This is a genomic window from Dialister sp. (genome assembly GCF_051885895.1).
GTDB lineage: Bacteria > Bacillota > Negativicutes > Veillonellales > Dialisteraceae > Dialister.
The window spans coordinates 56,307-113,977 of sequence record NZ_JBJEXP010000079.1 but is presented as its reverse complement, the minus strand read 5'-3'; the positions used below and the strand labels follow the sequence as shown (position 1 = coordinate 113,977).

Below are 57,671 nucleotides of genomic sequence, written 5' to 3'. Positions count from 1 at the left end.
TTCGCCTGCCAGCTGATCGGAAAGGGCATCGTATTCCGGATTGCTGTAGCCCGAGCCGTTCTGCGGGTTGCTGCCGTTCACATTGGTCTTCCAGTACTGGTTGATGAAGACTTCCGGATCGCCGGCCTGTTCGGAGAGGATGTTGGAAATCAGGAGGTCGTATTCGCCGCGGGTGCCGATGCCGTCAAGTACGTTGTAGTCCACGTTCTTCAGGTTGATCTTGATGCCCACTTTCTTAGCATCAGACTGGGTGGCTTCGGCAAAGAGCGGAAGTTCTGCACGGCCGCTGTAATAGATGAAGTCCAGTTCCAGGTTCTTTCCGTCCTTATCCACATAGCCGTCGCCGTCGGTATCCTTCCAGCCTGCATCTGCCAGCAGCTTCTTTGCATTTTCCACATTGGTCTTGTCCGGATATTCCTTATTCAGTTCATCGAAGCCGAAGTCCACAGACGGCGGGAGCAGCGGGCCGCCGGGCGTGAAGGTATCCTTCAGGAGAACCTTGCAGTAGGTATCCCGGTCCAGGGACTGGAGAAGCGCTTTTCGTACATTCTTGTCAGCCAGGAATCTGCCGTTGGATACATTCAGGCGGGCCAGCACGTCGCGGATGGAGGAAATGGTAGAAACCGTAAATTTATTCTTGTCCTGGAAGAGCTGCATGTCTCCGGGAGCAATGTTAACTGCCACATCCACTTCCCCTTTCTGGAGAGCCATGGCGCGGGTGTTGGGATCATCGATGGTATTCACCACCACGTGGGCAAAGGGAACCTTGTCGTAGTAATTCGGGTTGGCATCCAGTTCTGTCTTGGCCTTGGAGAAAGATTTCACCATGTAGGGACCGGTGCAGATCGGTCCCTGCTTAGCAAAGTCCACCTTGCCGTCAGATGCGGTATCCACAATGATGAAGAGCGGGTCGCCCAGCATGCCCGGGAGGGTAGCCACCGGCTTCTTTGTGTAAATGGTCACATTCTGCCCGTCAGCGGTAATATGGTCCAGTTCAAACATGGCCTTGGCACGGGGTGCCTTGGCAAAGGTTCGTTCAATGGAGTTCTTGACTGCTTCGCCGGTGACCGGTGTGCCGTTGGAGAACTTCACATCTTTAATCTTGAAGGTCCAGGACATATGGTCATCAGATACTTTCCAGCTTTCAGCCAGCCATGGTTCTGCATTCATTTTGTCATCAAAATGAACGAGACATTCGCCGATGCCGTAGCGCATGACCTGCCAGCCAAAGTAGTTGTCCGTCGGTTCCAGGCTGTCGGCAAAGTTTGTAACGCCTACCGCCAGGGTGTCTTTGGCTGTCTTGGAGCCACTGCCGGAGCTTCCGCCGCACCCTGCAAAAGCAAAGGCCATCAGAGCTGCTGCTGCCAGAACGGCACCTTTTTTGTAAATGGATTTCATGTTTTGAACGCTTCCTTTCTCATTGGAAATATAAAAAATAAATCAGTATAGGAGAAAACCGCCTTTCCCGCACCGGGGAAAAAGCAGTGAACCACCAAACATCCGAAGGATACGCCTTTCCGCCGGTACCAGGGCTATTCACCATCGTGAAGCCGCCTTATTCCTCATTTCTCGGATCCAGCACGTCCCTGAGGGAGTCGCCCCAGAGATTGAAAATGACCACGGAAATGAAAATGGAAAGGCCCGGGAATATCATAAGCCAGGGAGCTGTCTGCAGCTGCTGGCGTCCTTCATTCAGCATAAGGCCCCATTCCGGTGCCGGAGGCTGGCTGCCGAAGCCCAGGAAGGACAAGCCTGCCAGTTCCATCATCATGGCGCCGATATCGGACACTGCCGTAATCAGAAGAAGGGGCACAATATTAGGCAGGAGATGATACCAGAGAATATGGGTTGAGGTGCCGCCGCTCACAATGGCCGCATCTACAAAATCCCGTTTTTTAATTTTAAGAACCATGGACCGGGACAGTCTTGCATACTTCGTCCATGTCACCGCTGTCAGCGCAATCATGGCATTTACCAGGCTGCCGCCCATAATGCCGGCAATGGCAATGGCCAGAATGACGCCGGGGAAAGAAATCATCATGTCCGCAATACGCATGATCACCGTGTCCACGATGCCGCCGAAGTAGCCGGCCAGGATACCTAAAGTGGTACCGATGGCGAAAATGATGACTACCAGAGCCAGCACACTGGAAAGAGAATAGGCTCCGCCGTAAAGAATGCGGGAAAGCACATCCCGCCCCAGCTTATCCGTACCAAAGAGATGGGCTGCTGACGGTGCCATATTGGCATCCTTCATCACCGCTTCCAGCGGATTGTATGGCGCAATCACCGGTGCCAGAATGGTGACGGCCAGAAGAAGAACCACAAGCAGCGTGGATATGCGGAAGGATTTATTTTCCTTAAATCCCCGAATGATGTTTTCCATATCAGCGGCCCCCCTTCCTGAGACGCGGATCCAGATGATGATAGGAAAGGTCCACCACCAGATTAATCACCATGTACATGAAAGCCACCCAGAGCACCACTGCCTGCACAGTCTGGAAATCTCGATAGGTAATGGCCTGCACCACCATGTACCCCAGACCGGGCCAGGAGAAAACGATTTCTACCACTGCCGCACCGCCCAGAAGCGATCCGAAGGCAAGGCCAAGAAGGGTAACCAGCGGAAGAAGGGCATTGGGAAGCACCTCTTTCCAAAGGATATAGGACTCGGAAAAACCGCGGGCCCTGGCTCCCATGACATAGTCCTGATGCAGTTCTTCCAATACCGCAGCCCGGACCTGCCTTGTATACTTCGATGTCATGACGATCCCCAGAGTGACCATGGGAAGAATCAGATTTTCCAGGGTAATGCTGCCGCCCACAATGGGAAGCACGCCCAGTTTCAATGCAAAAATCCAGAGAAGCATAAGGCCCATCCAGAAGTTCGGCACGGAAACGCCCAAAAAGGAAAATCCGCGGACAAGGTAATCAAACCAGGTATTCTGCTTCACCGCCGTATAAATCCCCAAGGGAATGGAAAAGACCAGCATGAACAGCGTAGAAGCCAGCGCCAGGACCACCGTAGCCGGCAGTGCTTCCATAATGGCTTCGATAACCGGTTTCTTCATCATGAAGGAAAAGCCGAAGTTGCCGTGGAGCACCCGGAAAAGCCAGTCCAGATACTGGAAAATAAAGGGCTTATCCAGTCCCAGCTCATGACGGAGCGCATCGATTTCCACCTGGCTCACCACGATGTCTTCATTGCCTGCAATCATCTGCCGCACCGGATCTCCCGGCGCCAGCATGACCAGACAGAATGTAATAAAGCTGATTCCTATCAGGACAAGTACCATCTCGCCCAGCCGGACGGCCAGCTGTTTTTTCCCCAAGACAAACCATCTCCCGTTTCTTAATAAACCAGTGTTCCTGAAAAAAAGCACGAAAAAAGCAAGGCCGGAAACAGGGACCTTGTCGGAACAAACAACAATCAACGCAGACTTTTTACCCTCATACCAGATAAAGAGCAGTTTCCATGTAACTCTTTAAATATCCAATAATGCCAGCGGCAGTCCTCTGCCGGGACCGTCTCACTTTACAGCAATTATTAGTTTTTTGTGAAAATAGTATATCATTTTATGCTAATCTTTGCAATAAATAATTTAATATTACATTGTGTAATATTAATATTTCATAATTCTATTCTTTTTCTAAATCCTGCTTCTTCCCTGTCATCGGGATTTTATCCATTAAAAAACGCCCCTTCAGGGGGCGCCTGGAAAGAAGCAGAACTTCCATGACACAGCAGTGCATCAAATGCTGGTAAAACCGGATTTCAGAAATCAATCCCCTCTATCCTGCCGCTTTTCATCCCACCAGCCTGCCTTCTTCTATGCGAAGAGTGCGGTTATGGTACTTGTCCAGGGTGGATCGGTGTCCCACGCTGATGACGGTAATGCCGGGAAGTGATACCAGAAGGCGGTAGAGCCGGTCTTCTGTTTCCTCATCCATGGCGGATGTGGCTTCATCCAGGAATACCCAGCGGGGCCGGGTCATGAAAATACGGACAAATGCCAGCTTCTGCTGTTCTCCCAGAGACAGGATGTGACTCCAGTCCCCTTCTGCATCCAGCTGTCCTATCCAGTGGGAAAGGCCGCATGTTTTCATAAGGTTCACCAGTTCTTCCCGATTTCCGCGGCCTCCGGGATACATTGCCGTTTCCGCCAGTGTCCCGATAGGCATGTAGGGTTTCTGGGGAATGAAGAGTGTTTCCCCTGCCGGAGGAAGGATCATTTTCCCTTCCCCGTAGGGCCACAGCCCTGCCAGTACGCGGAGAAGAGTCGATTTTCCGGAGCCGGAAGAGCCTTTCAGTATAACCTTTTCCCCCTCCCGAATCGTGCAGGATAAAGAGGAAAGAAGCCGTTTTCCGTCGGGAAGATCCACATTGACTCCCTGAAGGGAAAGGGAGGGGGCCCCTTCCTTTCGTTCCAGCCGGCCCTGCCGGCGTCTGGTTTCTTCCAGCATATGGTCCATATGCTCATCAAAGGTAAGCAGTCGTTCCACGCAGGACATCCATTCTGCCAGAGAGGAATATACATCCACGAAGTAAGACATGGACTCCTGCACCTTGCCGAAGCAGTTGGCCACCTGCATCAGTCCGCCCAGGGAAATATTTTTTGACAGATATCTGGGTGCCGCCACCACGAAGGGAAATATAATGGCTATCTGGGCGTAAGAGTTGGTAAGCCAGGAGAGCTGTTTCTGTTTGCGGATAATGAATACCGTATTCACCAGAAGCTTATGAAAGCGGCCGGAAAGGATTTTCTTCTCCTCTCCTCCGCCGTGATAAAAGGCCACGCTTTCCGACGTTTCCCGAAGCCTCACCATGGCATAGCGGAAATCCGCCTCCAGCTTCTGCTGCACAAAGTTCAGTCCCACCAGCTTATGCCCCACCTTATGGGTAATCCACGTGCCGATGACGGAATAGGCCAGAGCTGTCCATACCAGGTATCCGTATACATGGAAGGTACCGCCGCCCAGGGTAAAGGACAAAGGCTCCGACAGAGACCAGAGCACAAAGATAAAGCAGAAAATAGTAGTTACTGCCCGAAGGAGGCCGGACATAAAGGACAGTGTCCGGGAAGTAAAGAGGTTGATATCCTCGGAAATACGCTGATCCGGGTTATCGGAACGGCCGGAAGAAAACATTTCCAGCCGGTAAAACATCTGGCGGGATGTCCAGCGGGACAGGTACTCTTCCGTCATCCAGCGGCGCCAGCGAAGGGCCAGGGTCTGTTGCAGATAGTAGGCATAGACGGAGAAAGCAATATGTCCGAAGGCAATGGCCGTAAATCGGATGAGTCCATGATACACCGCTTCGCTGTCGTAATTCTGCAGGGCGCTGTAAAACTCATTAAACCAGTCATTCAAAAGGAGGGTCATGTATACCGCTGCAATCGTAAGAATAACAATGCCTGAAAGATAAAGCCAGGCGCTCTTTTTTTCTTCACTTTTCCAATACCGGGCTGTCAGCTGCCACAAGGCCCTGACGGTCTGCCGATTCCATTGTCCTGATGTCATAGGTTCTCCTTCTCATAGATTTCTCATTATTATGGAAAATTTTCCCTTATTATACTACAGAAAAGGAAGGAGCGCAGTCCTCTGCAGAGACCGCTGCCTCCGCAGAGAAAGGCAGTCCGGCAGCATGGGTGTCTTGGCTTAGAAAAACAGTTTTTCTGCCAGGAAATACCCCAGTCCCACAAAAACCAGGCCGCAGGCCAGCTGGAGGAAAATATATCCCAGTCCTTCCATCCAGCGTCCGCCGGCCCAGAACTGCAGCGTCTCATTCATAAAAGAAGAAAAGGTGGTCAGTCCTCCCAGAAATCCGGTAATCAGGAAAGCCGCCGCTCCCGGCAGAGGATACACCCGGGAAAAAAGGACGCTTAAAATGCCGATCAGAAACGAACCGGCCCCGTTGACTGCCAGGGTGCCGAAAGGAAAGGCCGTACCCATCCAGCCTGCCATAACCATGGTCATAAAATAGCGGCACACCGCTCCCAGGGCGCCGCCCAGGGCTACCAGCGCCGGGAATACATAAGATCCATTCATTGTTCCCTCCACAAAAAAATCTCCTGTTCCCAAAAGGAACAGGAGTCATCATCTCAAAGAGCATTCGGCGGGAAAAGCCTTCCCGAAGCCCGGCGAACTCCATCGCCGTAGATGAATGTAATTGTATCATAGAAAAAGAAACATGAAAAGGGGACTTTTTCACCTATGGAAATTCTATGCATTGAGGTCGGAATTCTTCCCTTCTGCCAAAAAAACCGGTACGGTGCCGTACCGGTTTTTAAACTTATTTCAATACAGAAGGCAGCCAGGTGGCAATGCCCGGGAAGAAGCAGAGCAGTACGATTTCCAGAATCATAATGAACGCAAAGGGTGCGGCACCGGAAATAATATCCTGGATGGTGCTGTCCTCGCTGATGCCTTTGATTACAAAGAGGTTCATGCCCACCGGCGGTGTGATGAGGGCCAGTTCCATGTTGATCAGGAGCACTACGTTGAACCAGATGGGATCAAAGCCCAGGGCCTTGATTACCGGGTAGAGCATAGGCAGGGTGATGAGGATAATGGATACCGTTTCCAGCACACAGCCAAGAATAAGAAGAACAATGTTGATGCCGATGAGGACGATCCAGCGGTTGAAGTGTCCGTCCGTCACCAGGGACATCAGTGCCTGAGGCACCTGGAGCACGGTGAGGATATAGCCGAAAAGCATGGCGCCTACCATAATGGCAAAAATCATGCAGGATGTCTTGATGGTGGCCCGGAGAATGGCAGGCATATCCTCCACCGTAATGCTGTGGTAAACGAAGAAGGTAATGATCAGAGCGTATACCGTACCTACGGCAGCAGCTTCGGTAGGGGTAAAGATGCCGGTATAAATACCGCCGATAATAATCACCGGGAGGAGCAGACCCCACACATTTTCCCGAAGCGCTTTCATTTTAGCTTCATGGGACGCTCTTTCCTCCCTGGGTTTATTCCAGGAGGCAAAAACGATATAAGCCACAAAGGCCAGTGTCAGGAGCACCCCCGGCACCACGCCGGACATGAAAAGCTTGCCCACCGACTCATCGGTAATGGTGCCGTAGAGAATCATGGGAATGGACGGCGGAATCAGGATACCCAGCGTACCGCCGGCAGCAACCGAGCCGACCACCAGTTTCCTGTCATAGCCACGCTTCAGCATTTCCGGAATCGCCATGGCGCCGATGGTTACGGCAGTTGCTACAGAAGAGCCGGAAATTGCGGCAAAAATAGCACAGGCGAAAATGGTGGCAATCCCCAGGCCGCCGGGCAGATGACCCATCCATTTGCTGCCCAGGTCAAAAAGGCCGCTGCCTACCCGTCCGGTCAGCATGATCTGGCTCATGAGGATATAAAGAGGTACAGAAGTCAATACATAGGAGTTCAGCGTCTTGAAGGCAATCACCGGCACCTGGGAGAGTGTGGACATATCCACGAACTGGATAATGCCCAGAATGCCTGCCAGGGACAGGGTAAATGCCACAGGCATGCCGATGATGAGGAGGACGATGATAAACAGTGCGAATCCTGCCAGAACCATTTATTTCCCCTCCTTTTCTTCTTTGAAGAAATCACCCAGAAGATGGTTGATGATTTCCAGAAACAGCAGCACAAACCCTATCACCATGAAGGTCTGGGGAATCCACATGGGCACCCGGAGCAGGGAAGGAGATACCACTCCCATGGCCTGGCTCATGAGCATGTAATTGGTGGATTCCGTCATGCATACATACATGACGAAGAGAGAGAGAATGGACGTCACAATATCCAGTCCCCGCTGCACGTTTCTCGGGAAACGGCTGAAGAGGAAATCTACGGTAATATGCCCGTTCTTTCTCATGGTGTAGGACATGCCGAAGAAACCGGCCAGCACCAGGAGATAGGTGGAAATTTCCATAACCCATACGGTGGGATGATGGAAAATACTGCGGGCAATGATTTCATAGCAGATCATGAAGGCTGTCAATAAAATGGCAAGCCCTGCAATGGCTGCGGCAAAATTGGTAATATAACCGAGGATACGGTCATATATATGATAGATGGAACGCACAGGACAGCCCTCCTTTGTCATTGGCTTTGTTCTTACATGTGTTGAAAACGGTGAAACAGTGAATGGACCGGTGAGCCGGTGAATCAGTGAATCAATTTCCGGTTTCCGGAAATCATTCCCCTGCCGCCGGCGTCACCCTGCGGTCCTTAGTCCTTTGATGCTGCGCTGGCTTTGAGGCAGTCATCCACCAGCTTCTTGCCGAAGTCGCCCTGTTCCTGTTCGAACTTGGCAACTACCGGAGCGGTAGCTTCCTGCCAGAGGTGGATTTCATCCTTCGGAATCACATACACATCCATGCCTTTATCTGCCAGTTCTTTCAGGCACCGTTCATCTTCCGCCTTGGTTTCCTTGCGGATTTCATCCTGGATTTCCTTAGCGGTGTCAGTGATGATCTTCTGCTGTTCCGGTGTCAGTTTCTTCCAGGAATTATCATTCATAGATACCAGGAATTCGACGTAGGAATTGTTTGTCACAGTGAGGTACTTGGCCACTTCGTAGATCTTGCGGGACAGAATTGCGGTCTGGCCGGAGGACTGGCCGTCGATGGTGCCGTTCTTGATTGCCATGTATACTTCAGAGGAGCTCATGGTCGTAGGCGATGCTCCCAGTGCCTGGATGATGTCTGCCGATGTTTCGGAATAGGAGCGGATCTTCATGCCCTGGAAATCTTCCGGCTTTTCAATTTTCTTGACATTGTTGCAGAACTGTACGTAGCCGTAGTCTGCCCAGATCAGCGGATGAACGCCCTTCTTTTCCATTTCCTGGTTCAGTGCTTTCCCGAGATCCCCATCCAGTGCATTGTCTACAGCAGAGTAGGAGGTCAGAACGAAAGGCATATCCAGCACTTTCAGTGCCGGCACCACCATGGACCAGCGGGCGGTGGAGTTCATGCCGATGTCCAGGCCGCCGCTCATGAGTGCATCGTTCATATTCTGGTCGTTATAGAGCTGACCTGCCGGATACACCTTGATGTCGATCTGGCCTTTGGACCGTTCATTGACTTCCTTGGCAAATTTTTCAACGCTCTTGGACAGATGATGTTCCGCCGGAAGCTGGTATGCCAGCTTCAATTCCACTTTCTGCCCATTGCCGGAAGCGGCTGCCTTTTTATCGCCGCCGGATGACATACCGCAGCCAGTCATCATGCCCGCAATGGCAAGGGCTGCTAAACCTGCTAAAACTACTTTGTGACTTCTCTTAAACATACCCATCATGAAATCCTCCTTTAAATGAACTCATCTGTATTCTTTCTTTTTGAAATCAAGCCCGGAACCTCTGCCATACTACAAAAAACGCCCTGATTGATAAAAATCAACCAGGGCGTAACACCTACGCGGTACCACCTCGCACTATACTCATGCGGCCTTGTAACGGTGCCAAACGCCATATCCTACTCGGTTCAGATACAGGACTTGCGGACGACTCTGTGAGGATCTCCTGCTGTCTTCCACCTTCCGGCAGCTCTCTGAGAGGAAACCGTATCACTCGCTTCCGTTCCTTGTCTTTTATGCACAAGCTGTGCTGTAAAGCTTTATTCAAAAATTGAAGTTGAGAATAGTATACATGCACTTTCCCCATTTGTAAAGGGGATTTTTTCCTTTTCTCCGAAAAGAAATGCGAAAATCCGCACTTGCCCGAGGTTCCTCCCTTCCAAAAACAGGGGTGCGGAAAGCTTTTTCTTTCTTCCCCTTCTGCAGATTTAAGATTTCTTTAACTCTTTCCCTCTCCTCCTATTTTATAATAAAAGTATCATTACGGCAGGGAGGAAAACATATGGCAGAAAGGCTACGAACCGACAGGGTATCCTATTATTTTCTGAAGGAGAAAAAGGTGCTGGCTGTCACTACCGTCAGCGGTCTTTTATACAATCTGGGGCTGGTTCTGACTCCCTGGTTTGAAGGGCAGCTGTCCCAGTACATAGCAGATATCCTGGAGGGCCTCCGCCGGCCCTCTGATATGGTGCTCCTTGCTCTCTGCTACGTGCTTGCCATTCTTTTTGTACAGGCCATGCGGTATGTCAAGCGGCTTTACGTACGCCGTTTTGCCAATCATACCGGCCTTTCCATGAAGGAAATCATTTATGTCCGCCTCCTTGCCAGAAGCCGTCAGGAGCTGCAGGGACAGGGAGCAGGGAATCTGATGACCCGGGTGATTTCTGATGTGGATGCCTGCGCCGAAGGCATGCGGAAATTTACCACGGAAGTTTTTGATACCGGCATAGCCATGGCAGCCTACAGCGCCATGCTTTTCTACTATGACTGGCGTCTGACCTTTCTGGTGCTCCTTTTCCCGCCGGCTGCCTATTTTCTGGCAGACAGACTGAAAAAGGCGGTCACCACCGCCAGCAGAAAATCCAGAGAATCCGCCGGGCAGCTGGCCGCCGGTACCATGGACCGTATCCAGAATGCCATGGCCTACCGTCTTTTCGGGGAAGAAAAAACGCAGAACGGCCGGTATGAGCGGCTCCTCGCCGATTACGAGAAAAAGCGGATCCATTCCGGCCTGTGGGAAAATACGATGGAGCCTCTGTACCAGGTCATCGCCATGACCGGCTCCCTGTTCATCCTCTGGCTGGGCGGAAAAAACGTAATGGGCCTTGGATGGGAAACCTGGAATATCGCCGCCTTTGCCGCCTATCTTGCCTGCTTTACCCGGCTGGCAGTCAAGGCCTCCCATGCGGCCCACCTTTTCAACGCCCTGCAGAAAGCGGAAGTTTCCTGGCAGCGGATTCATTCCTACCTGATTCCGGAAGATACGCCCTCTTTCACTCCCGTTTCTCCTGCCTCTCTTACCGTAAGCCGTGTATCCTTTACCTATGACGGCGGCAGCCGTCCCGTCATCAGAGACTGCTCCTTCAGCGCCCGCCCCGGAGACATCATCGGCATCACCGGTGAAACAGCCTCGGGAAAATCCACGCTGGGCCGGATCTTCCTCATGGAATCCCCTCATGAAGGCTCCATTCTTTGGGGCGGAAAAGAACTGGGATCGGATATATCTCCCCGGTCTCTCATAGGCTACATGGGCCACGAAGCAGAACTGTTCAGCGCCTCCGTGGAAGACAACATCCGTCTGGGAAAGCCGGGAAACCTGCAGGAAGCCCTGTGGGCCTCCTGTCTGGACGAGGATATTTCCTCCTTCCCGGAAGGAATCAGAACCGCTGTCGGTGAAGGCGGCGTCCGGCTTTCCGGAGGACAGAAAGCCCGCCTTGTCCTTGCCCGTCTGGTCTATCACAAACGTCCCCTCCTTATTCTGGACGATCCCTTCGCCTCGGTGGACTATACCACGGAAGATCTCATTTTTACCCGTCTATCCTCCGTTTGCCGGAATTCCATCATCCTTCTGATTTCTCACCGCCTCCGCACCTTCCCCCAGCTGGACAAAGTCCTCTGGATAGGGCAGGACGGCCGTGTCACCGCATCCACTCATCAGGAGCTGCTGGCGCATAACAAAGAATACAGACGGCTCTGGGAAATACAGACCGGAGAAAGAAGCAGCCCGCCCGCATGAAGCCTGCAGCACTTCGTAAACAGCCGTCCCGTTCGAAGGACAGATAGCAGAAATCCTGCCTGTCCATGATTTTGAAAGGAAAATGCCATGCATGAAAAGCGAAACAGTTTGAAGCAGATTGTTCTTTCCGCTATTTCTGTCCATCCCCGTCTTACCGCCGCCCTGCTTGCAGTCATTCTGCTGTCCCTCACCCTTGGCGTCCTTCCGCCTCTGGTGCTTCAGAGAGCCATTGATTCCCTGACCGACGGCACCGTGACCACGGGGCACCTGCTTCTGTGGGGGCTGCTTTATTTTTCCCTCACCGCTCTTTCCGGCCTTTCCGATGCCGCCAGGGAGTCCTTCATCACCTGCTTCGGCCAGGCAGTCACCCGGCATATCCGGCACACCATGGCCGCCAAGCTGAACCGTCTTCCCGCCTCCTACTTCATTCATCACGAGGGAGGCCGTGTCACATCCCTTTTCGTCAATGATGTAGACACCATAGAAGACCTCTTCGACTCCGGCATTATCAGCATGGCCGCTGACGCCTGCCGCGTGATTTCCATTCTGGCTGCCGTCTTTTACCTGAGTCCCGGCCTTTTTATCATCCTCCTTCTGGCCCTTCCCCTTCTTTTCTGCCTGACCCGCGCCTTCCAGAAGCGCATGCTTTCTGCCCAGCTGGAAAACCGGCAGGCCGTGGCAGCCACCAATGAAATCATTCCGGAAACCTCTGCCAATATCCGCACCATTCATCTCACAGGCTGTGAAGATTTCATGAAAAAGAGATACGGCTCCTCCATCATCCAGAGCTTCAAGGCCATGGAGAAAACCAATTTCTACGACTCCATCTATTCTCCCATCATTATCACCGTCAGTGCCCTCATCATCGCCCTTATGGCCGTCCTGTCCGTCAGCAGTCCCGACTCGGCCTCTCTCTTCGGCATAACCGCCGGCACTGCCGCCGCTCTCATTGCCTACGTGGGAAAAATCTTTTCTCCGCTGGAGAGCATGGGCATGGAAATCGAAAATATCCAGTCCGCCATGGCCGGCACCCGCCGCATCCAGGACTTTCTGGAAGAAAAAGAAATGGAGCCTCCTTCCCTGGAGGAAGGGGATGAAACGATTCCCCTTGCCATCAGCCACCTTTCCTTTGCCTACGAAAAGGGGCATCCTCTTTTCAGGGATTTCTCCCTGACTCTTCGCGCCGGTGAAAAAATCACCATTGCCGGAAGGACAGGCAGCGGAAAGAGCACCCTTTTCAAGCTGATTTCCGGACTGTATCCGCCGGATGAAGGAAGCATTCTGGTGTTCGGAAAGAATCCCCTTTCTCTGCCGCCGGAAAAAAGGCGGGAAATTTTCGGCATCGTGACTCAGTCCATTCCCATGGTGGAAGGTACGGTGAGAGATCAGCTCACCCTGGGCGATGCCCGTGTCACTGATGAAAAAATAAAACCGGCTCTCCAGCTTGCCGGACTGTACGAAACCTGCATGAAACTTCCGCAGAAACTGGATACCCCGTTTCAGGAAGGCCTTTTCTCCCAGGGCGAACGCCAGCTCCTTGCCATTGCCCGGGCCATGGTCTTCCAGCCGCCTCTCCTTCTCCTGGATGAAATGAATGCCCACCTGGATTCCATTACTGAGAAAAAGGTACTGGATGCCCTGTCCCGGGCTTCCAGCCGGAGAACCGTGCTTTCCATCTCCCACAGACTGGAAATAAACGGGAAAGGACGCATCCTCTGGATAGGAAAGGGCACTGATTCATAAGGGCCGAAAACAGCGGCGCTCATAAAAAATACATCTCTTTATCCCACAGCAAAAGCGGCACCTTCCGCAGAAGGTGCCGCTTTTTTCTTTTTTTTTGCATTTCATTCCCGCAGGGAAGCCAGGTAGGTTTCCAGTTCCTCCGCCAGACGCCCGTTGCTTTTGAGTCCCGGCGCCAGAGGAATGAAGCGGAGGCTGTAGTCTTCATCACTTCTTCCCGGAATCTCCCGGGGAAACAGAGCCCATACCTCCTTCACCGGCCGGCTGTCGCGGAGGGAAGAGGTTTCATCATAATCCCGGTAAAACCGGGTATTCATGTCCCTGTACGCGTTGAACTGGCGGCGAAGGCTGGCGCTTCTTGTTTCATCCTGCCAGAGGAAGAGAATATCCCTGTATTTGAAATCCGCCACCAGGGAGCCGTAATAAAGTCCCTCCCGGTAATAATCCAGGCGGAGATCCGGCTGGCGGTGGGAATTATTGGTATACAGAGGATGATTTTCCCGATCCGTTTCCGAAGAAGAGGAAGGAAGAATTCCGTCATAGGTCAGATGCACTTCCTCACCGCCGCGCCGCAGCTTGATTTCCGTACCTGACTCCAAACTGGACAGGCGGTACCGTCCTTCCTCTTTAATGACGGAAATGCCTTCCTCCAGCTCCCAGCCCTTCGCTGTCAGCGCCTTGATGAACTGGAGGAAGCCCCACAGCTCATACAGTTTATCCGTCCGTTTCCACTGGAACTGGTAGAAACTGGACACATCCAGGCTTCCCGCCGGATCCGAGAGATTCTTATACAGCCGGTAGAGCACGCTGTACCTTGGATCCATAAAAACAGCCATAGGCACTTCGCCGGGCATCTCGCCCCGGGCCTCTTCAAACCAGGGCGCCAGAGAGACGCGGCGGATGCTGTTCTTAATGCGCCGTGCCCGCTGTTCATACAGGCGGAGACGGGACAGCGCCTTTTCACCGGTTTTATATTCCAGTCCCCGGGTATATTTCCGTAATTCCGCCTGCTTTCGCTCCAGCCTTTCCACAGGGCCTCTGATTTCTTCCAGAAACTGCTGCAGAATGCGGTCCAGCGACAGAAGAATGGACTTGGCAAAGCGGTTTTCCGCCACATCTCTGGTGATTTCCGTATACAGGGCAGGCATGCGTCCCATGCCCGTCCTTTCTTTCACGTGCTGGGGACGGATATGGGGATCCATGCGGCGCCCCTCCTCCAGACGGGTCTGCTTCAGCTTCAGTACCAGACGGGCGTTGGCTGTATGGGAAAGCTCATCCAGCACATTCAGCACCACCGGCGACTCATCGCTGATGGTATAAAAGCGGAGGAGCATGGATGTGCTGAGACCCAGCGCCCCTTCCAATGCCTTGGAAATATGGATGTTCTTTTTCATGAAATCAAAGGACAGGGTGCGGATTTCATCGGCCAGCTCGTCCCGCATGTCCTGCCAGCTCTGTTTGCCCATGTACTTGGGCGTAATTTCCATAATCCCGTACCAGCTTTTCCCGTTTCCTTCCACCGTCAGCACATAGTAGCCCGGCACCAGGGGAAAATCCTGTCCTTCAAAAAGGAGAAGCGGCTGATCCTGCCGCCGGAAGGGGGCAATATAGGTCTGCCCGTTTTCTCTTTCCTGTCCGGGAATGGTGACCACATCCAGTCCGTCCATGGTAAAGCGGAATCCTTTAGGCCCGTCAAAGCGGACATAAATGTCCTGGTTTTCCGTCAGCGTCAGCCCCGGCATCATATCTTCCCCCAGCTCCGACGGATTTTCCGTGAACCGGGTAAAAGGATGTGTCCCTTTATCCCAGCCGCCGGAAAAGGACAGGCTGAAGGGCAGCTTAGATGGTGTAGTCATAGAGTTTCAGCTCCCTGGCTTTTTCTTCCAGCACGCTGCGGGCTGAAGTGAATGGAGAAAGTCCATGGAAGCGGTTCAGCACATCCAGAAGGGAGCCGGTCAGCTCTCCCTTGTCATTGGTGGACACCAGGGTGCTGAGCTGCTGGGAAGAGCCCCGAAGCTTGGTCAGTATGCGCTGCACCACCTGGGCATCCAGCCCTTCTTCCCGGTTAAAGGAGAGTCCCTCCGGTATATTTTCCAGATACCGGCCCATCTGGCAGGCAACACGGAATCCGATGCCGCACTGGATCCCGCTTTTCCGGAAAGCATCATTCAGTGCGTCCAGAAGATCCAGTTCCTCTTCCGAAAGGCCCAGCCCGTCCGCATGGCAGAAGCTTTCAAAGAGGGATGACGGGATTTCCGGATAATCAATTTTTTCCTTCTTCCCCAGCTGGAGCAGGTCGCGGAACTTTCCCTGATGCAGGGTAATCACATTGGCCCTGTCCAGAATCTTGTCCGAAAAGTGATAGGTCGATTCATCCACATTCACCGTCCCTGTAAAGAGCACATTCCTTCCCACAGGGATTTCCGCCGGATAGGATTCTCCATTGTACAGCTTTCCCTTCAGGGATGGATTGTACAGGCAGATCACCGGATTTTCCTCTTTTTCCAGTACGGAAATGAACTGGGCAAAATAGTGCTCTGCTCTGGCCAGATTCATTTCATCAAAGCAGATCAGGTACATCTTCTCCGGATGCGCTGCCGCTTCCGCCAGAAATTCCGCCAGTCCCGTATCCGCACTGCGGTATACCATATTCTTCACATCCACATATCCCAGGATGTCTCCGTCATCCATCCAGGAAGGACGCACGGCAAGGAAGCGCACCTGTTCTTCCGGAAGGCCCAGGGCTCTTCCGTAAAGGCGCACCAGTCCCGATTTGCCGGTGCCGCTCATTCCTGCCAGGATGGTCAGGCGGGACGATTTAAGGGAAATATGAAAGTTGATGAGGTCTTCCTCTGCGTAAAGAAGGCCGGACCGTTCTGCTGCTTCTGACAGTCTTTCCAGGAAGCCCGCCTCATCCAGCGGCCTTTCTTTTTCTTCGGAAGTGATTTCCTCTTCTCCGTCATTAACCGGCTTCTTCTCTTCTTTCGATGTAAGACTCCGGATCAGTTCCTCCATATCCTCTTCTCTGAATTTTTTCCCTTCCAATGAATTTCCTTCTTCCGAAAGGATGATGCTGTCCTGGGAGGAGAAAGGATTCACCAGCACGCCGCTGTCTGCAAGCAGGTCGCCGTCTGCCGGCACCGGCTTCAGCTTCAGCCGGAAATCGGGGATAAATTCCTCCGGCACGAACCACAGGGGCGAATGGGTGCAGCGCAGGATATGGGAAAAGAGTTCCGAATTTTTGAAGTCCACGACTCCATAGCCCAGAGGTCCATTGTTCTTCACATGGAAGTAGGCGCCTCCTTCTCCGATAACGGTGGAGTCAAAGGCATCGTCATAGAGGGGTGCAAACACCACCCAGGGGCCGATCTTTCCCTCAAAATTTCTGGTGGCTGCCATAATTACCCGGGGCTGTATATCATTATTCCAGTATTTCTTGGAAAGGCCGGGCAGCGGCTTTCCATTCAGAATATGGCTGCAGAACTTGTTGATATCCCCGGAAAAGGGCGGCTGGTCTACGGTGCCGAAAGCGGGAATGGGATAAAAATGGGTATCCACATCCATGAAAGGCGTCCTGCCTTCCAGCTGCATATCATCCAGCACAAAAAACTTATTATTCCGGATGGCCGGCGTAAAGGTGACGAATGCATCACCGAAAACGGTCTTTAAATAATTCAGGGCATCCGCTTCATTGGCAAAAGCATTGTACCCGCAGCCGATACGGCTCATAAATCCTGTAAATCCATGCTTTTCCGATTCTTCAAATCCCTTGGGCAGCGGGGAGAGCGGATCCACAAAAAAACGGTAATCCTTCACTCCCGGCTGCGGCGTAGACAGCTTCACTCCCGGGCGGACACGGCCAAGCACCTTACCGTCAGCCTGGCGGAGTGCAAAAAAAGAACTGTCAGAACTCCCGTAATTTGAATTATAATTCCCCATATTCAATTTCCTTCTTTCCAGGGGACTGATATGTATCCGTCAGGAAAACCAGCATCTTCTGTCTTTTTCCTCATCCTTTGATTTTTATGCGGTCCAAAACCCCCATAAAAATCCATGACTGAATCCAATCGGCATATCAGCATTCCCTAAAATCCTGTACGAAAAATCTTTCGTATCAACTCATGGAGGAAGATCCTCCCTCAGCTTGCGAAAACTCTTTTCGCGCCGGCTGTACGGCTTATAAAACGGCCTGCGGCCCTCCCTAAAATGACATTTTTAGGGATTTCCTATATTTTAACATACCCTTTAAGGACAGGAAACAGGGCACAGAAAAATGGCTCAAAACAGGCGCTGCTGAGCAGGATGCCGAAGCTCTCACCACCTGCGGGAAACGACTTTTTTCACACCAAACCTGTAAAACGGTGTATAATAAAAGCGGTATGATTCTAACAGGAAGATAAAAACTGGAAAGGTGGAAATACTATGTACAATCTGATTTTCAAAAGAAGAAGCGTCCGTTTCTTCAAGAACACTGACATTTCCAAGGTAGACATGCGGGAAATCCTTCGTGCAGGCATGTGGGCTCCTTCTGCCAAAAACCGCCAGCCCTGGAAGTTCATCGTGGTCAAGGGAGAAAGCAAGAAAACCGCCCTGGCCCTGATGGAAAAGGGCATTGAAAAATCAGAAAAGGGAGAAGGCGTTCTGGCCGGCGCACCGGAGCTCTTTACCAACGCCCGCTTCACCCTGAAATGCATGGAACAGGCACCGGTCCTTGTTTTCATCGTCAACCCCACAGGCCGTCCCCTCACCGACAACTGGACTGCCGCCGAAAAGATTCATGAACTTTCCGATGTGCAGGCCATCGGCGCCGCTGCGGAAAACATGGCTCTCCAGGCAGAATCCATGGGCATCGGGAGCCTTTGGATCGGAAATATTTTCTTTGCCTACGAAGAACTTCACGACTGGCTGGGCGAAGGAGAAATGGTTATGGCCATGTCCTTCGGCTACCCGAACCACAACCCCTGCCCTCTGGCAAGGAAGAGCGAAAACGAGGTTATCGAAGTCAGAGACTGAACCCGGAAGAAACGAAAAGCACGGTCTGCAGAGACCGTGCTTTTTTTATGGAGCCTATGCTTTTTATATTCCCTGCTTTCCTGCACAGCAGAGAAAAAAGGTCAAATGAAATCCGGTATCCGGAGCATCTGCGCTTTGCCGGCGCTACTTTCCGCCGTCTCGGAGGCCCTCTATATTTTCCTGTACGCTTTTAGCCGTATCCATCAGCTTTCCGGCTTTATTCATCAGCTCATCCATCCGGTCATTCCTGTATTCCTGCACCGTCATCCCGTCAGAAAGGATGCGGCTCCCCGGACGGCCGCCGGAAATCTTCACATAAAGATCGCCTACTACGCCGGAGCTGTCAATGGTGAACCGGGCATCCTCCGGAATCACCGTCTTCTCCTTAATATCCAGATCCAGGATTGCTTTCCCGTCCTTTACACGGATCCTGCGGACATTGCCCACATATACGCCGGCATAGAGCACCTGGGCCTTTTCCCTGATGCCCTGGGCATTGTCAAAAACCGCATGCACCTCGTAGGTATCCCGGTGCAGCCAGTGAAAAGGTTCAAGAAACAAGCCGGCCGTGCCGATAAAGAGCAGAAGGATAAAAACCGCAATCCCTATTTTCGTCTCCCGGCTCATTTCTACGCCTCCCGTCCGTTAAAGAGCATTCCTCCTACTTAATCAGCATAACCGGGCATTTCACATGATGAACCGTATAGTAGCTCACGCTGCCAAGGAACATGGAGGAGAAGGAATTCCGTCCGCTGCTGCCCATGATAATCAGATCCACTCCCTCATCTTCCGCAGTGAGAGCAATCATGACCTCCGGCGATCCCAGGAGAAGCTCCTGTTTCACCTTCACCCCTTCAGGCACCCTTTCCATCAGCCGAGCCAGCACGGCGGCGCCCTTTTCCTTCAGCGGGCTGGTATCATCATTCTTTTCATTGAAATGGACAGTGAAATCCGGAGAGCTCATGCTTTCCGAATGAGCCACATAAATCACACTCACATCGGCGTCGAACAGCTTGGCTATTTCCATGCCATAGTCAAAAGCCCGATCCGACATTTTCGAGTCATCCACCGGAATCAGGATCTTGTGTATTTCTCTATCGATCATAAAAACCCCTTCTTTCTGCAGCGGCATTGATTATCCGGCCGCTCAACCATTTCAGAAACAGGCTGTACTTACTTTACAATCAATACCGGGCATTTTGCATGGTGCACGGTGTAATGGCTTACACTGCCCATGACAAAGGAAGAAACAGAGCCCTTGCCGCTGTTGCCCATGATGATCATGTCAGCGCCCTCCGCTTCCGCCGTACGAATAATGGAAGAGCCGGGCACGCCGATGGTCACCAGTCGGTTCACCTTCACATCTGCCGGTGCATCCTTTGCATAAAGGGCCAGAATTTCCTCCCCCTTCTCCTTCACAGAAGCCGTGTCTGTTTCCACCAGGCTGACACGGTATACCGGATATATGAGGGTATCTGCATCCACGACATAGAGAAGAACAATTTCTGCTGCCGTTTTTCTGGCAAAAGCCACGGCATACGAAAAGGCTCTCTCCGAAGCATCGGAGCCGTCAATGGGAACGAGTATTTTTTTGATCTCCATAATAAGACCTCCTTTGGACAGACACTTTTCCATAATTTTCTGAAGAAGCACTGATGGATTCCATGTCCGATCCGGCATTCCCTGCAGGAAAAGCAGCCCGCTGCCCGGGAAGTCCGACCGTCCTTATGGAATACAAATCCTGCCATTCCTTCACTGCTTCATTTCCTTTATTATAGCAGATGTTGTCAGCTCCCGATATCTATAACCCGCTTCCTGCAGGTGCCTGATGATTTTCATGCCTGTCGATATGACCGCCAGTCTAAAAAGACTTGCTTTATCTGGCAAAATTGCATATAATTTCTTTTATGCAGTCATACCCAAAACATAAACTTATGCATTGAAAGGAATACCACTGTGATTGAAGCGATTTATAAAAGAAGAAGTATACGTCATTTCCTGCAGAAGCCTGTTCCCCAGGAAGATTTAGACCAGATCCTGGAAGCAGGCATGTGGGCCCCCTCCGAAAAGAATGCCCAGCCCTGGAAATTCATTGTTGTCCGCGGAGCAGAACGAAAGGCCATGGTGAAATGCCTGAAGGAAGGCATCATGAAAAACAGGAAGGGAGAAGACAATGCCCTTTTCGGCAAGAAATATGAAAAATTCATTCCTTCCGCCATTTACACCGCCCGGGTGCTGGAACAGGCGCCGGTCATCGTTTTCGTTCTGAACACCAAAGGCCTGAATTATCGGGAAACTCATCCCCGGGACCAGTACCTTATGGAGCTGGCCGACGTCCAGTCCATCAGCGCTGCCATCCAGAACATGTGCCTGGAAGCCGCTGACAGGAATATCGGAAGCCTCTGGACCTGCAATGTCTTCTTTGCTTATGATGAGCTGAAAGAATGGCTTCATGAAGACGGCGAAATGGTGGCTGCCATTGCCTTCGGCTATACCGATAAGGAAGTCCGTCCCCTGCCCAGAAAACCGCTGGAGCAGGTGGTGGAATACCGCGGCGACTATCCGGATGAATGGAAAGCCATGATCAGCGGAGAACAGTAAGCATCCCCTGCCGGGCACAGGCCCGGCAGTTTTTATATACCTACCTTTTCCGATGAAATAAAAAAACAGCGCCTGGAGCGCTGTTTTTTTATTATTTTTTAGAAAGCAGGAATCAGTCCGTCGCTGAAGTTGTCATTAATATATTTCTTTACAGCGTCGCTCTGGAAAATCTTGACAAATTTCTGATAGGTCGGATTATCCTTGTCCTGTTCACGGGCTGCAATAATGTTGACATAGGGAGATGTATTGTCTTCGGTAGCCAGTGCTTTCTTGGAGTCCAGTCCGGCAGACTTTGCATAGCCCGCATTGATGACCGCAATGGATACATCATCCAGGGAACGGGGCAGCTGGGCTGCTTCCAGTTCGATAATCTGCAGGTTCTTCGGATTTTCCGCAATATCTCCTACCACAGCCTTGGTCGGATCCGTGCCTTCCTTCAGCTTCAGCAGGCCCTGATGATCCAGAAGAAGCAGGGCACGGCCGCCGTTGGAGGGATCATTGGGGATGGATACCTTAGCGCCGTCCGGCACATCTTTGATATCCGTCAGTTTGCTGGAGTAAATGCGAAGAGGAGCCAGGTAGGTATTTCCAATGGAAACCAGCTTGGTGCCGTTCTTTTCATTAAAGGCTTCCAGGAACGGACCGTGCTGAAAAGAGTTGAGATCGATGTCTCCGGCAGCCAAGGCCTGGTCAGGAGTGACATAATCAGAGAAGGATTTCAGCGTCACCTTCAGTCCCTGTTTTTCTGCTTCCTTAGCCACAAATTCCATCACCTGCTCAGAATACCCCGGTGTAATGCCTACAGTGATTTCCTTCTTTTCCGCCGGAGCCTTGGCATCCTTCTTGTCGCTGCCGCCGCAGCCGGAAATAGCGCCGGCCACAGCCAGTGCTGCCAGGGAAAGTGCTAATGTTTTCTTCCAGTTCATAATAAAACCTCCTGATCCTGTCTTATAAAAATTCATACAGCAAAACAAAAATCCTCCATCCCGAAAGGGACGGAGGACCGTGTTACCACCCAATTTCACCGGTGAATCGCTTCACCGATCTCATAAGGTACGCCGGCTGCCGCCTTGATACCCTGTCTCTGTAACGGGAGCTCCCGGGCCGCCTCATCATTCAGCGCACCAGGCTCAGAGGCCATCTTCCATCAAACCTTCCGCACCCCTTTTCACCGGACGGGGCTCTCTTGGCCGGATTGTTTCATGTACTCTTCTCTTCACTGCCTTTATGAAGTTGCATTAACTATATCATTGAGAAATCCACAAGTCAAGAAAAATTTCCCGAAAGGTGCTTCTCTTTGCCAAAGTTCTGAAGAAATCCTCTGCTGCAGAGCAGTGGGCATTCCCGCAGCTTCCCATTACCAGTCGATCCAGGTGAGTGCTTTTTCCAGCTCATAGAAAGTCTTTCCGTCCCACAGGATGTCTTCGGTGAGATGGTCCAGCACATCTTCTGCATCTTCCGACTCATAGTAATACACCAGTTCCATAAATTCCTCAAAGGGCTCTTTGGAAAAACGGTATTTTTCCACACTGAGGCTGTAGGTATTCCTGCCGGGGTGAAACTTGAGCCCGGAAAAACGGTACACATAGCCCCGGTGCCGCACGGAAGCCTCTCCGTCGTTCATATAATCAATAAATTCGTCCGCGTCGCCGCCCTGCATATTTTCACTGCTCCTTCAACATAAGCAACATACTTTCATGATGGCTTTATTATACATGATGAAAGAAAGGGGTTCAAAGGAAACGTACGGCTCCGCCGCTCCTCTGTCTATTCTCCCATCAGTTCCTTTCTGAATGCCGCCACCTTCCTGATATCTTCCGGCGTGGTGCGGCAGCAGCCGCCGATCAGCCGGGCTCCGGCCTTCTGCCAGATTCTGACAAAATCCGCATATTCAGCAGAAGCGCCGTGCCAGGTCTTGCTTTCCGGGTCATACTGCTCTCCGGAATTGGGGTATACCACCACCGGCTTATCCGTGTACTTTCTGATTTCTGAAATAAGAGATTCCACATACTCCGGCGCCGTGCAGTTCACCCCTATGGCCCTGACCTGCGGAACGGCGTCCAGTGCTTTGGCGCAATCTCCGATATAGTCATCGCCGCAGGTGTGCAGTCCATCCCGGCAGGAGAAGGATACCCAGGCTTCAGCCCCTTCGATTTCCTTCAGCACATCCGTCTCCGCCAGCGCTTCTTCCAGACAGGGAATGGTTTCACAGGCAAAAATATCCGGACCCCCTCCTGCCAGGATATGCATGCGTTCCCGATGAAAATCAGCCAGTTCCGCTCTGGTTATGCCATAATGGCCCCGGTATTCGCTGCCGTCTGCCAGGTAGGCCCCATAAGGCCCTATGGAAGCAGCTGTCAGAGGCACCGGCCTGGTTTCCGCCTTCGCATGTTCCAGGTATTCATCTCTAGCTTCCTGTACCAGTCTCACCGAGCGGATCAGAAGTTCTTTCCCCTCTTCCCGGCTGAATCCCTTTTTCTCAAATCCTTCCAGCGTAGCCTGGTAGCTGGCGCTGGTGACGATATCACTTCCCGCTTCGTAATAGGACCGGTGAACCGCCTTGACCATATCCGGTTTCTGATACAGGGCAATGGCACTCCAGAGTTCATCGTTAATGGAAAAGCCCTGCCTTTCCAGTTCCGTGGAAAAGGCACCGTCCAGCACGATGAATGGATATTTTTTCAAGATTTCTTCTATCATAATGACTCCTTTACTCCGCGCCCTTCCGGCGCAGAAGGTTCCAACATTTGACAGGCTTTCGCCCCGAAGGTTTCCCGGCAGTTTGTCAGGTGTCAGCTCGGAAAAGCAGCCGGACACCGCCGCTGCCTCACTGTCTGACTATTTCCTCCGGCGGTTCCTTTCCAAACCATTTCCTGTAAATCTCTGTAAACTCCCCGGATTTCTTGATTTTGGAAAGGCCATCATCTATCTGGCCGAGAAGTTTTGTATTTCCTTTTTTGACAGCAATAGCCAGATTTTCTGTAGACAGAGCCACCGGCGCCGTTTTGACGGAGTGGTCTTCCGTCCTGGCGGTGTAGTATTCATTGGTGGGAATATCATTGATCACCGCATCCACGGCTCCCTGCTTCAAATCCAGGAAGGCATCGCTCAGTGTGCTGTAGGTTCTCACAGTAGCCCCTTCGATTTTGCGAGCCGCTTCCTCTCCGGTGGAGCCGATGGTAACGCCCAGAACCTTTCCTTTCAGGTCCTCTTTGGAACGGATGGATTCATTTTCGCTTCTCACCACCACCCCGAGACCGGCAATGTAGTAGGGCTTTGAAAAATCTACGGACTGCTTTCTGTCTTCCGTGACGGTAATATCATTAATGGCCACATCCAGATCTCCTGACTTCAGGGCAGGAATCAGGCCGTCAAAATTGACGTTCCGGATGTCTGCAGAAAGCCCTTCTTCCCTGGCGATGGCTTTGATGATATCCACGTCAAAACCTTCATAGGCTTTGGTATCCATATTCTGGAAACCGAAAGGAGGATAAGCTGCATCCATGCCTACCCGGAGCACTCCCGATTCCTGCTTCTGCTCTCCGCAGCCGGCCAGTCCTGCCGTGATACCAAGAAGCAGGGCCAGAAAAAGAAATAGTTTTTTCATATCAATTCTCCTATCTCTGCCGTTTATTCTTTCCCGTGCAGGGGATTATGCACATTGAAGGGCATCAGGTTATCCAGACTGTACGGCGTTTCCTGATACACGAAATTCAGCCAGTTATGATAGAAAAGATGGGCGTAGCTGCACCATACGAACCGGGGTTTTTCCTGGGGATCATCATAGGGATAGTAATTTTCCGGCAGGCGGATGGGCAGGCCCTTTTCCCGGTCTCTCTTGTATTCCCATTCCAGGGTGCGAAGGTCGTATTCAAAGTGGCCCAGCACGAAAATGCGGCGGGATTCCTTATCGGAAATAATATTGATGCCGTTTTCCTCAGAGCGGGAAAGCACCGTAAGCTCCGGCACCGAATCCACTTTTCTGTCATCAATGGAGGTGTGGCGGGACTGGGGAATAAAGTAGCGGTCATCAAAACCCCGAAGCAGCGGATGGTAGGCCAGGGTGAGGTTGTACTGGTAAATGCCGAACAGCTTCCGCGGAAGGATCCGCTTTTCCACACCGTAATCCCGGTACAGGCCTGCCTGGGCCGCCCAGCAGAAATGGAGGGTGGAGAATACATGGGTGTCAGCCCAGTTGAAATACTGCAGCATTTCCGGCCAGTAGTCCACTTCCTCATAGGGGATTTTTTCCACCGGCGCCCCGGTAATAATAAAACCGTCGTATTTTCTGTCCTTAATGTCCTCAAAGGTCAGGTAATTTTCATCCAGATAGGATTTATCCGTATGGGTGGTTTCCCTGGATGCAATCCGGGCAAAGTCCACATCCAGCTGCAGCGGTGTATCCCCCAGAAGGCGGAGAAGCTGCACTTCCGTCGGTTTCTTGATGGGCATGAGATTCAGGATGAGAATCTTCAATGGACGGATATCCTGGGTTCGCGCCCGTTCCTCCCCGATGGTCACAATGCCTTCCTTTTTCAGTTCTGTAATGGCGTCAAGTCCATCTGCAATTTTAATCGGCAAAATAATGAACCTCCTTACGGCAGCACCGATGCGGTGCAATAAAAAAATCCCGTCCCTTTTCGGGACGAGATACTCGTGTTACCACCCAATTTCGCTTTTCCGTCACCGGAAAAGCCTCTGCAGGTACGCCGGACATGCCTTGATACCCTGTCTCTGTAACGGGAGACTCCCGGACTGCTTCACCATTCGGCAGATCAAGCTCAGAGGCCATCTTCTCCATGCGATCCTGCGCTCCTTCCCACCAAGCGGAGCTCTCTTTGCCATTCCTGCACGGGTACTCTTCTCTTCCCTGCTTCTTTGAAATTATAGCTATTTTAAACTGAACTTCCCCAAAAGTCAATAGTTTCCTGTATGATACCGGGGCGTTTTACTCTCCGGAGGCAGCTCCTGTGAAATTGTGAAGAAAATAATAGTATACCTCTTTTCACAAGTTCCTTTCAGGGGCCTTATTCCTGTGTATTCTTATATTGATTTTTGTCATTCCACTGGATACGGACAGATCCTTTCCTTTTATTTTCCGCCGTATTCTCCATTTTTCGTGATTTTTTAACGTGAAATCATATGTTGACCCTTTGTTTACAGAATCTTTTCTCTATTTTTTCTCTCTGCCCGGCAGACTGTGAAAAGCCTATTCACAGATATTCCCCCTGTGGATAACTGAATTTCTCCTGAAATCCCCACATAGAGGGCTATTCATTTTCCCTTTTTCTACTCTCTACCCTTTTTATTCACAATGATTCACATATTTTTGTGTATATCTCCAGTAGACAGTTCTCTTTTCCCTGCTTTATGTCTATATTCTTCATTCTCATTTCAAAGTTATGAACAAGTTGTGAATAACTCTGTGAAAAGGTTGAGTTTTCAGAAGGAGAAGAACAAGTATACCTTATTCCCTTTTCCCTCCATCCCATGCAAAAAGGACTGCGGCATGCCGCAGTCCTTTTCATGCACGGGAATCTTTATTTACTTTCTTCAATCGGATAATCCTGCAGGGCATCGTAGCCTTCTTCGCCGGTACGGATCTTCACTGCATTATCCACAGTGGTAACAAAGACCTTGCCGTCGCCGTACTTGCCGGTATACAGGGCTTTCTTGGCCACTTCAATCACTGTTCTGGGGGAGATCTTGGATACGACGATATCCACACGCACCTTAGGCAGAAGTTTGGCAGAAACGGCAGCGCCGCGGTACATCTGGGTCTGTCCCTTTTCCAGACCGAACCCGAGGGCTTTGGTGACAGTCATGCCGGTAATGCCGATGGCTTCCATGGAAGCTTTCAGAATTTCAAACCGCTTGTCCGAAGTAATAATGGTGACACAGTAGAGACGGTGTCCGTCTGCCGGCGGTTCTTTCGGTACCACCGTTTCCGGTACTTCCTTGTCCATGGGGATTTCTACTGCATTGGCCGGAGCCTTGCCGGCTTCTATCTTTTCCTCTGCTGTTTCCGGAACCATCATGAAATCGGCATAAGCGGAAGCCAGACCGTGTTCCTCGAAGTCCAGGCCGTTGATTTCTTCTTCTCTGCTGACGCGGAGACCGATGGTGGCACGGATGAGGCGGAATACAATATTAATGGCAATGAATACATAAAGAGCTACAACCACTACACCCAGGATCTGGATGAAGAGATAATGAGGATCTCCCGTATAGAGAAGACCGTCTGATTCGGAGAAGAAACCGGTGAGGATGGTGCCCAGTGCGCCGCATCCGCCGTGAGCTGCTACAGCGCCTACGGGATCATCGATTTTCATTTTCTGGTCAATGAATTCAACAGCATAGACAATGAATACGCCGGCGATAAGGCCGATGAAGAAGGATCCGGGTACCGTTACGGTATCGCATCCGGCGGTAATGGCAACGAGGCCGGCCAGGCCGCCGTTCAGTGTCATGGAAACATCAGGTTTGCCGTATTTCACCCAGGTAACGATCATGGTGGTGCAGGCAGCTACTGCTGCAGCCAGGTTGGTGGTAATCATGATATGGCCTGCAGATTCGATGACTTCATCACCGGTCATGGAAACCGTGGAGCCGCCGTTGAATCCGAACCAGCCCATCCACAGGATGAACATGCCCAGGCAGGCCAGGGTAATGCTGTGGCCCGGAATGGCATTTACGCTGCCGTCCTTATTGTACTTGCCGATTCTTGGTCCCAGGAGCCATGCTCCTACCAGGGCACATACACCGCCTACCAGATGAACGCAGGTGGAGCCGGCGAAATCATGGAAGCCCAGCTGGGAGAGCCAGCCGCCGCCCCAGATCCAGTGTCCGGAAATAGGATAAATCAGAAGAGAAATCACTACGGAATAGATGCAGTAGGCGGAAAACTTGGTCCGTTCTGCCATAGCCCCGGAAACGATGGTAGCCGAGGTCGCACAGAATACCGTCTGGAAGAAGAGGTATGTCATGGGTGTATAGCCTGCATCATCAGGCACCTGGAAATGGGTGACAAAGAGGTCCGGCGTGCCGATGATGCCGCCGATGTCCGTACCAAACATGAGACCAAAGCCCAGAAACCAGAATACCACGGTGCCCAGAGCAAAATCCATGAAATTCTTCATGACGATATTGCCCGCATTCTTTGCACGGGTCAGTCCTGTTTCCACCATGGCGAACCCGGGCTGCATAAAGTAAACCAGGATAGCGCCTAAAAGCACCCAGATGGTATCCACCGAAGAATACCGGCCTTCCGTATCTGCAGCCATAACCACGGTCGGCATGGTCAGGGCAGCCAGAAGCAGAGGCCACTTTCGTACAACCGCTTCCATTTTTTTCATAAAACCCACTCCCTCTCCTGAACAAAAGAGGTCTGATGGAATCACCGGCTTTCCTTCCAATGACAAAGGCGCCCGGAAAATTCCCGGGCGCCTTTGTCCAAAAGAAAAAGCCTGATATGAATACTCCTATCAGACATCTTTGTCAAAAAATATGTAGTTTTGGCCTCTCGGCCCTATGTATGTTAATAGGATACAATAGCATTTACGAAACGTCAAGGGGGAAAATGAAAAAAGGCCGCACAGCGGCCTTTAACAGAAAGATACCATTTTTGCCTTCCGGCGCAGTGCAGAAAATCATTACTGCTTTTTGGCTCTCTTTTCCCGGGCAATGAGGATCGGATCTCCGCCAAGACCCCAGTTTTCCAGAGGCACTTCATCAATGACCACCACCGTGGTGGCAGGATTCTTATGGAGTACGTCAGCCAGCAGGCTGGTAACGCCGCTGATCAGCCGGGCCTTCTGTTCCGGTGTAACATTTCCTTCTCTGGTAATTTTGATGTTGACGTAAGGCATGATAAACCTCCTTCATGTGAAAACCATGGATAAGCCCCTTCGTCTCCGGAGCTGTTACCTTCATTTTACAAAACCGGCCGGGCGCTGCCAACCTCCTTCTGCATTTTCCCTGTAAAAGGTCTGAAGGCAGGAAGCAGGCGGAAAAAATTTCTTTTATCCTTCCACCATTGCCAGCAGGCGGGCCATCACTTCCTCCAGGCTGCCCCGGTTTTCCAGGGTCCTGTCCGCTGCTCTGCGGTAAAGGCTGATTCTTTCCTTATACAGTGTAAACACCTGATCCGGCCCATTCTTCAGAAGCGGCCGTTTTTCCACTTCCACATCGGTAATGATGTCTTCCGCCTTCCGGTCAATGAAAATGATCAGTCCTTTTTTATGAAGCCTCTGGATATTGATATCCCGCTTCACAACGCCTCCGCCAGTGGCGATGATGATTCCTTCCTGCTGGGACAGTTCCCGGATGGTTCGTTCCTCCGCATCCCGGAAGACCGTCTCGCTTTCCGCAAAAAGGCTGGGGATGGTTCTCTTTTCCCTCTGTTCCAGATAAACATCGGCATCTATAAAAGGGCGGTGCAGTGCATGGGCCAGCGCCTGGCCGAAGGTGGTTTTCCCGCAGCCCGGCATGCCGATGAGAACAATATTTTTCGTCATATCATTTCCTCCACAATCGCCGCCGTCACCGATTCGGGAATTTTCCTGCCCAGCCAGATTTCTTCCGCCGCCATGGCCTGCATGACAAGCATGTACATGCCGTTGGAGCGGCTGCTTGTTTCCGCATCCTGCAGAAGCTTCGTCTCCGCCGGATTATAGATAATATCCACAACCTTGGGGAAAGAGGCGGCCACAGCGGCAGGAACAGGAGAGACGCCTGTACGGGGATACATGCCTACCGGCGTGGCATTAACCAGAAGATAATTATCCTCTTTCCCTTGCAGACTGTCATAGCCTTCGATTTTCACATTTCTTTTCTCCGCAAAGGAAAGAAAATCCGGATCCACCTTTTCCGGATGGCGGCTGATGACATGAATTTCTTTCGCCCTTTCATCAAAAAGGCACTGGATAATGGCCCGGGAAGCGCCGCCATGCCCCAGAACCACCGCATCCTTCCCTTCCACCTGGCAGTGGATGCGCGAAAGGGTGCGGGCAAATCCTGTATAGTCCGTATTCAGTCCCAGAAGTTTCCCGTTCTTATGGGCGATGGTGTTCACTGCGCCTATGGTCTCCGCTTCTTTGGACAATTCATCCAGGAAAGGGATGACATCCACCTTGTAGGGAATGGTCACGTTCAGCCCGTCATAGGAAGAAAGCAGGGAGGGCAGATCTGTCCGGAAGGAAGCTTTCGGAATTTCAATCAGTTCATAGGTGGAGGCAATGCCCAGTTTTTTAAATAATTTCTCATGAATCACGGGAGACAGGCTGTGTCCCAGCACTTCTCCCAAAAGGCCCAGTTTCATGGTCGGCTCCTTTCTATTGCGATGGACCGCTGCATGGAGCAGGAGGTACGGAAGAGAAGGCCCCTGGCAAATAGAGCTTTCTCCTCAGATTTTCTTTACGCCCTGCAGGCAGGATAGTTTCCCAGAATTTTGAAATAGGTACACATGGATTTCAGTCCCCTGAGTGTCTGGGCATTGGAGGGATCCTCCAGGCGGCCCATGACATCAATATGGAAGAAGTATTCAAAAGGCCTTCCTTCCATGGGGCGGGATTCCAGGTGGGTCATGTTCATGCCGCCGTAGAAGAAATAGCCCAGCACATGGTAAAGAGCGCCAGGTTCATGGCGCACGGAAATCACAAGGGTGATTTTATCCGCCTCCGGCTTGATTTCCATTTTCGGCCCGATAATAAAGAATCGGGTGTAGTTGCTGGCATTGAAGAAAATATTTTCTGCCAGCACCGTAAGTCCATACAGCCGTGCCGCTGTCCTGCTGGCCACGGCGGCCTGGTTTTTCTTTCCATCCTGGGCGACTTTTTCCGCACTTCGGGAAGTGGAAAAATAGGGCTTCAATGTCCAGTTCCTATGCTTGTTGAAGAAGGGACGGCACTGGGCAAATCCCTGGGGATGGGAGAAAACCGTGTCAATATCTTCCAGTTTCGCTCCCGGAAGGCCCAGCAGGTTGTGCTCGATTTTGACCACCTGCTCTCCCACCACGGCACAGCCGTAGCGCTGGATGAGGTCATACACCTCCGTAATGCCGCCGGTGGAAGAATTTTCAATGGGCACTACGCCGTAATCGATGTCTCCCTCCTGCACCGCTTTCAGCACATCTTCGAAAAGGGGAAAATAGGATTCCTCCCTTTTCCTTTCGCCAAACTGTTTTTCCATGGCTTCATAGGTATAGGAACCTTTGGCGCCGTAGCATCCAACCCGAAGTATTTTATCTGACATGGGAATTCCTCCTGTCTGTAAGGAGCAGATCCAGAATCACCAGAGCCGCTGCATTTTCAATCACCGGGATGGCCCGGGGAATAATGCAGGGATCATGGCGTCCGCCGATGGAAAGTTCTGTATCTTCCTTCTTTGCAATATCAATGGTTTTCTGCCGTTTCCCGATGGAAGCGGTGGGCTTTACCGCCAGCCGGAAAAGGACGGGGCTTCCGCTGGAAATGCCTCCCAGCACGCCGCCGTTATGATTGGTGAGGGAAACAGGCTTTTCCCCGGCATAATGGAGGCTGTCATTGGCCTCTGAGCCGAAAAGGGAAGCAAACCCGAATCCGCTCCCGAACTCAATGCCTTTCACCGCAGGCACGGAGAACATCATATGAGACATTTCGCTTTCCAGGGAATCAAAGAAAGGATCTCCCAGCCCCATAGGAAGGCCGCAGATCATGCATTCCACCATGCCTCCCACAGAGTCCCCCTCCTTCTGTGCAGCCAGGATGGCTTCTTCCATGGCCTTTCCTTTCTCCTCGTCAATCACAGGAAGCTTTTTCCTATCCAGACGGTCAAAGAGCGCCTTCTCCTCTCCCAGGGGATGGAAAGGGCAGTCCCGGATGCCGTGGACATCTGCCGCATGGGCTCCAATGTAAATGCCTTCCTTTTCCAGCACCTGCCGGGCAATGGCTCCGGCAAATGTCAGCGGCGCCGTAATGCGTCCGGAAAAGTGGCCGCCGCCCCGATAGTCATTAAATCCGCCGTATTTGACAAAGCCTGTATAATCGGCATGGCCCGGACGCATATGGTCTTTCAGAATATCATAGTCCCCGGAATGCTGGTTTGTATTCCGGATTTCCATAGCCAGAGGTGTTCCTGTCGTATGGTCCCGGAAATAGCCGGAAAGGATTTCAATCTGGTCCTTTTCCTTTCGGGGCGTAGCCAGGTTTGAACTTCCCGGCGCCCGGCGGGCCATTTCCCGCCTCACTTCGTCCCAGTCTATGGAAATGCCGGGAGGCAGCCCGTCAATCACTGCTCCAATGGCAGTGCCGTGGGATTCCCCGAAAATTGTTACTTTCAGTGTTTCTCCAAATGTATTGCTCATGGTCTTCTCCTGTTATAATGGTGAGCCGGTGAAGCGCACCTGACGGCGCAGGTGATGTAAAAAACTGCCAGCTTCGCGGCGGCTGCCGCAAAGCGGAGCTGCGCTTACTTCTTTTGAAGCTGTCAGGCGCCCTCCGCTACCGCTTTTCTGCCGTCCTTCCGCCCACTTTCCGGAAATCCTCCCAGAAGCGGGGATAGGATTTCTTTACGCTTTCTGCGCCTTCGATGGTCAGAGGCCCCGTGAGGCGGGGTGTAATGGAGGCCAGGGCCATGGCGATGCGGTGGTCATTCCAGGAGGAAACGGTACCGCCGGAAAGAGACGGCTTCCCGCAGATGACCAGACCCTCCGGCTTTTCTTCCACTTCCGCTCCCAGACGGGAAAGCTCCACTGCCATGGCATGGAGGCGGTCGCATTCTTTAAGGCGCACCCTTCCGGCGTGGATAATTTCCGTTTTACCTTCGCTCACAGCCGCCAGAGCCGCCAGGGCAGGCACCAGGTCCGGTATATTTTCCGCATCCACCACCGTGCCGTGGAGGCTGCCGGTCTGCGCCTCTATCCCCTTTTCTGTCTTCCTGATCACGCCTCCCATATCCTTCAGAATAGAAAGGATGGCCTTGTCTCCCTGCAAGGAACTGTCAGACAGGCCGGTAAGAGTAATATGACCGCCGGAAAGAGCGGCCGTCAGCCAGAAAGCCGCCTGGGAATAGTCTCCCTCCACCGCAAAGGAGCCGTTTTGATAGTGCTGTCCTCCCGGTATTTCATAGAGACCCGCTTCTTTTTCCAGAATCCTGATACCATGGCGGGCCAGCGTATCCAGTGTCATATCCACATAGCTTTTGGACTCAAGCGGGGTAGTACTCTTCAGGAGAGAGTCTCCCTTTACCAGCGGCAGGGCAAAGAGAAGCCCCGTAAAGAACTGGGAGCTCACATTGCCTGGCAGCTCATACACGCCGCCGGAAAGGGTTCCCTCCACTTCCAGAGGCAGGCCGCCTTTCGTCCGGAAGGCAATTTTTTTCTGCTCAAACAAACGGTAGTAGGGGGTGAGCGGCCGTTCGGACAGCCGTCCATGTCCTCTGTATATGACATGGCTGCCGGAAACCAGTCCCAGCGGAATCAGAAAGCGGAGGGTTGAGCCCGATTCCCCGGCGTCTGCAGAAAGGATGCCTTCCTGCTTTTTGAGGCCCCCTTTGATGGAAAGGGTCAAGCCCTCTCTGCCCTCCTGTTTTTCGATGGAAGCTCCCAGCAGGGAAAGAATGCGCACAGTGGCTTCAATATCTTCCGACCAGGTCACGCCGGTCACTTCTGTCTTCCCTTCTGCCAGAGCGGCGGCAATGATTTCCCTGTGGGTCATGCTCTTGGAAGAGGGGACCCGGATGGTGCCTGCCAAAGGCGCAGGCGCAATGGTCATCTGCATGGCATCCTCCTCAGCCTGTCACAATATACCGGGAAAGTTCATCTGTAGGAACGGTCACAAGCTCGCAGGCTCCGATTTTCTTCAGCACTACCAGAGTGATTTCCTTTCCTCTTCTCTTCTTGTCATGCATGGCCAGTGGAATCAGTTCCTCTGCCGGTACGCCGATAGATGTGGGCAGGGACAGTTTACGAAGCACCCGGATCAGGCGGTCGGCGGTTCCTTTTTCCGTAAGTCCCAACTTTTCTGTCTGCTCCGTAAGAAGGCTCATGCCTATGGCTACGCCTTCCCCGTGGGTAAAGGTGGAATAGTGGAAATACCGTTCTATTGCATGACCGATGGTATGTCCGAAGTTGAGAATCTGACGTTTCCCCGTATCAAATTCATCTTCCTCCACGACGCGGGTTTTCTGCAGCACACTGTGAAGGATGATTTCCTCCATATGATCCTCCAGGTCTTTTTCCGTTTTCAGGGACTCAAAGATTTCAAAAAGCTCCGCGTCACCGATGCATCCGTATTTCACCGCTTCCGCCAGTCCGTCATGCACATAGCGGGCAGGCAGTGTCTGTAAAAGATCCGGATCGATGAATACGCCCTTTGGCTGGTAGAAGGCGCCGGCCAGATTTTTCCCGCTGGGAAGATCCACTGCCACCTTCCCGCCTACAGAGCTGTCGATCTGGGCCAGAATGGTAGTCGGTATCTGGAAGAAGGGAATCCCCCTCATGTAGGTGGCTGCCGCAAAGCCGCCGAGATCCCCCGGCACGCCGCCGGAAAGGGTAACCACCGCATCGCTTCTGGACATGCCGAATTCCGACATGGCATCGTACACATCGGACAGGACCTTCAGGTTCTTGCTGGCCTCTCCCGCAGGAATGGCGATAATCCGCGTCTCAAATCTCTCGGCCTCCAGGGCATGACTGAGCCTTTCCCCATAGAGCGGTGCCACGTGATCGTCGGTAATGACTGCGATTTTATCCGCTTTCGTAAGGGCTCGGATTTTTCCGCCCACCCGGTCAAGAAGTCCTCTTTCTATTTCAATGGTATAGGAATCCTTTCCCAGATCCACATTAACAGCTGCCATGATGCATCATTTCCCTTCTTCTTCTTCCCGCCTCTTTCAGAAAAGCGGTCATATCTTCCTCGCTGCCCTCTGCTATGGCCTGCCGGATCTGCTGCAGGGAACCGCTGAAGCGGTCGATTTCTTCCAGCAGTTTCTCCCGGTTGGCCAGGAACAGGGATGTCCAGAGCTTTTCATTAATATCTGCCACCCTCGTCTCATCCTTGAAGGAACCTCCGATAAAGTACTTCGTCTTTTCCGAGTAGGAGGCGCTGTTCATCAGAGACGTAGCCAGCACATGGGGCAGATCGCTGGTGTAGGCAATTGCCCGGTCATGTTCCTCGGCTGTCACCACCGGTACATGGGCACAGCCAAGCTCCAGGGCCATGCCTTTGATCAGTTCCAGGTGTTCCCTGCTGTTCCAGGGTTCCGGAATGAGCACGTAATTGGCACCGTCGAATATGGCACCGTCTGCCTGCAGGAGGCCCGCCCCTTCTCTTCCGCACATGGGATGGCCGGACACAAAGTCCATTCCTTCCGGCAGGAGCGAAGATACCTCTTTGGCAAATCCGTTCTTCACGCCGGCAATATCCGTCAGCACCGCCTTTTCATTCAGCAGGGAGATGTGCTCCCGGATAAAAGAAAGCGTCCCCTTCTCCGGCGTGCAGAAAATCACGATTTCCGCTTTCTTCAGTTCGCCGGGGTCTATGGTGTCTACCATTCCCAGAGCCAAAGCCTTTTCCGCCACGCTCTTCGTTCGGTTCAGGCCGATGACCGGATGGCCCAGCTCCTTCAGTCTTTTGGCAAAGGAGCCTCCCATAAGGCCCAGTCCGATAACCGCTATGGGAATCTTTCTAAAGTCACTGTTCATGTTGGTTTCCTTTATATGTAAATTGAATCGATGATATGTATGTGCAAAAAGGCAGAGCCCCGGGGAGCCCTGCCTTCTGCGCATTCCGAAACGGCATGCAGGGCTTCCGCCGTCAGAGCTCTCTTCCCACAATGGGTGCCAGCTGTTTCAGCCGTCCCATGAGGTCATCAAAAGTCTCCGGCGTAATGGATTCCGCTCCATCGCACCATGCATGTTCCGGATCATTATGAACTTCACACATAATACCATCGGCACCGGCCGCAATAGCAGCCATAGCCATGGCCGGCACCATTTCCCTGTGACCGGTGGCGTGGCTGGGATCTACGATAACCGGCAGATGGCTCTTTTCCTTAACCACTTCCACCGCCGACAGATCCAGTGTATTTCTGGTAGCCTTTTCAAAGGTGCGGATGCCCCGTTCGCAGAGAATTACATTGTGATTGCCTTCGGACATAATGTATTCCGCACTCATGAGCCATTCCTCAATGGTAGCTGACATACCCCGCTTCAGCAGTACCGGTACATTCAGACGGCCTACCGCCTTCAGCAGGTCAAAATTCTGCATATTCCTGGCACCGATCTGGATGATATCTACGCCTTTTTCCAGGAACATGCCGATCTTATCAGCGCTCATGAGTTCAGTCACCACCGGCATGTCCTCTTTCCGGGCAGCAGAAATCAGCATATCCAGCCCTTTTTCTCCCAGTCCCTGGAAGGAATAGGGAGATGTTCTCGGTTTGAAAGCCCCGCCGCGGAGAACCGCTGCACCGGAAGCTTTGACTGCCTTGGCAATGCCGCCAATCTGCTCCGGCGTTTCGATGGAGCAGGGACCTGCCATGACCACCAGCTTCTTCCCGCCGATTTTGACGCCTTTCACATCCACCACGGTATCTGCCGGGTGAAAAGCACGGCTGGCCCGTTTATAAGGCTCCTGCACCCGCATGACCTTGTCCACCCAGGGATTACTGAGGAAATCCCGTTCATCCAGTCCGGACGTATCTCCCACCAGGCCAAGGACTACCTTGCTGGAACCTTTGCTGCGGTCTACCTGGAATCCGCGGTCCCTCATTTCCTGTTCCAGGGATTCAATAGCGGTAAGCGGTGCATTCTGTTTCATTACAATAATCATGATGTTTCCTCCTGTGCCCTTTCAGGGCTCCTTCAATGCTACGGGACAATCGCCCCACTCCTTCTAACTTCCATCCTACTATCCTTCAAAAAGAAAAGGACAGGCTCCCATGAGTCTGTCCTTTCATTTCGAAAACTGCTTTATCTGAAAAGGGCACGAGACTCATGGCAGGCGCAGCAAAAATAACCGAAGCCATAATAATAGCCCCAGCCAAAGACGCCATATGCCATTTCTTTATTCATGGAATCAAGTCTCATCGTGCCCTCTCCTTTCGTTAGAAGTTAGTTTAGTATAGGCTCACGGGGCCGATTTTGTCAAGAGGCCGCTTTGCGGCTGCCGCCGGTATCTCACAGGTACGGCGATACATCCTTTCTTCCCAGGAGAAAGGCAGGCAGGAGACCTGCGGCGGTACCTATCAGGGTAACTGCAGGAATCATGAGAAATCCTCTCCAGTCCGGTGAAGTCGTCATGGTAATGGCGGCGGCCCCTGATACCATACGGGCTGCCAGAAGACTGGCTCCATAACCCATAAGCCAGCCGCAGGAGCTTCCGAACAGGAGCAGGAGCCCCTGTTCTGCCAGAAGGAACTGACGGATTTTTCCTTTTCCTGCCCCCAGGGCTTCCAGCAGGGCCAGTTCCCCTATCCGGGAAAGGCCGCTCCAGTACATGACCAGAAGGGTAATCAGAAGAGACATGGCCAGAAGAGCGGTGACAAAGATTTCCCAGAAATGCTTTGTCTGCCCTACCATAGCATAGAGGGAAATGACAGACTGGGAGGGGAAAACCATCTGCACATCCCTGTTCTTCTGGTAGGAAGCCAGAAGCTCCATGGCCTCCTTATAGCCTTTGGGCACAACCAGAAGAGCGGTGACCTCCCGACGGGCTTCTTCGTTTTCCCCATGGGCTTCCCATACGTCTTTCATATCAATAAAAATGGCCGTATCGTAGGGACCTCCCACAGGCTTCAGAATGCCTGTCACCCGGAAAGGATGATTGTGGGCATGTCCCTTGGAAGAACTGCCATGGATAGACTGGAAGGTATCTCCTATTTTAAGTCCGGTCAGACGGGCTGTCTCGCTGCCGATGACTGCTTCCCCTTCTTCCTGGAAAGCCTGCCCTTCCCCTATTTCCAGCCAGGGTGCCTTATTTTTTACAGGCCGGTAGCTGAAAAGAGACGGATCCGTGCCGGCGATGCGAAAGCCCCGGTAATTATCGCCAAAGGCCAGGGGATAGACTGCCTGTGTCCTGCCGCTTTCCTCCAGCTTCTCCATTTCTCCGTAGGGAATATTTCCTATAGGCCGATCCCGTAAAAAGACAGTATTCAGCACCAGCTGGTAGGCGGAACCCCTGGCTCCGGCCAGGATGGGGAAAGGGCTTACCGCCCGGTTAATGCCGCCGTAAAGTCCGCCGGCCGTCTGCAGGATAAACACAGGCAGCGCCGCCGTAACGGCAATGAGAAGAAAAAGAAGAAACTGCCGGAGAGGGCGCCGGAAAAGAGAAAGAAATGCCAGCCTGATCATAGAAATGCTCCTTTCTGCACATCATAGCGGACAGGAAACCGGTCCATCACCCGTTTATCATGGGTAGCACAGAGAAGGAAACAGCCCGCTTCTTTCTGATAGTCCAGCATCATATCCATCAGCCGCATTCCGTTTTCTTCATCCAGGGCTGCGGTAGGCTCATCTGCCAGAAGCAGGGAAGGCTTTCGAATCACCGCACGAAGGAAAGAGACCCGCTGCTGCTGTCCGCCGGAAAGCCAGTCTCCCTTTCTGTCCTCCAGCCCTTCCAGCCCCACACGGGAAAGAAGATCGCTGATTTCCCGGTCCTCCGGCCTTCTGCCTGCCAGGGATGCGGAAAGAAGGATATTCTCCTTCACTGTGAGAAAAGAAAGAAGAAGGGGCTTCTGAAACACATATCCCACCTTCGCCGCACGGAAGCCGCACCGCTGCGCAGGAGACAGGTCGGACAGATGTACATCCCCTATCCGTATATCCCCGCAGGAAGGAGTCAGCAGTCCGGAAAGGCAGTGGAGAAAGGTGGTCTTTCCGCTTCCCGACGGACCGGTAATCACAGCCATGCCTCCCTCTTTTAATGAAAAGGAAGGGACGGAAAGAGCGCGGAGTTTCTTCCCGTCTCCGTCAGGGAAATCACAGATCAGGTTCTGGATGGTTATCATAGATCTCTCCTTTGATTTTTGAATCCTGTCATCCACAGGGGACAGAGGGCATATCCGGCAGGTGAAGTCTGCGGCGTCCCGGGTCCCATGAGGCAGCAGGATTTCATAAGCAAAAAAAGCACCTGTTACAGTGCTTTCTTTATTCAAACGAGGTTCCGGCCGGAGAAATCAGCTGTCTATGGAATCCGCATGGATTCGAAGCTGGCTCACAAATCCGGTTTCTTCGTCGGTCTCACTGCCTATCTCCAGAGTGCCTGTAACGGTAATGGGGGTATCATATGGGAGTGCTGTTATGGGATCGTCAATTTTAACGACAATGATGTTATCAGGCCAGTCTGCGTCACTGGAACAGAAGGGGCAGACGGACATAGGAACTTCAGTGAGCACGAAGAAATGTATGGTCGGCGTCAGCGGCGGTGCCATATAACCTGACACGGTCACCGTGCCGCCTTCAAGGCTCCTTGTCTTGTCCGAAAATGTCAGGCCGTCGGCGGAGTAGGCGGAATAAATTTCGTCAAAGGATAACTCTTCCGCTTCCGCCGCCGAAGCTGACAGGAACAGGGCTGCAGCCATAAAGGAAATCAAAAGAATGCGTTTCATAAGCTTTCACAGCTCCAGAGAAGCAGGGGAATTCCTTACTTCTTATTCTTATTGGCATCAATGCCAAGAGCTCTCATCATACCGAAGAAGACTTCCGTATTATCCATGGTGCCATGGAAATATTCAGATCCCGGACCGCCGGCATTGAGAAGGATATCATCGGCGGAATGGCATTCCTGGGGATCGTCCTTCGGCGTATTGGCCGGTACCAGTTCTGCCGGATCTCCCGGATGGATACGGGCGGGGTTGGCTTTGGAGGAAGCGGAGGATACCTGGTGGTATTCCACCTTGTCTCCGTTCTGTACTGCCTCTTCCTTTGTCTCCGTTACTGCCAGAGCCGGAGGAGTCGGTGTCTTCATGAAATGATAGTTTTCATAATATTCCGGATGGTTGGCATACTGCACTGCCAGAGTCACATCGGGATCGGGGTTATCCGGGAATCCATCATGGTCGGCATCCTTGAATGTGGGGAATATGGAGTTGGCATATACGCGGACCGCTTCAGTGCCCTTCTTCCCATCCCGTTCATGATAGGTGCCGCTGATGGAAATACCGTGAGCATGGTCTGCCAGAACAATGATGAGGGTATCATCGCCGTGTTCCTTAGCCCACTTTTCCGCATATTCAATGGACTTGTCGAATTCGATGGTATCATAGGCCGCTCTCTGCCAGTCCATGACATGGAGCTGCTTATCAATGGATGCGCCTTCAATCATGGCAAAGAAGCCATTCGGATTCTTGGAGAGAATATCCAGGGATTTCTTAGTCATATTCATGAGGTTCGGCTGATCGTCAAAGCCTTTGAGCACTTTCGGATTCTTCAGCATTTCACGGTCAATGTAGACGTTCATGGTGCCTGTGTGGAAAAGGCCCAGCATGGGTTTATCCGACGGTGCTGCCATCATTTCCTTGGAATTGGTGACAAAGGTATATCCCAGATCCTTGAAATCCTGGATAATGTTGTCATTGTCCTTTCTCTTGGAGCCGGGCACCGACTTGGGGAGATAGCGGGAAGAACCGCCGCCCATAATTACATCCGGACGGTGATAGGCATCCAGATAGCTCTTGGCCAGGAAATCCTGGTTGGCTCTTCTTCTGGTGTGTCCGATCATGGCTGCCGGTGTAGCATCGGTAGATTCCGCCTGGGTAATGATACCGATGGACATGCCGCGGGTCCGTTTCAGAATTTCAGAAATATTTTCCACCTTGGGATCATCGAAGGGATCCTTGGTAGAATCTTCATACACGCCCATGGCATTGACCACGGATTTGTGGCCGGTTGCATAGGCGGATGCAGAGTTGGCGCTGTCCGTTACCAGGGAATCATAGCCGGAGGTGGTAATCACCGCATTGTGATCCAGTTTTTCCATAGCCAGAAGGTCATTGTACTTGCCGTTGGTCATTCCTTTGGAAAGAATGCGGGCCACTTCTCTGGCCTGGAGGGACATGCCGTCACCTACGAAGAGAATTACATTCTTCGCCCGCTTCGGTGCGGTTTCATGGACGACTTCATAGCCTGCCGAAGCAGCGGAAGTGCCCAGGCTGTCTTTCGCCTCCACAGTCACTGCAATTTTACCGGTTTTGGCAAAATCCACATCATCAATGCGGTAGGAAGTAACTCCGTTTCCCAGATCCTTCGTTACGGCCTTCTTGCCAAAAAACTTTTCTGCAGGAATGCCGTTGACCTTTACATCCACATTCTGCAGATTTTTAGCATTGGATACTTCCACATCAAAGTCAAAACGGGCCCCTGCCCAGAATTTGGCGGTATCTACCGGAAGAATCCGGATATCCGATGCCTCAGAAGGAAACATGCCTCCTAAAAGGGCACCTCCTGCAAGAAGTCCGCAAACTGCTGCTTTCATCCAAGTTTTTTTCATGCCTCTGCTCCTTCCACTTTTGAAGTGATTCATCACTTTTGTTATTGTTCTGTATCCCATCATAGAGAAAAAATGAAACAGCCGTGAAAGGGATTTGTACAGGAAAAGAAAAATTAAAATTAGAAATTCCATAAAATCATCAAAAAAGTAACAAATCCGGATATTTTGTAAAAAAGGGGAAAAGAGCCGGACCCCGTTCGGAGTTTACGGAAAGAAAGGTCCGCAGGCCTTCAAAAATGCCGCCGGTGCTGCCGATGCATTTCACATATTGACGTTCGTAAATGTATGTGCTATGCTTTATTACATATTGATGTAGATGAATATGAGGAGGACGCTATGGAATTGAAAAAAGAACGAATGATGATGCTGAAGGCTATAACTGATGAAAACAGGCTTCATATTCTGGAACTGCTGCAGCATGGGGAACGCTGTGCCTGCGTGCTTCTGGAGGGGCTTCATTTCTCCCAGCCCACTTTGTCCCATCATATGAAAGTCCTCTGTGAAGCAGGACTGGTAAACAGCCGGAAAGAGGGAAAATGGGTTTACTATTCCCTGAACAGGCAGAGGGGAAATGAACTGGCCGCAATGATTCAGGATCTTTTTCAGGTAACAGAGTCGGGAGATGATCATGATGCGTACTGCTGCCGGTAAAGAAAAAGGAATCAGTTCCTTCCAGCGCGGCCTCACCCTATGGGTGCTGCTATGCATGGGACTGGGCGCAGCCCTGGGCCATTTTCTTCCCGCTTTGCCCCGGGTTCTGGGCTATATGCAGATAGACGGCATATCTCTTCCCATTGCCCTCCTCATCTGGGTCATGATTTACCCCATGATGATCAAAGTGGATTTTCAAAGCATACGGCAGGCAGGAAGGAATGGAAAAGGACTGCTGGTCACCTGGATCACGAACTGGCTCATCAAGCCCTTCACCATGTACCTGATTGCCGCCTTCTTCCTTTTTCACCTGTTTTCCGGGCTGATTCCGCCGGACCTGGCCCGGCAGTACCTGGCAGGCGCTGTACTGCTGGGCGCCGCCCCCTGTACGGCCATGGTATTCGTATGGAGCACCCTGACCCAGGGAAACCCCGCCTATACGGTGGTGCAGGTAGCCACTAACGATCTCATCATCCTGATCGCCTTCGTACCTATTGTGAAATTCCTTCTTGGTGTTTCCCGGGTGGCCGTACCCTATGACATTCTCTTTCTCAGCATCTTCCTCTTCGTGGTCATCCCTCTGGCCGGCGGTGTCCTTACCCGGTACCTGGTAATCAAACACCGGGGCAGGGACTATCTGGAAAATGTTTTTGTCCACAAATTTGACAGCACCGCCACCGCAGGCCTTCTTCTCACCCTGGTCATCATCTTCAGCTCCCAGGCGGACATCATCCTTTCCAATCCCCTTCACATTCTGCTCATTGCCATTCCCCTTATTATCCAGACATTCCTCATCTTTCTGACTGCCTACGGCGCCTCCTTCCTGCTGAAGCTCCCCTTTTCCATTGCCGCTCCTGCCGGCATGATCGGCGCTTCCAATTTCTTTGAACTTTCCGTAGCTGCAGCCGCTGCTCTCTTCGGCGCTTCAAGCCCTGCCGCCCTGGCTACCACGGTAGGCGTACTGACCGAAGTGCCTGTCATGCTCACACTGGTAAAAATCGCCAACCGTACGAAAGGATGGTTTCCTCATGAATCATAAACCGCTGGTTGCTTTCATCTGCACCCACAATGCCTGCCGAAGCCAGATTGCGGAAGCCCTGGGCAGAAAGTACGGCGCCGCCCTTTTTGAAAGCTGCTCCGCCGGAACCGAGCCGGCTGGCTGCATCGACCCCGCTGCCCTGAAGCTGATGAAAGATCTGTACCATATCGATATGGAAAAAGAGCAGATGCCCAAATCCATTGACCGGATTCCCCGTGCTGACATCCTGATCTCCATGGGCTGCCTTGCAGGCTGTCCGTGGATGGGACGCCCTTTTGACGAAGACTGGCAGCTGGAAGATCCCGCCGGCCGGGGAAATGAAGCGTACCTTGCCGTGATCCGGGAAATCGATTCGAAAGTGCAGGCTCTGGTGCATAAGCTGGAAAGCCGAGACTTTCTCCCCCGATGATCATCTGATTTCTGCTTTCTGTCAGCGGCCCCTGCTCCATAATCCCCTTTTCTTGCAGTCCCTTTTTCCATTTGCTATGATATATGTACTAAAAATACGGCAGAGAAAGGATGATCTCATGACCCATGATAGAAAAAAAGGGCTGCTTTTTGCCTCCACCGGTGCTGCGCTCTGGGGAAGCAGCGGTATTGCAGGCCAGTTTCTGCTCATTAATGAAAATATTGCTCCCGAATGGCTGACCTTCTTCCGTCTTTTATTCGCCGGGCTGCTGCTCCTGCTCATCACCCATTTCCTCTATGGAAAAACCTTTGCCATCTGGAAAGACAAAAAGGACCGTCTCTCCCTTCTTATATTCGGCGCCTTCGGCATGCTGGGCACCCAGTACTGCTACTTTGCCTCCATCCGCTACAGCAATGCGCCCACCGCCACCATTCTGGAGTACCTCATGCCCATCCTCATTATTTTCTGGTACTGTATTTCTGAAAAAAGATGGCCTCGAATGGTCGAAATCTTCTGTACGATCTTTGCCGTAGCCGGCACCGCCCTCATAGCTACCGGCGGTGATTTCGAAAATCTGGCCATTTCCGGGAAAGCCCTTTTCTGGGGCCTTCTCTCCGCTCTGGCCTGCGCCCTCTATACCGTGGAGCCGGTGAAAATCATCAAGAAATACGGTGCGCCGCTGATCGTAGGCTGGGGCATGTTTCTGGCCTCTCTTTTCCTCTGCCCCGTGGCCCTTCTCACGCCCTTCACCGGTACCATCGATGCGCCGGTGCTCCTGGCCTTCGCCTACGTAGTCCTCTTCGGCACCATCTGCTCCTTCGTCCTTTATCTCGGCAGCGTGGCCTATATACTTCCCACGGAAGCCAGCATCATTTCCGCCATAGAGCCTCTCTCCTCCATCATCCTCTCCTTCTTCATCTTCCACCTCCTTTTCAGCTTCTGGCAGCTGGCCGGCATGGTTTTCATCATTCTGGCAGTAGGCGCCGTGGCAAGGAAATAGAAAAGGGGAGCCCGTTCCCTGAAATTCACATGACATGGTGAAAGAGAAAAAGATATCAAATCACAGATAAGAAAAATACGACCTGTTTCTTTAAGTAGAAATAGGTCTTTTTTATGCATTAGAAAAGAAAATATGCAATAGCAACATAGTAGTATATATATATTATGCAGATACAGTAAGTTAAATGAATGGCTTAGAATGGTTTAATAGTTGAGTCGGAAATGACTGATAAAAACATGGCATCTCACTTCATAGTGACAGTTATAGTGACAGCTGAATAAAAAAAGCACTCTTGAGAAGTCTCAAAAGTGCTGATTTTATAGTGGTGCGCTTGGGGAGATTCGAACTCCCGACACACGGTTTAGGAAACCGCTGCTCTATCCAGCTGAGCTACAAACGCATTAGTATTATTTTACAAAAAGAAAGCGGTTTTGTAAAGGGATTCCAGCAGCGGCCGGAGATCCCGCAGGGATTTGCCTTTTCCGCTCACCGGCTTTTCACGCCCGGAAGCATTCAGAACAGGTCCCTGATCTTTGCCAGTATTCCTTTTTTCTCTCTTTTCAAAGGCTTGGGCATGACCGGCTTTTCCGGTTCCGGCTTAGGAATACGGGGCAGGGAGGCAGAATTTTCGCTGGGCCGGAAAGGGGGCGGAGCGGTAAAGGTAGGCATCCGCAGTACCGGAGGAGCCATGATTTTCGGTTTCACTACCGGTGTGCGGCGAAGCGGCGCCCGGGCTTCGCTTCTGCCGTAGGGCACGTAATGATAGGCCTTGGAGGAGGGATCCGGCACATTGCGGTCCGCAATATACCGGGTGCCGTTGAAATCCCGTCCGCGGAGCCGTTCCAGCAGCATGGAGGCCATCATCTGCGGTGAAAAATAGGAAAAGGGAAGCCGCGGGGCCATGCGGGCAATGGAGGAAAGGAAGGAAGTCTTCACATCGTCCATGGTCAGATGCAGCTCTTTTCGGATTTCATCCATCAGAAGGATCATGCCCTTCTGGGTGGGGAAGAGGTTCTCGTAGGGAACCAGGTTGTTTTTATTGCCCATACCGGACATATCCATGAAAAATACCAGGTACAGATAGGGCAGAGCCTTGTCGTTATCTTTGATACGCAGATAGAAATTGGCCACGGTGTAGTACATATTTCTAAGCTTTGACCATTCCCCCGCCATGGTATAAATGGCAATTTTCTGCTGGAATGCGCGGTACAGGATATCCCTGGCGGTGAAGGGCTCTCCCCGCTGGGTCAGCGCATTCTGGGATTCTCCGATCTCCCCTTCCGTCAGTCCGTAATTTTCCCGTACATTCAGCACGTAGGCCATATGATGGCCGATTTCCGCTTTGCCTTCTTTGGTAAGCACATAGATCCGTGGCACTCCGTGGGCGTAGTCCTTTTCCGGTATTTTGGCAATGACCCGTCCTGTCAGTTCCGCATGGGTGCCTTCTCCGGAAAGTCCGTAGCGTTTAAGAAAATCGGAAAGCGCCTTGTCCGGCAGCATATTCACCGTTTCCTGGGGACGGCTGGTCCGTATCCATCCGTCTTCCATGAGCGAATCTATCCGGGTATTGGCATCGGCGCCGTAGATATGCAGTTTGTAGGGCGGTATCCGATGGTGCAGCGGTTTCCCGTCAAAATAATCCAATATCAGTATATCCCTGATAGACAGACCCATAGCAGACCTCCTTTCCCCGTCCCTGCAGGCATGCATCCTGGCCCTGCCTCCCGGTATGTTTCGCTTTCACTGCCATTTTTCCATTCTTAATTATAATCCAGACACCGCTCTTTTGAAAAGGGGCTTTCCGCTCCCTGTCATAAAGGAAGATCCCGTGGAATATCCCATTTCTTCCACGGCAAAAACTCCCTGTCCATTCCCGGTAATGTGTCAGACCCCCGGGAATTGCAGGGAGTTTTGCAGGATTTATTTTTCAGCCGGCCGGGAGAAGCGGATCATGAAGGAGGAGCCGGGCCATCCTGCCTTCCATGGATGCGCGCCGGCAGGATTCTATGGCCGGCCCTTCCGGGCCCTTTCGCTTCTCTATCTATACAGTCCGGAAAAGGAGGAAAATGTCCCGTAGAAAAAAATCTGCCAATGCGGGAGCCACGCCGGTGCCGTCTCTTTCTTTTTGAAAATGCCGGGCAGGAAGTTCTGTTTCCCGGGAACCGCCTATCTGGCAAATTTCATGTCAAAGGCTGCCTGCTCCGCTTCTTTTCTTGTCTTCCCCTGATTCATGAAACGGCGGATTTCTATTTCCATGGCTTCATAGTCTTTGGGGATAACCTTACTGATCCGCGGGAGGAAGCGGCTCCACTGGGCCAGGATTTCCTCTGCCCTTTCGCTTCTGGTACAGATGTAGTGTTCTTCAATCAGCTTCCGCACTTCTTCTGCTTCTTCCTCATTTTCCAGCGGTTCCGCATGAACCATTTCATGATTCAGCAGTTTCTCGTCCAGATCCACCACGTAGGCGGTGCCGCCGGACATGCCGGCAGCCAGGTTCATGCCGGTGGGGCCCAGGATAACCGCTTTGCCGCCGGTCATGTATTCCAGGCCATGATTGCCTACGCCTTCCACCACTACGGTGGCTCCGCTGTTTCTGACGCAGAACCGTTCGCCCGCTCTGCCGGAAATGAAGGCTTTCCCGCCGGTAGCGCCGAAGAAGGCTACATTTCCGATAATCACATTGTCTTCCGCCTTAAAGGTGGCTTCTTTCGGCGGATAAATAATAATTTTGCCGCCGGAAAGTCCCTTGCCGGTATAATCGTTGGAGTCCCCCTCCAGGGTCAGGGTCAGTCCCCGGGGAATGAAGGCACCGAAACTCTGTCCGGCAGAACCTACGAAGGAAAGGCGGATGGTATCTTCAGGCAGTCCCTTTTCACCGTACCTTCTTGAAATTTCACTGCCTACAATGGTGCCGGTAACCCGGTTCGTATTTCTGATGAAAAGCTTGGCCCGTACCGGTTTCCCTTCATCCAGTGCCGGTTTGCACATGCGCACCAGTTTGGCCATGTCCAGGGTCTTTTCCATCTGGTGATCCTGCTGCTTCATAAAATGATGGCCTACGGAAATATCTGTATAGGGCCGGAAAAGCAGGGCATCCAGATTGAGGGTGTCCGCCTTGGGATTGCCCGTAAGCCCCTTCTGTTTCAGACGGTCGTTCCTTCCTACCATGTCTTCCAGCCTGCGGAATCCCAGACGGGCCATGATTTCCCGCAGATCCTCCGCCACAAAGCGCATGAAGTTCACTACGTATTCCGGTTTTCCGGTGAACCGTTTTCTCAGCTTTTCATCCTGGGTGCAGATGCCCACGGGGCAGGTATTTCTGTTGCACACGCGATACATCTGGCAGCCCAGGGCAATGAGTGGCCCGGTGCAGAAGCTGAAAAGCTCCGCTCCCAGAAGAGCCGCAACAGCCACGTCCCTTCCTGTCAGCAGCTTGCCGTCGGTTTCCAGCTTGACCCGGTCGCGGAGCTGGTTCAGGAGAAGCACCTGCTGCACTTCAGAAAGGCCGATTTCCCAGGGAAGGCCGGCATGGCGCATGCTGGTTCTGGGAGAGGCGCCGGTGCCGCCGTCATAGCCGCTGATGGTAATGCCGTCAGCCTTGGCCTTGACCACCCCGGCAGCTATGGTGCCAACACCGTTGCCTGCAGTCAGTTTCACGTTGATTTCCGCTTTCGGGTTTGCATTCTTCAGATCAAAGATGAGTTCCGCCAGATCCTCAATGGAATATACATCATGATGGGGCGGAGGGGAAATGAGAGATACGCCGGGCGTGGAGTGCCTGGTGCGGGCAATGGCAGGATCCACCTTGCTGCCCGGAAGATGTCCGCCTTCGCCGGGCTTGGCTCCCTGGGCGCACTTGATCTGGATTTCCGATCCATGAACCAGGTAATTGCCGGTGACGCCGAAGCGGGCCGTGGACACCTGCTTGATTTCATCATTTATGCTGCTGCCGTCGGGCAGGGGAGCAAACCGCTCCGCATCCTCCCCGCCTTCTCCGGTATTGCTTCGGCTGTGGAGGGAGTTCATGGCTCTGGCAATACATTCGTGGGCTTCCCTGCTGAGAGCGCCGTAGCTCATGGCGCCGGTGCGGAAATGGCGGACAAGGGATTCCACGCTTTCCACTTCTTCAATAGGAATGCTGCATCCGGCAGGATAGGTGAAATCCAGGAGATCCCGGAGCCGGATGAGAGGCTCATTCACTTTTTTGGCATAGACTTTATACAGTTCATAGCTGCCGCTGCGGCAGGCCTGCTGGAGAAGGCGGATAGCTTCTGCTGTCAGGATATGGGGTTCGTCGCCGTTTCTGCGGTATTTGAAAATATCCCCGGCAGGAAGGCCTCTCTTTTTACCATAAGCCTCTTCATGGCGGCGCCGGTTTTCCTCTTCGATATCCGCAATGCCCATGCCCCCTACAGGAGAAGCGGTATGCCCGAAGAAGGTATCGGCCACTTCTTTCCCAATGCCTACGGCTTCAAAAATCTGGGCACCGTGATAGCTTTTTACCGTGGAAATCCCCATTTTCGACATGACCGCCAGGATGCCCTTTACGGAAGCATTCATGTAATTTTCCTGCGCTTCCTCTGCCGTCTTCCCGCCAAGCCGGCCCTTTTCCGCCAGATCCCCTGCCGTATCCAGGGCAAGATAGGGATTGATGGCGGTGGCGCCGTAGCCGATAAGGGTGCAGAAATGATGGACTTCCCTCGGTTCTCCTGATTCCAGGATAATGCCCACGTCCGGGCGCACCTTTTCCCGGATGAGGAAGTTATGCAGCCCCGCCGACGCCAAAAGAGCAGGAATGGCCAGGTGATCCCGGTCCACGCCGCGGTCGGAGAGGATGAGAATATTATGTCCGTCCTTCACTGCCTGAAGTGCCTTATCAAAAAGAGCGTCCAGTGCCTTCTGGAGTTCTCCCTTCCCTTCCGCCGGATACAGGAGGGAAAGCACCACCGGGCGGAGGCGTTCGTCCTTCAGTTCCTTCACCGCTTCCATTTCTTCATTGGTCAGCAGGGGACGGTCCATGGCAAGGGCTGCCGTGCCCTTTTCATCGGGATCCATGATATTGGCCATGTTCCCCACATATACGGTGGAGGAAGTTACGATTTTCTCCCGGATGGCATCAATGGGCGGATTGGTGACCTGGGCAAAATTCTGCTGAAAATAGTCATAGAGGAGGCGCGGCTTTTCCGAAAGCACGGGAAGCGGGGAGTCCATGCCCATAGCGCCCACCGGATCTTTTCCATCCTGGGCCATGGGGATAATCATATCCCGCATATCCTCCTGGGTGTAGCCGAACGCCCGCTGCTGCTCCAGCAGTTCCGCCGGAAGCGGCTTCTTCACTTCCTTTTTCTCCAGATCCTTCAGATCCAGAATATGTTCCCTGCACCAGTCGCCGTAGGGGTGAGCCTTGGCCATGTTGTGCTTGATTTCCTCATCTCCCACGATGCGCTGCTGGGATGTATCAATAAGGAAAATTTTCCCCGGTTCCAGTCGGCCCTTGTAGAGCACATCCTCCTGGCTGACCGGTACGGAGCCTACTTCGGAAGACAGGATCACCCGGTCATCCTTCATCACATAGTACCGGGCAGGGCGAAGTCCGTTTCTGTCCAGCATACCGCCGATAACCACGCCGTCGCAGAAGCAGATGGCCGCCGGCCCATCCCAGGGTTCCATCATGAAATTATGATAGCGGTAGAAATCTTTCTTTTCCTGGCTCATGGAAGGATTCTTTTCCCAGGGTTCCGGAATCATGACCATCATGGCATGGGCCAGGGAATGGCCGGCCATATGGAGATATTCCAGACAGTTGTCAAACATGGCGGAGTCGCTTCCCGTAGCATCTACCACGGGGAATGCCTTGGCCAGTTCCGGATAGTCGGAAGGCCGGGATTTGCTTTCTCTGGCATTCAGCCAGTTGATATTTCCCTGAATGGTATTGATTTCCCCGTTATGCACGATATAGCGGTTCGGATGGGCTCTGGCCCAGCTGGGGAAAGTATTGGTGCTGAACCGGGAATGCACGAGAGCCATGGCTGTCTTGAAATCCAGATCTGAAAGATCCAGATAGAAATGGCGCATCTGGTCGCTGGTAAGCATGCCCTTGTATACAATGGTGCGGGACGACAGACTGGCAATATAGAAATCGGTGCCCATGCCTTCCGACAGGGGGATAATCTTCTTTTCTGCCAGCCGTCGGATCAGATAGAGCTTTCTCTCAAAATCCATGGGCTCCTTAATGGAGGGATCCCGGCCGATGAAAACCTGCAGGAAATGGGGACGTATCCGCTTGGCTTCTTCGCCGATAAGGCTTTCGTCGATAGGCACTTCCCGCCAGCCCAGTACGGTCTGCCCTTCTTCCTTCACAATGTCTTCGAAGATGCGCTTCTGCTCCTCCCGGAAATCCCTGTACCGATGGGCAAAAATCATGCCTACGCCGTATTCGCCTTCTGGAGGAAGATGAAAGCCCAGCACTTCGCATTCCCGCTGGAAGAATTCATGGGGAATCTGGGTCAGGATGCCTGCGCCGTCTCCGCTCTTCTGGTCTGCTCCCTCGCCGCCGCGATGCTTCAGATTTTCCAGAATTTTCAGCGCATCATCCACAATCCCATAGGACCTTTTTCCTTTAATATTTGCCACAAAGCCGATGCCGCAGGCATCATGCTCATTTCTCGGATCATAGAGCCCCTGGGGCTGGGGCAGATCCCTCCATATTTCTCCCATACTCCGCGCCTCCCTGTGAGACAAAAAGCCGGACACCACAGCAAAAGAGCTGTCATGTCCGGCTTCGGAAAACTTTAGTTGTATTTTGTATTATATCACTGTGGTAAAGCGTGGTAAACAGGGAAATGAATGAATAAAAAATGAAAATAGAAAATGGAGAATGAAGGCAGCACACTAATAAATACGCCGGAGTTTTATAGACCAGCCGACAGCCATCCCCTTCTACACCAGGTCCCCCGCAGATAGGGAGCAGCTAACGTGATTTTCCATTGCTTCCGCCATTTAAAAGGGAGTAAAATAACAAAAACGGGATTCCGGTTTTAGTAAAGGACTTTCTTAAAACAGACGAGGTGATCCTCATGGGCATTTTCTTTTATGGACTTCGAAAATTTGACGAATTGGATATCTGCCGGAAGCTTTCCGGTGAATATGGTGTACCCTTTGCCTATACGGAAGAGCAGTTTTCATCGGATACCCTTCCTTTGTCAAAAGGGTTTGATGCTATCAGCATCATGGAGTCCACCTCCGTGGACGCGGCCCTTCTGGACCGGGCAAAGGCAGCGGGAATTCGATACATCCTCTGCCGTACCATCGGCTATGATCATGTAGATACGGCCCATGCGAAAAAAATCGGGCTCCGCGTAAGTAACACGGGATATCCGCCAAACAGCGTGGCCAATTATGCCATCATGCTCATGCTGGCCTGCAGCCGAAAGCTGAAACTGATCATTGAGTCTTCCCGCTGTAACGATTTCACGCTGCAAGGAAAAATGGGACTGGAAATATCGGACTCCACCGTAGGCATCATCGGCACCGGCCATATCGGAAGCACCGTGGCCCGCCACCTCCGCGGCTTCGGCTGCCGCCTTCTGGGCTATGACCTGTACAGGAACAGGGACATAGAGAACTTCGTCACCTATGTGGACCTGGACACCCTCCTTCGGGAATCGGACATCATCACCCTTCATATGAATGCCACAGAAGAAAACCATTACCTCATCAATGATGAAACCATTTCCAAAATGAAGGACCACGTGATCCTCATTAACACGGCGCGGGGAAAGCTGGTAGACACCGACGCCCTCATCCGGGGCATCAAATCCGGCAAAATAGGAGGTGCCGGTCTTGATGTCACGGAAAACGAGCACAAACGGCTGAACTATATAGACCAGCCCCTGGATGATGACAAGCTGGCCATCCTGCGCTCCTTCCCCAATGTGATCCATACGCCCCACACTGCCTTTTACACGGAAAAGGATGTGTATGATATGTCAAAAAATAATTTTGAATCCTATCTGCAGTTCAGGGAAGGAAAAGCCTGTCCCTTTGAATTGACGAAATGAGAAAAAGGGTTGGCATGCCGAGGGCAGGCAGGACCCTCCTATCCGTAAAAAGGACAAAAAGGATTGTGCAGAAAAACAGGCACAATCCTTTTTCTAATCATAGGATATAATAAAGGAAATCATCATATGGAAGGAGTAAAAATATGATACGGGAAACAGCCTATGCCAAAATCAACCTCACCCTTTCGGTGACCGGAAAAAGAGAAGACGGCTACCATGACATTGATTCCGTCATGCATTCCATTTCTCTTCACGACTCCATCACTTTGGAAAAAGGGGATGGAATTTCCCTGTCCATTCTCAAAGGCACCGCCCCCGCAGGGAACGATAATCTCATGGTTAAGGCAGCTGCTCTTTTTCTTGAGAAAAAAGGAATTTCCGGAGGCGTCCGCATGACCCTTTCCAAGGAAATTCCCTCGGAAGCCGGCATGGGCGGCGGCTCCTCCGATGCGGCCGCCGTGCTGCGGGGCATGGCGGCACTCTATGACACAAAGGACTCTCTTTCCTCCCTCTCAGCTCTGGGTGCTTCTCTGGGAGCCGATGTGCCCTTCTGTGTCCGGGGAGGGGCCGCCCGGTGTCAGGGCATAGGTGAAAAGCTTTCTCCCCTCCCTGCCTGGAAGGGTCTTCCCCTTCTCATCGTCCGCCCCCAGACCTCTGTTTCCACAGGAAAGGCTTATGCCCTCATTGACGGTCTGGCAGTCCATCCTGAAAATCGGACAGATCTCTGCGCTGAAGGGCTGAAAAGCAGAAACCTCTCCCGGCTCCTTTCATCCCTGTCCAATGATTTTGAAGAAGCCCTGTTCCCGATGAATCCTCTGCTGAAAGAAACAGCCTCCGTCCTTCACGGTCTGGACCGGCCTGCTCTCATGACCGGTTCCGGATCCGCCTTCTTCATGATTCTTCAGAACCGGGAGGAAGCTCTTTCATTCCGCCGGCTGCTGAAAGAAGCGCACCCTCTGTGGTTCGTAGAGCCGGCAGAAACAACCGGCGGCGTATCAGAAATGCATTGATTCACCGGCAGGGATCGTCTCTCCCCCCCATTCACATTAAAATATTTAAATTTTTAGTTGTATTTTTCCCCTTCATATCGTATAATGACATTCGTGATGTTTCGTATAGTAATAATTTCCTTGCAATGAAAGGATTTGATGCCATGGCAGGTTTATTTTTTGACGATTATGACACCCCCGTTTTCCGTCCGCCAAGCGAAGCGGACAGCTTCATCCTCCGGGTTACCAGAGGATGTGCCCATAACAGCTGCACCTACTGCAATATGTACAGAGGCGTAAAGTTTGAGAAGCTTTCTGACGAACAGATCATGCGCCAGATTGCCATTGCCTATTCCGTAGACAGGGACGGCGTACGCCGTGTATTCCTGGCTGACGGCGACGCACTGGTGCTTCCCACAGAACGGCTCCTCAAGATTCTGAATACACTGAAAAAATATTTCCCCAACCTGGAACGGGTCTCCTCCTATGCAGCCCCCGGCGACATCCTCCGGAAGTCTCTGGATGAACTGAAGCAGCTGCAGCAGGCCGGTCTCCAGCTTCTCTACTACGGCATGGAAAGCGGAGATTCAAAGACCCTGAAGGATATCCGCAAAGGAGTAAACGGAGAGCAGTCCATTGAAGTGGGCAGACGCGTTCGTGCAGCAGGCATGGATCTTTCCATTATGATCATTCTCGGCATTGCCGGCGTTCCGGGCAGTGAAAGACACGCCCTGGCCACCGCCCATGCCATCAATGAAATCAAACCCACCCACCTGTCCGCCCTCTCCCTCATGCTCTATCGGGGCAGCGAACTGAAAGACCAGTTCGAGCGCGGCGAATTCAAACCTCTTCCGCCCTACGGCCTCATGGAAGAGCTGAAGGTCATCGTCGAACACCTTGATCTTCCCGAAACGGAGCACATGATTTTCAGAAGCAACCATGTGTCCAACTATATCCGTCTGGCAGCCACCCTGCCCAGAGATAAGGACCGGCTCCTTGAAGACATTGATGCCAGCATCCTTTATCTGAAGTCAAAGAAAAACTACGACGTGTACAACCACGACTGGTCGAAATAAAAAAATCCCGGAGCCCCTGCGGTTCCGGGATTTCTGTATGTCCGGAAACAGGGGTGTCATTGAATCCCACCATTGATCTCCAAAATGCGGTATCATAGAGACAGCAGATACTTTCAGGAGAAAGGAGATTTTTTCATGAAAAAGAAATTGATATGCACCGCCGCCATGCTGGCCATGATGTCCGCCTGCACCATGCCTGCTCTTCCGGCAGAAGCCTTCAGTATCGGAGACGTTATCGGCATCGCCCAGGGTGCCGCCCAGTATGCCCTGCTGGATAAACAGTTCAACTATTACAACAACACGGAAGAGGGACGTCAGGAACTCTTCAAATCCTATCAGGAAAAAATGGGCGTCGTGCATGATGAAGCCAAGGAAGCGGAATTATCCGGCATTATGAACCGCCTCACCGCCAGCATCGGTGCGGAAGATCCTTCCATCTACGAAAAACCCTATATCTACTTTATCGCCGCCGATGAATCCTTCAACGCCGCCTGCTCCATGGGCCATGTCATGGTGGTGAATGACGGACTTTTCAAATACCTTACCAATACCGATGAAATCGCAGTCGTTCTGGGTCATGAAATGGGACACGGCCAGAAGAACCATGTCATGAACGCCCTTCACAAAAAGGCCAAAACAGAGCTGGGCGCCGCTGTTCTTTCCGGCGCTATGGGCGACAGCGTCCTGAGCCAGGAAGTGCTGAGCATTGCCGTGAACCAGATCGAAACGGTGCAGATTGGAAGAAACGATGAAAAGGAAGCCGATAAGCTTTCCTTCGACTACATTTACCGCGCCGGCTACAATCCCGGCGCCACGGCTGCCGTATGGCAGAGAGTCATTGAAAAAGGCGGAGACAACGACCCCAGCTTTGCCCAGGAAGTATTCGCTCCTTCCGATCATCCCTCCAACAGTGAACGGCGGGATACCTATGAAAAAAGACTGACCGAACTGTCCCAAAAGCATGTTACCCTGAAAAGCGGCAGCGATACGGTGGAAGTCAACGGGAAAGAATTCGTTACCCCTGCTCCTGCCGGCGACATGAGCGCTGCTGAAAGGAAATACTTCGTCATGGGCAATCTGGCCGCTGCCTATGACCACGGAGAAAACAAGAATTCCGCCGAGGTCAGAGACGGCACCGTCTATCTGGGGAGCCAGGCCATCATTACCCCCGTATCCGGCGACCCCTCTGCCGAATCCCTGGCCGCTCTGCTGAACAGGATCAAGTAAGACACAGGATTTATCAGAGAAAGGGAAGTGCCTGGCCAGGCACTTCCCTTTTTTATGTCTGACCCGGCCTGCAGCCTCCTCAGAAAACACAGAGGAACGCCGTCAGTACCGCTTACACACCCTGCTTTTATAACTTGTATTTCACCTCTATATCCTATATAATTATTTTTTAGCAGTGTATTTTTACAAAGTATCAAAAACGGGAGTGAAAGAGTAATATGACCATTCAGAACGAGCTGGACATTGATATCCGAAATCTTTTAGGACATCCCTGGAGCGTAAAAGAGGAAGACCTGAAGGATTTCGAGGCGCCCATCCGCCAGGCCGGCCGGTCACTGACGGAGCTGCGCAGCACAGGAAAGGGCCCTGACGGCAGCTCTGTCCTTTTCCCCCATCTTCCCTATATTCTGGAAGAAAACCTGCTGATGACAGAAGAAGAAAAAGAAAACCTTCTCCACGTCCATGAGCTGGGACAATCCGTGGACATTCTGATTTCCATCGGCATCGGCGGTTCCTATCTGGGAAACCAGATGCTCTTTGATATTTTCTGCGGCCCCTGCTGGAATATGATGAGCCGGGACGAACGAAAGGGATTCCCCCAGGTTTTCTTTGCCGGGCAGAACATGGATCCCCACGGCCTTCTCCTGCTGGCAGACCAGGTAAAGCGGGAAAGCAGGCATCTGGGGCGGAAATGCAGAGTTCTTCTTCTTGTGATTTCCAAATCCGGCACCACCATCGAACCTTCCAGCGCCCTGAAAGCACTGCGGGAAATCCTTTCCCCCTTTGCCGATCTCCAGCTGCTGGCCATTACGGACAAGGAAAAAGGCGCCCTCCGGCAGTATGCCAATGAACGCCATCTGCCCTGCTTCACCGTTCCCGACGGCATCGGCGGACGGTTCAGCGAGCTTTCCCAGGTGGGCCTTGTCTTTGCCCGCCTCATCGGCGTAAACATAGATGAACTCCTCGCCGGCGCCCGTCTGGTGGAAGAAGCCTGCCGCAGTGAAAAGGCAGAAGAGAACCCGGCCCTCTTCCTGGCCGCCCTCAAATATGCCGCCAGCAGGAAATACGGCATTGCCGCAGAAATCATCATGCCCTACGGCGACACCCTCCGCTCCTTCGGCTGGTGGTACGCCCAGCTTTTAGGAGAATCCCTGGGCAAGAAATATGATACCCAGGGCCGTATCATCCACTACGGACGCATTCCCGTAGCTGCCGTAGGCACCACCGACATGCACTCCCTCACCCAGGAGCACCAGCAGGGGGCTCGGAACAAGCTGGTCCAGTTCATTTCCGTTAAGGAAAGCAGGAGCAGCCTTTCCGTTCTCTGTGAAGAACAGGGCGAAGAAGGCCGGGTTCCCATGGATTATATGCTGGAATCCGCCCGCCAGGCCAATGAAAAGGCTCTGGCTGCCGAAGAACGCATGAGCTGCAGTATCAAAATCAGAAAAATTTCACCCTTCCATATCGGCGCCCTTATGTATTTCTTCTTCCTCACCATTGCCTATGAAGGAGCCATGGCGGGCATCAACGCCTTTGACCAGCCCGGCGTGGAGGATTACAAGAAAATCCTGCACCAGGACATCAAAGACTATATTGTAAGCCATAAATAACACGGCCGCTTAGCAGTCAGGGTTCAAGGGGATAGTGGCGGCGCCCTGCGGGCGTATATTAAAATGGTGCCAAAGAACACCTGCCTCCCTGACAGCAGCGATTCTTTATAACTGCCCGCTGTCTTCAGCCCTGAAGTGACTGTCAAAAACCTCCTGCCATAAGTGCCATATCAGTAAAAATATTTCCAAATTTCCCCTTGCAAT

At 52.2% G+C, this 57,671-nt stretch carries 47 protein-coding genes, 1 tRNA gene and 1 riboswitch (1 of these 49 only partly in view); of the genes, 13 read left to right on the top strand and 35 right to left on the bottom strand.

What is annotated here, in order from left to right:
- From ACI4N7_RS07195 to ACI4N7_RS07160, 8 genes are all read right to left on the bottom strand, one after another.
- Positions 1 to 1,398: the 5' portion of an ABC transporter substrate-binding protein gene (locus tag ACI4N7_RS07195; protein ID WP_439732674.1), read on the bottom strand. 183 nt of this gene lie to the left of the window's left edge; 1,398 of the gene's 1,581 nt are visible here — the first part of the coding sequence; it begins with the start codon at positions 1,396 to 1,398; its stop codon lies beyond the left edge, outside the window.
- A 157-nt stretch (positions 1,399 to 1,555) separates the two neighbouring features.
- A complete protein-coding gene (nikC, locus tag ACI4N7_RS07190) occupies positions 1,556 to 2,386 on the bottom strand; it encodes a nickel transporter permease (RefSeq protein WP_439732673.1) in 831 nt (276 codons plus the stop codon).
- 1 nt (position 2,387) lies between these two features.
- Positions 2,388 to 3,332 (bottom strand): nickel ABC transporter permease, encoded by a 945-nt coding sequence (gene nikB, locus ACI4N7_RS07185; RefSeq protein WP_439732672.1) that lies wholly within the window; start codon positions 3,330 to 3,332, stop codon positions 2,388 to 2,390.
- 475 nt (positions 3,333 to 3,807) lie between these two features.
- Positions 3,808 to 5,520 carry an ABC transporter ATP-binding protein/permease gene (locus ACI4N7_RS07180; protein WP_439732671.1) on the bottom strand — a complete coding sequence of 571 codons (1,713 nt, stop codon included), beginning with the start codon at positions 5,518 to 5,520 and terminating at the stop codon, positions 3,808 to 3,810.
- Positions 5,521 to 5,658: 138 nt separating this feature from the next.
- The gene (gene crcB / locus ACI4N7_RS07175) at positions 5,659 to 6,048 is read right to left on the bottom strand and encodes a fluoride efflux transporter CrcB (RefSeq protein ID WP_439732670.1); all 390 of its coding nucleotides are present in this window, start codon (positions 6,046 to 6,048) and stop codon (positions 5,659 to 5,661) included.
- A 32-nt stretch (positions 6,049 to 6,080) separates the two neighbouring features.
- Positions 6,081 to 6,164: riboswitch (Fluoride riboswitch) on the bottom strand.
- Between the two features lie 128 nt (positions 6,165 to 6,292).
- The gene (locus ACI4N7_RS07170; RefSeq protein ID WP_439732669.1) at positions 6,293 to 7,570 is read right to left on the bottom strand and encodes a TRAP transporter large permease; all 1,278 of its coding nucleotides are present in this window, start codon (positions 7,568 to 7,570) and stop codon (positions 6,293 to 6,295) included.
- A complete protein-coding gene (locus ACI4N7_RS07165; RefSeq protein WP_439732668.1) occupies positions 7,571 to 8,080 on the bottom strand; it encodes a TRAP transporter small permease subunit in 510 nt (169 codons plus the stop codon).
- 146 nt (positions 8,081 to 8,226) lie between these two features.
- Positions 8,227 to 9,294: a TRAP transporter substrate-binding protein gene (locus tag ACI4N7_RS07160; protein ID WP_439732667.1), complete on the bottom strand. Its 1,068-nt coding sequence runs from the start codon at positions 9,292 to 9,294 to the stop codon at positions 8,227 to 8,229.
- Between the two features lie 559 nt (positions 9,295 to 9,853).
- On the opposite strand from ACI4N7_RS07160, the gene ACI4N7_RS07155 reads away from it, so the two are divergent.
- Both ACI4N7_RS07155 and ACI4N7_RS07150 read left to right on the top strand, forming a co-directional pair.
- Positions 9,854 to 11,587, top strand: coding sequence for an ABC transporter ATP-binding protein (locus ACI4N7_RS07155; RefSeq protein ID WP_439732666.1), 1,734 nt, complete (start codon positions 9,854 to 9,856; stop codon positions 11,585 to 11,587).
- Positions 11,588 to 11,674: 87 nt separating this feature from the next.
- Positions 11,675 to 13,330: an ABC transporter ATP-binding protein gene (locus ACI4N7_RS07150; protein WP_439732665.1), complete on the top strand. Its 1,656-nt coding sequence runs from the start codon at positions 11,675 to 11,677 to the stop codon at positions 13,328 to 13,330.
- Positions 13,331 to 13,431: 101 nt separating this feature from the next.
- Here the strand turns inward: ACI4N7_RS07150 and ACI4N7_RS07145 are convergent, their stop codons facing one another.
- Positions 13,432 to 15,183 (bottom strand): DUF2357 domain-containing protein, encoded by a 1,752-nt coding sequence (locus ACI4N7_RS07145; RefSeq protein WP_439732664.1) that lies wholly within the window; start codon positions 15,181 to 15,183, stop codon positions 13,432 to 13,434.
- Entirely contained in the window at positions 15,167 to 17,266 is a 2,100-nt protein-coding gene (locus ACI4N7_RS07140; protein ID WP_439732663.1) for an McrB family protein, read from the bottom strand. The genes ACI4N7_RS07145 and ACI4N7_RS07140 overlap by 17 nt, the downstream gene beginning before the upstream one ends.
- 483 nt (positions 17,267 to 17,749) lie before the next feature.
- Between ACI4N7_RS07140 and ACI4N7_RS07135 the strand changes: the two genes are divergently transcribed.
- Entirely contained in the window at positions 17,750 to 18,340 is a 591-nt protein-coding gene (locus ACI4N7_RS07135) for a nitroreductase family protein (protein ID WP_439732662.1), read from the top strand.
- A 144-nt stretch (positions 18,341 to 18,484) separates the two neighbouring features.
- Here the strand turns inward: ACI4N7_RS07135 and ACI4N7_RS07130 are convergent, their stop codons facing one another.
- The 3 genes from ACI4N7_RS07130 to ACI4N7_RS07120 all read right to left on the bottom strand — a co-directional run bounded on the left by ACI4N7_RS07130 (position 18,485) and on the right by ACI4N7_RS07120 (position 19,942).
- Positions 18,485 to 18,967, bottom strand: coding sequence for an MlaD family protein (locus ACI4N7_RS07130; RefSeq protein ID WP_439732661.1), 483 nt, complete (start codon positions 18,965 to 18,967; stop codon positions 18,485 to 18,487).
- Positions 18,968 to 19,001: 34 nt separating this feature from the next.
- Positions 19,002 to 19,445: a universal stress protein gene (locus tag ACI4N7_RS07125; RefSeq protein WP_439732660.1), complete on the bottom strand. Its 444-nt coding sequence runs from the start codon at positions 19,443 to 19,445 to the stop codon at positions 19,002 to 19,004.
- A 68-nt stretch (positions 19,446 to 19,513) separates the two neighbouring features.
- Positions 19,514 to 19,942 (bottom strand): universal stress protein, encoded by a 429-nt coding sequence (locus ACI4N7_RS07120; protein ID WP_439732659.1) that lies wholly within the window; start codon positions 19,940 to 19,942, stop codon positions 19,514 to 19,516.
- Positions 19,943 to 20,296: 354 nt separating this feature from the next.
- On the opposite strand from ACI4N7_RS07120, the gene ACI4N7_RS07115 reads away from it, so the two are divergent.
- The gene (locus ACI4N7_RS07115) at positions 20,297 to 20,941 is read left to right on the top strand and encodes a nitroreductase family protein (RefSeq protein WP_439732658.1); all 645 of its coding nucleotides are present in this window, start codon (positions 20,297 to 20,299) and stop codon (positions 20,939 to 20,941) included.
- Positions 20,942 to 21,039: 98 nt separating this feature from the next.
- Here the strand turns inward: ACI4N7_RS07115 and ACI4N7_RS07110 are convergent, their stop codons facing one another.
- The 19 genes from ACI4N7_RS07110 to ACI4N7_RS07020 form a co-directional block, all read right to left on the bottom strand.
- Positions 21,040 to 21,867, bottom strand: a complete 828-nt coding sequence (locus ACI4N7_RS07110; protein WP_439732657.1) for a MetQ/NlpA family ABC transporter substrate-binding protein — start codon at positions 21,865 to 21,867, stop codon at positions 21,040 to 21,042.
- 431 nt (positions 21,868 to 22,298) lie between these two features.
- Positions 22,299 to 22,601: a hypothetical protein gene (locus ACI4N7_RS07105; protein WP_439732656.1), complete on the bottom strand. Its 303-nt coding sequence runs from the start codon at positions 22,599 to 22,601 to the stop codon at positions 22,299 to 22,301.
- 107 nt (positions 22,602 to 22,708) lie between these two features.
- Complete coding sequence (gene mmuM, locus ACI4N7_RS07100; protein WP_439732655.1) at positions 22,709 to 23,641, bottom strand: homocysteine S-methyltransferase; 933 nt, start codon at positions 23,639 to 23,641, stop codon at positions 22,709 to 22,711.
- A 127-nt stretch (positions 23,642 to 23,768) separates the two neighbouring features.
- Positions 23,769 to 24,548 carry a basic amino acid ABC transporter substrate-binding protein gene (locus tag ACI4N7_RS07095; protein ID WP_439732654.1) on the bottom strand — a complete coding sequence of 260 codons (780 nt, stop codon included), beginning with the start codon at positions 24,546 to 24,548 and terminating at the stop codon, positions 23,769 to 23,771.
- 23 nt (positions 24,549 to 24,571) lie between these two features.
- Positions 24,572 to 25,522, bottom strand: coding sequence for a homoserine O-succinyltransferase (locus tag ACI4N7_RS07090; RefSeq protein ID WP_439732653.1), 951 nt, complete (start codon positions 25,520 to 25,522; stop codon positions 24,572 to 24,574).
- 959 nt (positions 25,523 to 26,481) lie between these two features.
- Positions 26,482 to 28,296, bottom strand: coding sequence for an ammonium transporter (locus ACI4N7_RS07085; protein ID WP_439732652.1), 1,815 nt, complete (start codon positions 28,294 to 28,296; stop codon positions 26,482 to 26,484).
- 297 nt (positions 28,297 to 28,593) lie between these two features.
- The gene (locus tag ACI4N7_RS07080) at positions 28,594 to 28,809 is read right to left on the bottom strand and encodes a tautomerase family protein (protein WP_439732651.1); all 216 of its coding nucleotides are present in this window, start codon (positions 28,807 to 28,809) and stop codon (positions 28,594 to 28,596) included.
- A 153-nt stretch (positions 28,810 to 28,962) separates the two neighbouring features.
- Positions 28,963 to 29,457 carry a shikimate kinase gene (locus ACI4N7_RS07075; protein WP_439732650.1) on the bottom strand — a complete coding sequence of 165 codons (495 nt, stop codon included), beginning with the start codon at positions 29,455 to 29,457 and terminating at the stop codon, positions 28,963 to 28,965.
- On the bottom strand, positions 29,454 to 30,260 hold the full coding sequence (locus ACI4N7_RS07070) for a shikimate dehydrogenase family protein (protein ID WP_439732649.1): 807 nt from the start codon (positions 30,258 to 30,260) through the stop codon (positions 29,454 to 29,456). Before ACI4N7_RS07070 ends, ACI4N7_RS07075 begins: the two co-directional genes overlap by 4 nt.
- A gap of 95 nt (positions 30,261 to 30,355) precedes the next feature.
- On the bottom strand, positions 30,356 to 31,192 hold the full coding sequence (gene pheA, locus ACI4N7_RS07065) for a prephenate dehydratase (RefSeq protein WP_439732648.1): 837 nt from the start codon (positions 31,190 to 31,192) through the stop codon (positions 30,356 to 30,358).
- Entirely contained in the window at positions 31,182 to 32,282 is a 1,101-nt protein-coding gene (gene aroC / locus ACI4N7_RS07060; protein WP_439732647.1) for a chorismate synthase, read from the bottom strand. Before aroC ends, pheA begins: the two co-directional genes overlap by 11 nt.
- Positions 32,283 to 32,418: 136 nt before the next feature.
- A complete protein-coding gene (gene aroA / locus ACI4N7_RS07055; RefSeq protein WP_439732646.1) occupies positions 32,419 to 33,696 on the bottom strand; it encodes a 3-phosphoshikimate 1-carboxyvinyltransferase in 1,278 nt (425 codons plus the stop codon).
- 10 nt (positions 33,697 to 33,706) lie between these two features.
- On the bottom strand, positions 33,707 to 34,774 hold the full coding sequence (gene aroB / locus ACI4N7_RS07050; protein ID WP_439732645.1) for a 3-dehydroquinate synthase: 1,068 nt from the start codon (positions 34,772 to 34,774) through the stop codon (positions 33,707 to 33,709).
- Complete coding sequence (locus tag ACI4N7_RS07045) at positions 34,761 to 35,621, bottom strand: prephenate dehydrogenase (RefSeq protein ID WP_439732644.1); 861 nt, start codon at positions 35,619 to 35,621, stop codon at positions 34,761 to 34,763. Before ACI4N7_RS07045 ends, aroB begins: the two co-directional genes overlap by 14 nt.
- A 112-nt stretch (positions 35,622 to 35,733) precedes the next feature.
- Entirely contained in the window at positions 35,734 to 36,750 is a 1,017-nt protein-coding gene (gene aroF / locus ACI4N7_RS07040) for a 3-deoxy-7-phosphoheptulonate synthase (RefSeq protein ID WP_439732643.1), read from the bottom strand.
- A gap of 347 nt (positions 36,751 to 37,097) precedes the next feature.
- Positions 37,098 to 38,270, bottom strand: coding sequence for an ABC transporter permease (locus tag ACI4N7_RS07035; protein ID WP_439732642.1), 1,173 nt, complete (start codon positions 38,268 to 38,270; stop codon positions 37,098 to 37,100).
- Complete coding sequence (locus tag ACI4N7_RS07030) at positions 38,267 to 38,926, bottom strand: ABC transporter ATP-binding protein (protein WP_439732641.1); 660 nt, start codon at positions 38,924 to 38,926, stop codon at positions 38,267 to 38,269. The genes ACI4N7_RS07035 and ACI4N7_RS07030 overlap by 4 nt, the downstream gene beginning before the upstream one ends.
- 168 nt (positions 38,927 to 39,094) lie before the next feature.
- Positions 39,095 to 39,526: a hypothetical protein gene (locus tag ACI4N7_RS07025; RefSeq protein WP_439732640.1), complete on the bottom strand. Its 432-nt coding sequence runs from the start codon at positions 39,524 to 39,526 to the stop codon at positions 39,095 to 39,097.
- Positions 39,527 to 39,561: 35 nt separating this feature from the next.
- On the bottom strand, positions 39,562 to 41,406 hold the full coding sequence (locus tag ACI4N7_RS07020; protein WP_439732639.1) for an alkaline phosphatase: 1,845 nt from the start codon (positions 41,404 to 41,406) through the stop codon (positions 39,562 to 39,564).
- Positions 41,407 to 41,742: 336 nt separating this feature from the next.
- On the opposite strand from ACI4N7_RS07020, the gene ACI4N7_RS07015 reads away from it, so the two are divergent.
- From ACI4N7_RS07015 to ACI4N7_RS07000, 4 genes are all read left to right on the top strand, one after another.
- Entirely contained in the window at positions 41,743 to 42,057 is a 315-nt protein-coding gene (locus ACI4N7_RS07015) for an ArsR/SmtB family transcription factor (RefSeq protein WP_439732638.1), read from the top strand.
- Positions 42,035 to 43,096 carry an ACR3 family arsenite efflux transporter gene (gene arsB / locus ACI4N7_RS07010; protein ID WP_439732637.1) on the top strand — a complete coding sequence of 354 codons (1,062 nt, stop codon included), beginning with the start codon at positions 42,035 to 42,037 and terminating at the stop codon, positions 43,094 to 43,096. The genes ACI4N7_RS07015 and arsB overlap by 23 nt, the downstream gene beginning before the upstream one ends.
- Complete coding sequence (locus ACI4N7_RS07005) at positions 43,086 to 43,505, top strand: arsenate reductase ArsC (RefSeq protein ID WP_439732636.1); 420 nt, start codon at positions 43,086 to 43,088, stop codon at positions 43,503 to 43,505. Before arsB ends, ACI4N7_RS07005 begins: the two co-directional genes overlap by 11 nt.
- 118 nt (positions 43,506 to 43,623) lie before the next feature.
- Complete coding sequence (locus ACI4N7_RS07000) at positions 43,624 to 44,505, top strand: DMT family transporter (protein ID WP_439732635.1); 882 nt, start codon at positions 43,624 to 43,626, stop codon at positions 44,503 to 44,505.
- 323 nt (positions 44,506 to 44,828) lie between these two features.
- Here the strand turns inward: ACI4N7_RS07000 and ACI4N7_RS06995 are convergent.
- The 3 genes from ACI4N7_RS06995 to gltB form a co-directional block, all read right to left on the bottom strand.
- Positions 44,829 to 44,905 (bottom strand) — tRNA-Arg (locus ACI4N7_RS06995).
- A 113-nt stretch (positions 44,906 to 45,018) separates the two neighbouring features.
- Positions 45,019 to 46,179 (bottom strand): hypothetical protein, encoded by a 1,161-nt coding sequence (locus ACI4N7_RS06990; RefSeq protein ID WP_439732634.1) that lies wholly within the window; start codon positions 46,177 to 46,179, stop codon positions 45,019 to 45,021.
- Between the two features lie 492 nt (positions 46,180 to 46,671).
- On the bottom strand, positions 46,672 to 51,222 hold the full coding sequence (gene gltB, locus ACI4N7_RS06985; RefSeq protein WP_439732633.1) for a glutamate synthase large subunit: 4,551 nt from the start codon (positions 51,220 to 51,222) through the stop codon (positions 46,672 to 46,674).
- A gap of 359 nt (positions 51,223 to 51,581) precedes the next feature.
- On the opposite strand from gltB, the gene ACI4N7_RS06980 reads away from it, so the two are divergent.
- The 5 genes from ACI4N7_RS06980 (at position 51,582) to ACI4N7_RS06960 (ending at position 57,467) form a co-directional block, all read left to right on the top strand.
- Positions 51,582 to 52,565, top strand: coding sequence for an NAD(P)-dependent oxidoreductase (locus ACI4N7_RS06980; RefSeq protein ID WP_439732632.1), 984 nt, complete (start codon positions 51,582 to 51,584; stop codon positions 52,563 to 52,565).
- Positions 52,566 to 52,708: 143 nt separating this feature from the next.
- Positions 52,709 to 53,575: a 4-(cytidine 5'-diphospho)-2-C-methyl-D-erythritol kinase gene (locus ACI4N7_RS06975; protein WP_439732631.1), complete on the top strand. Its 867-nt coding sequence runs from the start codon at positions 52,709 to 52,711 to the stop codon at positions 53,573 to 53,575.
- 143 nt (positions 53,576 to 53,718) lie between these two features.
- On the top strand, positions 53,719 to 54,630 hold the full coding sequence (locus ACI4N7_RS06970; protein ID WP_439732630.1) for a radical SAM protein: 912 nt from the start codon (positions 53,719 to 53,721) through the stop codon (positions 54,628 to 54,630).
- A gap of 135 nt (positions 54,631 to 54,765) precedes the next feature.
- A complete protein-coding gene (locus ACI4N7_RS06965) occupies positions 54,766 to 55,857 on the top strand; it encodes a M48 family metallopeptidase (protein ID WP_439732629.1) in 1,092 nt (363 codons plus the stop codon).
- Positions 55,858 to 56,075: 218 nt separating this feature from the next.
- Complete coding sequence (locus ACI4N7_RS06960) at positions 56,076 to 57,467, top strand: glucose-6-phosphate isomerase (RefSeq protein WP_439732628.1); 1,392 nt, start codon at positions 56,076 to 56,078, stop codon at positions 57,465 to 57,467.
- The last annotated feature ends 204 nt before the right edge of the window (positions 57,468 to 57,671 follow it).

Coding starts and splice junctions, on each gene's coding strand:
- nikC (WP_439732673.1), bottom strand. CDS start 2,386: ATGGAAAACATCATTCGGGGATTTAAGGAAAATAAATCCTTCCGCATA.
- ACI4N7_RS07180 (WP_439732671.1), bottom strand. CDS start 5,520: ATGACATCAGGACAATGGAATCGGCAGACCGTCAGGGCCTTGTGGCAG.
- crcB (WP_439732670.1), bottom strand. CDS start 6,048: ATGAATGGATCTTATGTATTCCCGGCGCTGGTAGCCCTGGGCGGCGCC.
- ACI4N7_RS07170 (WP_439732669.1), bottom strand. CDS start 7,570: ATGGTTCTGGCAGGATTCGCACTGTTTATCATCGTCCTCCTCATCATC.
- ACI4N7_RS07160 (WP_439732667.1), bottom strand. CDS start 9,294: ATGATGGGTATGTTTAAGAGAAGTCACAAAGTAGTTTTAGCAGGTTTA.
- ACI4N7_RS07155 (WP_439732666.1), top strand. CDS start 9,854: ATGGCAGAAAGGCTACGAACCGACAGGGTATCCTATTATTTTCTGAAG.
- ACI4N7_RS07150 (WP_439732665.1), top strand. CDS start 11,675: ATGCATGAAAAGCGAAACAGTTTGAAGCAGATTGTTCTTTCCGCTATT.
- ACI4N7_RS07145 (WP_439732664.1), bottom strand. CDS start 15,183: ATGACTACACCATCTAAGCTGCCCTTCAGCCTGTCCTTTTCCGGCGGC.
- ACI4N7_RS07140 (WP_439732663.1), bottom strand. CDS start 17,266: ATGGGGAATTATAATTCAAATTACGGGAGTTCTGACAGTTCTTTTTTT.
- ACI4N7_RS07135 (WP_439732662.1), top strand. CDS start 17,750: ATGTACAATCTGATTTTCAAAAGAAGAAGCGTCCGTTTCTTCAAGAAC.
- ACI4N7_RS07130 (WP_439732661.1), bottom strand. CDS start 18,967: ATGAGCCGGGAGACGAAAATAGGGATTGCGGTTTTTATCCTTCTGCTC.
- ACI4N7_RS07125 (WP_439732660.1), bottom strand. CDS start 19,445: ATGATCGATAGAGAAATACACAAGATCCTGATTCCGGTGGATGACTCG.
- ACI4N7_RS07120 (WP_439732659.1), bottom strand. CDS start 19,942: ATGGAGATCAAAAAAATACTCGTTCCCATTGACGGCTCCGATGCTTCG.
- ACI4N7_RS07110 (WP_439732657.1), bottom strand. CDS start 21,867: ATGAACTGGAAGAAAACATTAGCACTTTCCCTGGCAGCACTGGCTGTG.
- ACI4N7_RS07105 (WP_439732656.1), bottom strand. CDS start 22,601: ATGCAGGGCGGCGACGCGGACGAATTTATTGATTATATGAACGACGGA.
- mmuM (WP_439732655.1), bottom strand. CDS start 23,641: ATGATAGAAGAAATCTTGAAAAAATATCCATTCATCGTGCTGGACGGT.
- ACI4N7_RS07095 (WP_439732654.1), bottom strand. CDS start 24,548: ATGAAAAAACTATTTCTTTTTCTGGCCCTGCTTCTTGGTATCACGGCA.
- ACI4N7_RS07085 (WP_439732652.1), bottom strand. CDS start 28,296: ATGAAAAAAATGGAAGCGGTTGTACGAAAGTGGCCTCTGCTTCTGGCT.
- ACI4N7_RS07080 (WP_439732651.1), bottom strand. CDS start 28,809: ATGCCTTACGTCAACATCAAAATTACCAGAGAAGGAAATGTTACACCG.
- ACI4N7_RS07075 (WP_439732650.1), bottom strand. CDS start 29,457: ATGACGAAAAATATTGTTCTCATCGGCATGCCGGGCTGCGGGAAAACC.
- ACI4N7_RS07070 (WP_439732649.1), bottom strand. CDS start 30,260: ATGAAACTGGGCCTTTTGGGAGAAGTGCTGGGACACAGCCTGTCTCCC.
- pheA (WP_439732648.1), bottom strand. CDS start 31,192: ATGTCAGATAAAATACTTCGGGTTGGATGCTACGGCGCCAAAGGTTCC.
- aroC (WP_439732647.1), bottom strand. CDS start 32,282: ATGAGCAATACATTTGGAGAAACACTGAAAGTAACAATTTTCGGGGAA.
- aroA (WP_439732646.1), bottom strand. CDS start 33,696: ATGCAGATGACCATTGCGCCTGCGCCTTTGGCAGGCACCATCCGGGTC.
- aroB (WP_439732645.1), bottom strand. CDS start 34,774: ATGGCAGCTGTTAATGTGGATCTGGGAAAGGATTCCTATACCATTGAA.
- ACI4N7_RS07045 (WP_439732644.1), bottom strand. CDS start 35,621: ATGAACAGTGACTTTAGAAAGATTCCCATAGCGGTTATCGGACTGGGC.
- aroF (WP_439732643.1), bottom strand. CDS start 36,750: ATGATTATTGTAATGAAACAGAATGCACCGCTTACCGCTATTGAATCC.
- ACI4N7_RS07035 (WP_439732642.1), bottom strand. CDS start 38,270: ATGATCAGGCTGGCATTTCTTTCTCTTTTCCGGCGCCCTCTCCGGCAG.
- ACI4N7_RS07030 (WP_439732641.1), bottom strand. CDS start 38,926: ATGATAACCATCCAGAACCTGATCTGTGATTTCCCTGACGGAGACGGG.
- ACI4N7_RS07025 (WP_439732640.1), bottom strand. CDS start 39,526: ATGAAACGCATTCTTTTGATTTCCTTTATGGCTGCAGCCCTGTTCCTG.
- ACI4N7_RS07020 (WP_439732639.1), bottom strand. CDS start 41,406: ATGAAAAAAACTTGGATGAAAGCAGCAGTTTGCGGACTTCTTGCAGGA.
- ACI4N7_RS07015 (WP_439732638.1), top strand. CDS start 41,743: ATGGAATTGAAAAAAGAACGAATGATGATGCTGAAGGCTATAACTGAT.
- arsB (WP_439732637.1), top strand. CDS start 42,035: ATGATGCGTACTGCTGCCGGTAAAGAAAAAGGAATCAGTTCCTTCCAG.
- ACI4N7_RS07005 (WP_439732636.1), top strand. CDS start 43,086: ATGAATCATAAACCGCTGGTTGCTTTCATCTGCACCCACAATGCCTGC.
- ACI4N7_RS07000 (WP_439732635.1), top strand. CDS start 43,624: ATGACCCATGATAGAAAAAAAGGGCTGCTTTTTGCCTCCACCGGTGCT.
- ACI4N7_RS06990 (WP_439732634.1), bottom strand. CDS start 46,179: ATGGGTCTGTCTATCAGGGATATACTGATATTGGATTATTTTGACGGG.
- gltB (WP_439732633.1), bottom strand. CDS start 51,222: ATGGGAGAAATATGGAGGGATCTGCCCCAGCCCCAGGGGCTCTATGAT.
- ACI4N7_RS06980 (WP_439732632.1), top strand. CDS start 51,582: ATGGGCATTTTCTTTTATGGACTTCGAAAATTTGACGAATTGGATATC.
- ACI4N7_RS06975 (WP_439732631.1), top strand. CDS start 52,709: ATGATACGGGAAACAGCCTATGCCAAAATCAACCTCACCCTTTCGGTG.
- ACI4N7_RS06970 (WP_439732630.1), top strand. CDS start 53,719: ATGGCAGGTTTATTTTTTGACGATTATGACACCCCCGTTTTCCGTCCG.
- ACI4N7_RS06965 (WP_439732629.1), top strand. CDS start 54,766: ATGAAAAAGAAATTGATATGCACCGCCGCCATGCTGGCCATGATGTCC.
- ACI4N7_RS06960 (WP_439732628.1), top strand. CDS start 56,076: ATGACCATTCAGAACGAGCTGGACATTGATATCCGAAATCTTTTAGGA.